58 protein-coding genes and 1 rRNA gene (1 of these 59 running past the window's edge) are annotated in these 57,671 nt (G+C 41.1%); 23 read left to right on the forward strand and 36 right to left on the reverse strand.

What is annotated here, in order from left to right:
* Positions 1 to 204: ribosomal RNA gene (locus tag LZD48_RS10660) — 16S ribosomal RNA — on the reverse strand; the annotation flags it as partial.
* A gap of 523 nt (positions 205 to 727) precedes the next feature.
* Here LZD48_RS10660 and LZD48_RS10665 point away from each other — a divergent pair.
* Positions 728 to 1,108 (forward strand): YgzB family protein, encoded by a 381-nt coding sequence (locus LZD48_RS10665; protein WP_235762736.1) that lies wholly within the window; start codon positions 728 to 730, stop codon positions 1,106 to 1,108.
* A 48-nt stretch (positions 1,109 to 1,156) separates the two neighbouring features.
* On the opposite strand, the gene perR is transcribed toward LZD48_RS10665, so the two are convergent.
* The 3 genes from perR to bcp all read right to left on the reverse strand — a co-directional run bounded on the left by perR (position 1,157) and on the right by bcp (position 3,322).
* Entirely contained in the window at positions 1,157 to 1,600 is a 444-nt protein-coding gene (gene perR / locus LZD48_RS10670; protein WP_235762737.1) for a peroxide-responsive transcriptional repressor PerR, read from the reverse strand.
* A gap of 268 nt (positions 1,601 to 1,868) precedes the next feature.
* A complete protein-coding gene (locus LZD48_RS10675) occupies positions 1,869 to 2,816 on the reverse strand; it encodes a D-2-hydroxyacid dehydrogenase (protein WP_235762738.1) in 948 nt (315 codons plus the stop codon).
* A 32-nt stretch (positions 2,817 to 2,848) separates the two neighbouring features.
* Complete coding sequence (gene bcp, locus LZD48_RS10680) at positions 2,849 to 3,322, reverse strand: thioredoxin-dependent thiol peroxidase (protein ID WP_235762739.1); 474 nt, start codon at positions 3,320 to 3,322, stop codon at positions 2,849 to 2,851.
* Positions 3,323 to 3,624: 302 nt separating this feature from the next.
* On the opposite strand from bcp, the gene LZD48_RS10685 reads away from it, so the two are divergent.
* Positions 3,625 to 4,914, forward strand: coding sequence for a glutamate-1-semialdehyde 2,1-aminomutase (locus LZD48_RS10685; RefSeq protein ID WP_235762740.1), 1,290 nt, complete (start codon positions 3,625 to 3,627; stop codon positions 4,912 to 4,914).
* A gap of 42 nt (positions 4,915 to 4,956) precedes the next feature.
* On the opposite strand, the gene LZD48_RS10690 is transcribed toward LZD48_RS10685, so the two are convergent.
* From LZD48_RS10690 to mutY, 4 genes are all read right to left on the reverse strand, one after another.
* Positions 4,957 to 6,717 (reverse strand): ABC transporter ATP-binding protein, encoded by a 1,761-nt coding sequence (locus LZD48_RS10690; RefSeq protein ID WP_235762741.1) that lies wholly within the window; start codon positions 6,715 to 6,717, stop codon positions 4,957 to 4,959.
* Between the two features lie 281 nt (positions 6,718 to 6,998).
* Positions 6,999 to 7,526 carry a nucleoside tri-diphosphate phosphatase gene (gene ntdP, locus LZD48_RS10695; protein WP_235762742.1) on the reverse strand — a complete coding sequence of 176 codons (528 nt, stop codon included), beginning with the start codon at positions 7,524 to 7,526 and terminating at the stop codon, positions 6,999 to 7,001.
* 128 nt (positions 7,527 to 7,654) lie between these two features.
* On the reverse strand, positions 7,655 to 7,819 hold the full coding sequence (locus LZD48_RS10700) for a gamma-type small acid-soluble spore protein (RefSeq protein ID WP_235762743.1): 165 nt from the start codon (positions 7,817 to 7,819) through the stop codon (positions 7,655 to 7,657).
* A 102-nt stretch (positions 7,820 to 7,921) separates the two neighbouring features.
* Positions 7,922 to 8,986, reverse strand: coding sequence for an A/G-specific adenine glycosylase (mutY, locus tag LZD48_RS10705; RefSeq protein ID WP_235762744.1), 1,065 nt, complete (start codon positions 8,984 to 8,986; stop codon positions 7,922 to 7,924).
* Positions 8,987 to 9,048: 62 nt separating this feature from the next.
* Between mutY and LZD48_RS10710 the strand changes: the two genes are divergently transcribed.
* A complete protein-coding gene (locus LZD48_RS10710; RefSeq protein WP_235762745.1) occupies positions 9,049 to 10,035 on the forward strand; it encodes a metal-dependent hydrolase in 987 nt (328 codons plus the stop codon).
* A 115-nt stretch (positions 10,036 to 10,150) separates the two neighbouring features.
* On the opposite strand, the gene LZD48_RS10715 is transcribed toward LZD48_RS10710, so the two are convergent.
* Both LZD48_RS10715 and recX read right to left on the reverse strand, forming a co-directional pair.
* Positions 10,151 to 10,486: a YfhH family protein gene (locus LZD48_RS10715; protein ID WP_235762746.1), complete on the reverse strand. Its 336-nt coding sequence runs from the start codon at positions 10,484 to 10,486 to the stop codon at positions 10,151 to 10,153.
* 82 nt (positions 10,487 to 10,568) lie between these two features.
* Positions 10,569 to 11,384 carry a recombination regulator RecX gene (gene recX / locus LZD48_RS10720; protein WP_235762747.1) on the reverse strand — a complete coding sequence of 272 codons (816 nt, stop codon included), beginning with the start codon at positions 11,382 to 11,384 and terminating at the stop codon, positions 10,569 to 10,571.
* A gap of 89 nt (positions 11,385 to 11,473) precedes the next feature.
* On the opposite strand from recX, the gene LZD48_RS10725 reads away from it, so the two are divergent.
* Both LZD48_RS10725 and LZD48_RS10730 read left to right on the forward strand, forming a co-directional pair.
* Complete coding sequence (locus LZD48_RS10725) at positions 11,474 to 12,361, forward strand: TIGR01777 family oxidoreductase (RefSeq protein WP_235762748.1); 888 nt, start codon at positions 11,474 to 11,476, stop codon at positions 12,359 to 12,361.
* A 397-nt stretch (positions 12,362 to 12,758) separates the two neighbouring features.
* Positions 12,759 to 13,316, forward strand: coding sequence for a GNAT family N-acetyltransferase (locus LZD48_RS10730; protein WP_235762749.1), 558 nt, complete (start codon positions 12,759 to 12,761; stop codon positions 13,314 to 13,316).
* Positions 13,317 to 13,399: 83 nt separating this feature from the next.
* On the opposite strand, the gene LZD48_RS10735 is transcribed toward LZD48_RS10730, so the two are convergent.
* Positions 13,400 to 13,684 carry a hypothetical protein gene (locus LZD48_RS10735; protein ID WP_235762750.1) on the reverse strand — a complete coding sequence of 95 codons (285 nt, stop codon included), beginning with the start codon at positions 13,682 to 13,684 and terminating at the stop codon, positions 13,400 to 13,402.
* Positions 13,685 to 13,831: 147 nt separating this feature from the next.
* On the opposite strand from LZD48_RS10735, the gene LZD48_RS10740 reads away from it, so the two are divergent.
* The 6 genes from LZD48_RS10740 to LZD48_RS10765 all read left to right on the forward strand — a co-directional run bounded on the left by LZD48_RS10740 (position 13,832) and on the right by LZD48_RS10765 (position 17,981).
* Positions 13,832 to 14,245, forward strand: a complete 414-nt coding sequence (locus LZD48_RS10740) for a helix-turn-helix domain-containing protein (RefSeq protein WP_235762751.1) — start codon at positions 13,832 to 13,834, stop codon at positions 14,243 to 14,245.
* 342 nt (positions 14,246 to 14,587) lie between these two features.
* A complete protein-coding gene (locus LZD48_RS10745) occupies positions 14,588 to 14,989 on the forward strand; it encodes a GntR family transcriptional regulator (protein WP_235762752.1) in 402 nt (133 codons plus the stop codon).
* Positions 14,982 to 16,013 carry a DUF1648 domain-containing protein gene (locus LZD48_RS10750; protein ID WP_235762753.1) on the forward strand — a complete coding sequence of 344 codons (1,032 nt, stop codon included), beginning with the start codon at positions 14,982 to 14,984 and terminating at the stop codon, positions 16,011 to 16,013. Before LZD48_RS10745 ends, LZD48_RS10750 begins: the two co-directional genes overlap by 8 nt.
* Positions 16,014 to 16,090: 77 nt before the next feature.
* Positions 16,091 to 16,297 (forward strand): PLD nuclease N-terminal domain-containing protein, encoded by a 207-nt coding sequence (locus LZD48_RS10755; RefSeq protein WP_235762754.1) that lies wholly within the window; start codon positions 16,091 to 16,093, stop codon positions 16,295 to 16,297.
* Positions 16,294 to 17,205: an ABC transporter ATP-binding protein gene (locus LZD48_RS10760; protein ID WP_310739808.1), complete on the forward strand. Its 912-nt coding sequence runs from the start codon at positions 16,294 to 16,296 to the stop codon at positions 17,203 to 17,205. Before LZD48_RS10755 ends, LZD48_RS10760 begins: the two co-directional genes overlap by 4 nt.
* Complete coding sequence (locus LZD48_RS10765; RefSeq protein ID WP_235762755.1) at positions 17,202 to 17,981, forward strand: ABC transporter permease; 780 nt, start codon at positions 17,202 to 17,204, stop codon at positions 17,979 to 17,981. The genes LZD48_RS10760 and LZD48_RS10765 overlap by 4 nt, the downstream gene beginning before the upstream one ends.
* A 99-nt stretch (positions 17,982 to 18,080) precedes the next feature.
* Here the strand turns inward: LZD48_RS10765 and LZD48_RS10770 are convergent, their stop codons facing one another.
* The 11 genes from LZD48_RS10770 to LZD48_RS10820 form a co-directional block, all read right to left on the reverse strand.
* Positions 18,081 to 18,953 carry a ComEC/Rec2 family competence protein gene (locus LZD48_RS10770; protein WP_235762756.1) on the reverse strand — a complete coding sequence of 291 codons (873 nt, stop codon included), beginning with the start codon at positions 18,951 to 18,953 and terminating at the stop codon, positions 18,081 to 18,083.
* A gap of 100 nt (positions 18,954 to 19,053) precedes the next feature.
* Positions 19,054 to 21,183 (reverse strand): ATP-dependent Clp protease ATP-binding subunit, encoded by a 2,130-nt coding sequence (locus tag LZD48_RS10775; RefSeq protein ID WP_235762757.1) that lies wholly within the window; start codon positions 21,181 to 21,183, stop codon positions 19,054 to 19,056.
* 168 nt (positions 21,184 to 21,351) lie between these two features.
* Positions 21,352 to 21,528: a hypothetical protein gene (locus LZD48_RS10780; RefSeq protein ID WP_235762758.1), complete on the reverse strand. Its 177-nt coding sequence runs from the start codon at positions 21,526 to 21,528 to the stop codon at positions 21,352 to 21,354.
* Positions 21,529 to 21,616: 88 nt separating this feature from the next.
* A complete protein-coding gene (gene mbcS / locus LZD48_RS10785) occupies positions 21,617 to 23,194 on the reverse strand; it encodes an acyl-CoA synthetase MbcS (RefSeq protein WP_235762759.1) in 1,578 nt (525 codons plus the stop codon).
* Between the two features lie 177 nt (positions 23,195 to 23,371).
* On the reverse strand, positions 23,372 to 24,163 hold the full coding sequence (gene pdaA / locus LZD48_RS10790; RefSeq protein WP_235762760.1) for a delta-lactam-biosynthetic de-N-acetylase: 792 nt from the start codon (positions 24,161 to 24,163) through the stop codon (positions 23,372 to 23,374).
* Positions 24,164 to 24,290: 127 nt separating this feature from the next.
* Positions 24,291 to 25,604, reverse strand: coding sequence for a Na+/H+ antiporter family protein (locus tag LZD48_RS10795; RefSeq protein WP_235762761.1), 1,314 nt, complete (start codon positions 25,602 to 25,604; stop codon positions 24,291 to 24,293).
* A 171-nt stretch (positions 25,605 to 25,775) separates the two neighbouring features.
* Complete coding sequence (locus tag LZD48_RS10800) at positions 25,776 to 26,570, reverse strand: YfkD family protein (protein ID WP_235762762.1); 795 nt, start codon at positions 26,568 to 26,570, stop codon at positions 25,776 to 25,778.
* A 114-nt stretch (positions 26,571 to 26,684) separates the two neighbouring features.
* Complete coding sequence (locus LZD48_RS10805; RefSeq protein ID WP_235762763.1) at positions 26,685 to 27,368, reverse strand: amino acid ABC transporter permease; 684 nt, start codon at positions 27,366 to 27,368, stop codon at positions 26,685 to 26,687.
* Positions 27,369 to 27,378: 10 nt separating this feature from the next.
* Positions 27,379 to 28,242 carry a transporter substrate-binding domain-containing protein gene (locus LZD48_RS10810; protein WP_235762764.1) on the reverse strand — a complete coding sequence of 288 codons (864 nt, stop codon included), beginning with the start codon at positions 28,240 to 28,242 and terminating at the stop codon, positions 27,379 to 27,381.
* 169 nt (positions 28,243 to 28,411) lie between these two features.
* Positions 28,412 to 29,245, reverse strand: coding sequence for a YihY/virulence factor BrkB family protein (locus tag LZD48_RS10815; RefSeq protein WP_235762765.1), 834 nt, complete (start codon positions 29,243 to 29,245; stop codon positions 28,412 to 28,414).
* Positions 29,246 to 29,331: 86 nt separating this feature from the next.
* Positions 29,332 to 29,610 carry a YtxH domain-containing protein gene (locus LZD48_RS10820; RefSeq protein WP_235762766.1) on the reverse strand — a complete coding sequence of 93 codons (279 nt, stop codon included), beginning with the start codon at positions 29,608 to 29,610 and terminating at the stop codon, positions 29,332 to 29,334.
* A 751-nt stretch (positions 29,611 to 30,361) separates the two neighbouring features.
* Here LZD48_RS10820 and LZD48_RS10825 point away from each other — a divergent pair.
* Positions 30,362 to 31,720, forward strand: a complete 1,359-nt coding sequence (locus LZD48_RS10825; RefSeq protein WP_235762767.1) for an alanine/glycine:cation symporter family protein — start codon at positions 30,362 to 30,364, stop codon at positions 31,718 to 31,720.
* A gap of 104 nt (positions 31,721 to 31,824) precedes the next feature.
* On the opposite strand, the gene LZD48_RS10830 is transcribed toward LZD48_RS10825, so the two are convergent.
* The 4 genes from LZD48_RS10830 to LZD48_RS10845 form a co-directional block, all read right to left on the reverse strand.
* Positions 31,825 to 32,505, reverse strand: a complete 681-nt coding sequence (locus LZD48_RS10830) for a YdeJ family lipoprotein (protein ID WP_235762768.1) — start codon at positions 32,503 to 32,505, stop codon at positions 31,825 to 31,827.
* Between the two features lie 117 nt (positions 32,506 to 32,622).
* Entirely contained in the window at positions 32,623 to 33,288 is a 666-nt protein-coding gene (locus LZD48_RS10835; RefSeq protein ID WP_235762769.1) for an SOS response-associated peptidase, read from the reverse strand.
* Positions 33,289 to 33,300: 12 nt separating this feature from the next.
* Positions 33,301 to 34,296: a glutaminase gene (locus LZD48_RS10840; protein WP_235762770.1), complete on the reverse strand. Its 996-nt coding sequence runs from the start codon at positions 34,294 to 34,296 to the stop codon at positions 33,301 to 33,303.
* Between the two features lie 627 nt (positions 34,297 to 34,923).
* Entirely contained in the window at positions 34,924 to 35,817 is an 894-nt protein-coding gene (locus LZD48_RS10845) for a CAP domain-containing protein (protein ID WP_235762771.1), read from the reverse strand.
* Between the two features lie 444 nt (positions 35,818 to 36,261).
* Here LZD48_RS10845 and mreBH point away from each other — a divergent pair, with 444 nt between their 5' ends.
* The gene (gene mreBH, locus LZD48_RS10850; RefSeq protein WP_235762772.1) at positions 36,262 to 37,269 is read left to right on the forward strand and encodes a rod-share determining protein MreBH; all 1,008 of its coding nucleotides are present in this window, start codon (positions 36,262 to 36,264) and stop codon (positions 37,267 to 37,269) included.
* A 91-nt stretch (positions 37,270 to 37,360) separates the two neighbouring features.
* On the opposite strand, the gene LZD48_RS10855 is transcribed toward mreBH, so the two are convergent.
* Positions 37,361 to 38,509 (reverse strand): saccharopine dehydrogenase family protein, encoded by a 1,149-nt coding sequence (locus tag LZD48_RS10855; RefSeq protein ID WP_235762773.1) that lies wholly within the window; start codon positions 38,507 to 38,509, stop codon positions 37,361 to 37,363.
* Between the two features lie 32 nt (positions 38,510 to 38,541).
* Positions 38,542 to 40,026, reverse strand: coding sequence for an aldehyde dehydrogenase family protein (locus tag LZD48_RS10860; protein WP_235762774.1), 1,485 nt, complete (start codon positions 40,024 to 40,026; stop codon positions 38,542 to 38,544).
* A gap of 208 nt (positions 40,027 to 40,234) precedes the next feature.
* Here LZD48_RS10860 and LZD48_RS10865 point away from each other — a divergent pair, with 208 nt between their 5' ends.
* Positions 40,235 to 40,894 carry an HAD family hydrolase gene (locus LZD48_RS10865; RefSeq protein WP_235762850.1) on the forward strand — a complete coding sequence of 220 codons (660 nt, stop codon included), beginning with the start codon at positions 40,235 to 40,237 and terminating at the stop codon, positions 40,892 to 40,894.
* Between the two features lie 219 nt (positions 40,895 to 41,113).
* Here LZD48_RS10865 and LZD48_RS10870 read toward each other — a convergent pair whose 3' ends face one another.
* A complete protein-coding gene (locus LZD48_RS10870) occupies positions 41,114 to 42,469 on the reverse strand; it encodes a TldD/PmbA family protein (protein WP_235762775.1) in 1,356 nt (451 codons plus the stop codon).
* Positions 42,470 to 43,864: a TldD/PmbA family protein gene (locus tag LZD48_RS10875; protein WP_235762776.1), complete on the reverse strand. Its 1,395-nt coding sequence runs from the start codon at positions 43,862 to 43,864 to the stop codon at positions 42,470 to 42,472.
* Positions 43,865 to 44,113: 249 nt separating this feature from the next.
* On the opposite strand from LZD48_RS10875, the gene LZD48_RS10880 reads away from it, so the two are divergent.
* The gene (locus LZD48_RS10880; RefSeq protein ID WP_235762777.1) at positions 44,114 to 44,782 is read left to right on the forward strand and encodes a hypothetical protein; all 669 of its coding nucleotides are present in this window, start codon (positions 44,114 to 44,116) and stop codon (positions 44,780 to 44,782) included.
* 68 nt (positions 44,783 to 44,850) lie between these two features.
* Here the strand turns inward: LZD48_RS10880 and LZD48_RS10885 are convergent, their stop codons facing one another.
* Complete coding sequence (locus LZD48_RS10885; RefSeq protein WP_235762851.1) at positions 44,851 to 46,035, reverse strand: NADH-dependent flavin oxidoreductase; 1,185 nt, start codon at positions 46,033 to 46,035, stop codon at positions 44,851 to 44,853.
* Positions 46,036 to 46,257: 222 nt separating this feature from the next.
* Between LZD48_RS10885 and LZD48_RS10890 the strand changes: the two genes are divergently transcribed.
* The 5 genes from LZD48_RS10890 to LZD48_RS10910 all read left to right on the forward strand — a co-directional run bounded on the left by LZD48_RS10890 (position 46,258) and on the right by LZD48_RS10910 (position 50,638).
* On the forward strand, positions 46,258 to 46,590 hold the full coding sequence (locus LZD48_RS10890; RefSeq protein WP_235762778.1) for a glycine cleavage system H family protein: 333 nt from the start codon (positions 46,258 to 46,260) through the stop codon (positions 46,588 to 46,590).
* A gap of 2 nt (positions 46,591 to 46,592) precedes the next feature.
* A complete protein-coding gene (locus tag LZD48_RS10895; RefSeq protein WP_438822758.1) occupies positions 46,593 to 47,390 on the forward strand; it encodes a protein-ADP-ribose hydrolase in 798 nt (265 codons plus the stop codon).
* 9 nt (positions 47,391 to 47,399) lie between these two features.
* Positions 47,400 to 48,284 (forward strand): SIR2 family NAD-dependent protein deacylase, encoded by an 885-nt coding sequence (locus LZD48_RS10900; protein WP_235762779.1) that lies wholly within the window; start codon positions 47,400 to 47,402, stop codon positions 48,282 to 48,284.
* Between the two features lie 18 nt (positions 48,285 to 48,302).
* Positions 48,303 to 49,334 (forward strand): lipoate--protein ligase, encoded by a 1,032-nt coding sequence (gene lplA / locus LZD48_RS10905; protein ID WP_235762780.1) that lies wholly within the window; start codon positions 48,303 to 48,305, stop codon positions 49,332 to 49,334.
* A gap of 296 nt (positions 49,335 to 49,630) precedes the next feature.
* Complete coding sequence (locus tag LZD48_RS10910; protein ID WP_310739809.1) at positions 49,631 to 50,638, forward strand: LLM class flavin-dependent oxidoreductase; 1,008 nt, start codon at positions 49,631 to 49,633, stop codon at positions 50,636 to 50,638.
* A gap of 68 nt (positions 50,639 to 50,706) precedes the next feature.
* Here LZD48_RS10910 and LZD48_RS10915 read toward each other — a convergent pair whose 3' ends face one another.
* The 4 genes from LZD48_RS10915 to LZD48_RS10930 all read right to left on the reverse strand — a co-directional run bounded on the left by LZD48_RS10915 (position 50,707) and on the right by LZD48_RS10930 (position 54,245).
* The gene (locus tag LZD48_RS10915; RefSeq protein ID WP_235762781.1) at positions 50,707 to 51,375 is read right to left on the reverse strand and encodes a hypothetical protein; all 669 of its coding nucleotides are present in this window, start codon (positions 51,373 to 51,375) and stop codon (positions 50,707 to 50,709) included.
* An 81-nt stretch (positions 51,376 to 51,456) separates the two neighbouring features.
* Positions 51,457 to 53,337: an ABC-F family ATP-binding cassette domain-containing protein gene (locus LZD48_RS10920; protein WP_235762782.1), complete on the reverse strand. Its 1,881-nt coding sequence runs from the start codon at positions 53,335 to 53,337 to the stop codon at positions 51,457 to 51,459.
* Between the two features lie 12 nt (positions 53,338 to 53,349).
* The gene (locus LZD48_RS10925; RefSeq protein WP_235762783.1) at positions 53,350 to 53,535 is read right to left on the reverse strand and encodes a hypothetical protein; all 186 of its coding nucleotides are present in this window, start codon (positions 53,533 to 53,535) and stop codon (positions 53,350 to 53,352) included.
* Positions 53,536 to 53,963: 428 nt separating this feature from the next.
* Positions 53,964 to 54,245: a GNAT family N-acetyltransferase gene (locus LZD48_RS10930; RefSeq protein ID WP_235762784.1), complete on the reverse strand. Its 282-nt coding sequence runs from the start codon at positions 54,243 to 54,245 to the stop codon at positions 53,964 to 53,966.
* Positions 54,246 to 54,595: 350 nt separating this feature from the next.
* Between LZD48_RS10930 and LZD48_RS10935 the strand changes: the two genes are divergently transcribed.
* From LZD48_RS10935 to LZD48_RS10945, 3 genes are all read left to right on the forward strand, one after another.
* Entirely contained in the window at positions 54,596 to 54,988 is a 393-nt protein-coding gene (locus LZD48_RS10935; protein WP_235762785.1) for an SLAP domain-containing protein, read from the forward strand.
* Between the two features lie 91 nt (positions 54,989 to 55,079).
* Positions 55,080 to 55,973: a fructose bisphosphate aldolase gene (locus tag LZD48_RS10940; protein ID WP_235762786.1), complete on the forward strand. Its 894-nt coding sequence runs from the start codon at positions 55,080 to 55,082 to the stop codon at positions 55,971 to 55,973.
* Positions 55,974 to 56,365: 392 nt separating this feature from the next.
* A complete protein-coding gene (locus LZD48_RS10945) occupies positions 56,366 to 56,941 on the forward strand; it encodes a hypothetical protein (protein ID WP_235762787.1) in 576 nt (191 codons plus the stop codon).
* Between the two features lie 26 nt (positions 56,942 to 56,967).
* Here the strand turns inward: LZD48_RS10945 and LZD48_RS10950 are convergent, their stop codons facing one another.
* Positions 56,968 to 57,671, reverse strand: partial view of an MATE family efflux transporter gene (locus tag LZD48_RS10950; protein WP_235762788.1) — the 3' portion only. It continues 661 nt past the right edge of the window; only the last 704 of its 1,365 coding nucleotides appear in the window; the start codon falls outside the window, past its right edge; it ends in the stop codon at positions 56,968 to 56,970.

Below are 57,671 nucleotides of genomic sequence, written 5' to 3' on the forward strand. Positions count from 1 at the left end.
TGCGTTGCTTTATCCGGTATTAGCTCACGTTTCCGCAAGTTATCCCGATCTTACAGGCAGGTTGCCCACGTGTTACTCACCCATCCGCCGCTCGATCCACAATTCGTCACTCCGAAGAGATCTGAAATGTTTCACGCGCTCGACTTGCATGTATTAGGCACGCCGCCAGCGTTCGTCCTGAGCCAAGATCAAACTCTCCATAAAAGTGTTTGTGATTGATGACACCGTCATCTATTCTTAGCTTCAAAAATTGATTCAGGGATAAAAAGCTTTCGTTAGATCAATCCAACGTTTTACTTCTTACCTCTTTTTCATACTGGTTGTTTTGTTCAGTTTTCAAAGAGCAAATTTTGTTTGCCGTTTCTTAACGGCGACTTTTCCAATATAACATGGATGTAATATCCTGTCAACAACTATTTTTAATTTCTTGTCGCTAAATCGTTTGCGTTTGTTTCGCTTTTTGACGACGGTTATTAATGTACCATGAGACAAAACGGTTGTCAACGAAATATACAAAATCTAAATTGTCTTTTAATTACTATTTAACTCCTAAAAAAGTTTCTTCTATTTAATAGCAAAAATACTTCCTAAATTCATTTGCAACTTTTTTAGACAAATCCTTTTTCTTTGTTCCAAACCTGTCACGAATCCATAACCTTTTATTCCTCCAACGAAAAGAAAATATGCTATACTACAATGGAACGCTAAGGGAGGAATCTGAAATAAAATGGCACAACTTGTCTACTCGAGTAAAATAAATAAAATTCGTTCATTTGCTTTAATCCTAATTTTCGCTGGAATCCTACTCATGTATGTAGGTTTGATTTTCAAAAGCAGAGAATGGTTGATGGTTATCTTCTTCATATTCGGTCTGCTAGCAATCTTTGCAAGTCTTATTGTATATTTATGGATTGGCACACTCTCGCTCCGAGCCGTTCCGATAGTATGTCCGAGTTGTGAGAAACCGACAAAAATGCTTGGGCGTGTTGATGCGTGCATGCATTGTAAACAACCGCTCACATTAGACAAAGATTTAGAAGGTGCGGAATTTGACGAGAAATACAACAAACGGAAATATGCCAAACAAAAAGAGCAGGCATCCGATTAAAAAAGTCACCAGAGGAACGATATCCCTGGTGACTTTTTCATTTTATAATTAATGTTTTTCCGTTCCTACCGCTTTGCATTCCTCACATGTTCCATACAATTCCAGGCGATGATAGCTAATGTCAAAGCCAGCTACTTGTTCCGCCAAAGATTCTACTTCATCCAATGATGGATAATGGAAATCTACTATCTTACCGCAACTATTGCAGATAATATGATAATGCTCGGATGTAGTACAATCGAATCTGCTAGAAGAGTCTCCATAGGTCAGTTCGCGTACGAGTCCTATTTCTTTTAATACACGTAAATTATTGTAGACCGTTGCAACACTCATATTAGGAAACTTCCCTTCCAGCGCTTTATAGATTTCATCCGCTGTAGGGTGACTCATCGAACTTAAAAGATATTCAAGAACTGCATGACGTTGCGGAGTAATCCGGACGCCTGATTCTTTTAATGTATCAATCGCATCTCGCAGTCTTTTTTCAGACATCACAGCAACCTCGCTTTCAATAGATAATAGCATACAAATAATATTATTAAATAATAATCTTTATAATCAGTTTATCGTCATTTGCAGTTCTAGTCAATATAAGTAGCTTGAGAATAGTAAAAACTTATCAATCGAATGAATTTCATAATTAAAGTCGACTTTTCCATCACCATTTTGTAGTTGGGAACGAACCAGCTCAACTACATATGATGACGAGGAAGCATTAAATACGTATTATGAAATTCATTAAATCGTCTGTTAATTTCGGTTAATAACCTCGGTCCGGATTAATTTTATTGATGAGTTCACCATTTTTATTTTCATATACAGCAAGGTTCTTATGAAAAATTTCGAGTGCCCGTTTTACATACTCCGGAGACAGACCAGATAGATGCGGAGTGATCGTAATATTTTTTTCTTTCCAGAAGCCATGTTCTTTAGGTAGTGGCTCCTCTTCAAATACATCCAGAACAGCGTGGTCTATTTCTTCTTCCCGAACCGCTCGTAGCAAATCATCTTCAATCAGTACATCTCCGCGGCCCATATTTAAGAATACAGCCGATTCTCTCATTGCTTTAAAATGATTATAAGTTAAGATCTGTTTCGTTTCTGCGGTGCTCGGCAGAACAGAAACGATTAAATCTGCTTGAGGTAAAGCTCGCATTAATTCTGTTGCTCTATAAACTTCATCAAAATGCTCTGTCGCTTTTCCGCTCCGGGAAACTCCGATTACGTTCATATGAAATGCTTTCGCCAGTCTTGCAGTTTCACTGCCGATTGCACCTGTTCCAAGAATTAGTAATGTTTTCCCTGTAATTTCTCGAATCCTTACCCCTTTATCCCACTCGGAATGACGTTCGTTTTCAATGATTGTTTTCGCATTGCGATATACTTGAAGAAGCATCGCAATTGCATATTCGGCCATTTGTGTCTTATGGATGCCTCTTGCATTCGTTAAAAGGATTCCCCTTTCTTTCAACTGCTCAAACGGAAACCCGTCCACCCCGGCGGAGAGGCATGCAATCCATTTAACGTTCGGTGCTTTAGCAAGAAACTCTTCCGTTACATCATTTCCATATGTAACATATACTTCCGCCTCGTCCAACTGTTTTTCTATATCTGCAGGCTGTTCACCAAAAACAAACTGCTGATTTGGAAATGTCTCAGTTAATTTTTTCTGATGCTTGCTTGAAATTTTAGCTGAAAATACAATCATGAAACTTCCCCCCTCATCCCATCAATTCTATTTTATCCTTGTACCTCATCCCGTAAATACTCGAGTGCCTCTTCCACATGCCCTTTCACGCGGACTTTCCTGTATTCCTTTAATAACTTTCCTTCTTTATCGATAATAAAAGTGGAACGTTCGATTCCGTAATATTCTTTACCGAAATTCTTCTTCAGCTTCCACACATCGAAAACTTCTGCCAACTTATGTTCCTCGTCTGCCAGTAATTCAAATGGCAGTTCATGTTTATCAATAAATTTCTGATGTCTTTCTACCGGATCGGGACTGACCCCGAGAATTACTGCGTCCAGTTCACCGAATTTCTCATGATTGTCTCTAAAATCGCAAGCCTGCGTTGTACAGCCAGGCGTCATATCTTTAGGATAAAAATAAAGAATGACATATTTCCCTCTATAATCGCTCAAACTGATCTCCTCACCAGTCTGATTCGGTAATGTAAAATCATTAACTACTTTTCCAACTTCAACCGTCATGAAAATCCCTCCATCTCATTTTTAGCAGTGTAACCCGCTCTAAGTCTTCCACTACAAACTTCAGCAATCCCTTCCATTCTAAGCAGAAGTTTTAACAGCTAGTATCGAACTAACAATCCGTGAGTATTGAAAAAAACCACGGAATGAAGTTTCACTTTAAACTCACTATATCATAGACAAGAGCCGGATTCCTTAAAAAATGCTTTTCTAATTATGTACGAAGCGTTAATGTTTGATATAGTAAGTAGGCATCTATTCATTATATGTATCACCGTAATTACTCATGAGCAGGAGGCGTAAGAATGAATTATCAAACATCAGAAAAATTACATCAAGAGGCTTTAGAACATATCGTAGGCGGAGTGAACTCCCCTTCCCGGTCTTATAAAGCGGTAGGCGGTGGCTCACCTGTCTATATGGAACATGCACAAGGCCCTCATTTCTACGATGTCGACGGAAATAAATATATTGATTATTTGGCGGCTTATGGTCCCATCATTACAGGGCATGCACACCCGCATATAACGAAAACAATCCAAGAGCAAGCGAGTAAAGGTGTGCTTTACGGAGCACCAACAAGTCTTGAAAATAAATTTGCGAAAATGTTAAAAAAGGCTATTCCTTCCCTTGAGAAGGTACGGTTTAACAATTCAGGGACAGAGGCCGTCATGACAACGATCCGTGTCGCTCGTGCGTATACGGGCCGAGATAAAATCATCAAATTCGCTGGATGCTACCATGGACATTTTGATGCAGTTCTCGTTGAAGCAGGATCTGGTCCATCCACTTTAGGAACACCAGATTCAGCAGGCGTACCACAAACAACGGCAAATGATGTCATTACCGTCCCTTTTAATGATTTAGCAGGACTAAAAGAAGCATTAGAAAAATGGAAAGATGAAATTGCTGCCGTTCTTGTGGAACCGATAGTCGGGAACTTCGGAATCGTCACACCTCACGACGGCTTTCTTCAAGGTGTAAATGACCTTGCCCACGCAGCAGGGGCACTCGTTATTTATGATGAAGTCATCTCTGCATTCCGCTTCACTTATGGAAGTGCCCAACAAGTGTACGGTGTCGAACCGGATATGACAGCAATGGGTAAAATTATCGGCGGCGGCTTGCCTATCGGTGCTTATGGCGGACGGAAAAATATTATGGAGCAAGTTGCACCACTAGGACCTGCTTATCAGGCAGGTACGATGTCAGGTAACCCGTTATCCATGGCTGCAGGGATTGCTTGCTTGGAAGTGCTTCAAGAAGAAGGGGTTTACGACAAGTTGGAAAAACTTGGTGCCCAACTTGAAGCAGGTATTTTAGAAAAAGCGGAGAAACATCAGATTGACATTACAATCAATCGTCTGCGCGGCGCATTAACGGTATTCTTCGGTACAGAAGAAGTGACAAACTATGCAGAATCCGAGGCAACCGACGGCGAGGCTTTTGCGAAGTTCTTCAAACTGATGCTACATGAAGGAATAAATCTTGCCCCATCGAAATACGAGGCTTGGTTCCTAACGACCGAACATACGGAAAAAGATATTGATGACACAATCGCAGCGGTTGATCGGGTCTTTGAAAAAATGAAATAACAAAACAGGAAGAAATCCTTTTACAGATTTCTTCCTGTTTTTCTATAGTTTGACTCCATTATTTAAATTCTGGATTTCGTATAAATCAAAGTAACTTCCTTGTTTCCTCATTAACTCTTCATGGGAACCTTTTTCTACGATTTCACCGTTTTCGATAACGACAATCGTATCGGCGTGCGTGATTGTAGCGAGGCGGTGGGCTACAATGAATGTCGTGCGCTCTGCAGCAAGTTTTTCCATTGTTTCCTGAATTAATGATTCACTTTCAAGATCAAGTGCTGATGTTGCTTCATCGAATATGAGAATTGGCGGGTTCTTCAGGAATACACGGGCAATTGCGATTCGTTGTTTTTGTCCACCGGATAATTTGACCCCACGTTCACCGACTAATGTGTCGTAGCCTTTCGGGAGGTTCATAATAAAATCATGGGCATTCGCAGCTTTAGCCGCTTCGATTACTTCCTCGTCCGTTGCATACGGATTACCCATCCGGATATTCATTGCAATCGATTCACTGAATAAAATATTGTCTTGTAAAACCATACCAATATTATTCCGTAATGAGCGGGCTTTTACATCCCGAATATCCATGCCATCAACTCGGATTTCCCCACCGGTTACATCATAAAAGCGTGGGATTAAGCTTATCAATGTTGATTTCCCGCCACCACTCATCCCCACAAATGCAACAGTTTCCTCTTTCTCCACTTTGAGGTTAACATTTTTCAGTACTTGTAATTCATCCTCATCATAATAGAAGGAAACATTGTCGAATTCTAACGTACCATCTACCCGGTCCAATTGTTTAGCTTCGTCTTTATCCGTTATATCATATTTTTCATTCATGAATTCGAACACCCGGTCAATCGATGCAACCGATTGGACGAGGACGGTCGAGGAGTTCACTAAACGGCGGAGCGGGCTATACACCCGGTCCATGAATCCGACAAAGGCAACCATTGTACCGACTGTCACGCTTCCATTAATCACCTGATAACCTGCAAAAGCAATAACGAGCAGCGGTGCAAGGTCTGTTATCGTATTTGTGACGGCAAAGGTTTTCGCGTTCCAGTCCGTATGTTCGAGTGCTTTATTCAGAAAGCGGGAGTTCCGCTTACCGAATTGCTCTTGTTCATAATCTTCTAATGCGAAACTGCGAGTGACAGGCACTCCTTGAATTCGTTCGTGAAGATGTCCTTGTACTTCTGCAAGCTTCTGTGATCGTTCCCGAGTAAGCTGTCTGAGACGGGCATAGAAATATTTAATCGCAAAGCCGAAGAACGGAAAGAGCGCCATGGCAATGAGCGTTAACGGAATATCCATTGCGAACATGATTCCTAGTGCGATGAAAATGGTAATTAAATCCAACCATACATTCATCAAGCCAGTCATCACGAAATTCTTTGTTTGTTCGACATCATTTATTACCCGGGAAATAATCTCGCCGGATTTTGTCTTCGAATAATACTTTAAACTAAGCTTTTGAATATGATCAAAAAGCTTGTCACGAATATCAAAAAGAATTGTGTTTCCGACCCACTGCGCATAATATTGTCTAGCATATTCAATTGGTGGACGGATAATCAAGAATATCAGGAAGGCGATTCCCATTACCCAAAATAGTTGAGTAACCTTTTCGTCCGCGGTCATTGTCTCGACGTAAATAATATCGTCCAGTACATACTTAAGAATCAGCGGCATCAACAAAGGTATACCAAATTTTACAATCCCGATTATAATCGTCAGGAATATCTTCCATTTATACGGTTTTACAAACTCCATATATTGTCTAATACTACTCATGCAGTCATCTTCCTCTTATATGTACTATAAAGTGAAACTTCAATTTGTGGGTTTTTTCTTCATCCCTCGCTGACTATTAGCTGAACGAATCTTAGGTGTTAGCTCTCGTTTCTTCCCACCTAAACTTTCTCGAAAACCCTACAGTTTTGAGATGGGAGTTTTACGGGCGATTACACTGGGATTAATAATTGTTACCCTTCTATTGTTACCCTTTTTCCATTCGCTTGTAAAACAAAATGCCTTGTTACGAACTGTAACAAGACATCTTTCACCGACTTGATTTAGCGGTACGTGAGGTATCGTTCATACCAATTATCAATGAAATCAGGTGCAAAGGGACCTTTCTGCTGATGAATCCAGTGTTTCAGTAATTTCAAGTTCTTTTGTAGAATCCGATCGATTTCAATTGGATAATGCATTATTTTGCTGTGAAGACTATATTCATCTTCATCAAGCAAATGATATGTCATATCCGGAAACACTTTAACATCTAAGTCATAATCGATATACTTCAAGGCTCCATCTTCATAAATGAAGGGGGAACTAAGATTGCAGTAATAATGAATACCATTATCTCGGATCATACCGATAATATTAAACCAATGCTCAGAATGGAAATAACAGATTGCCGGCTCCCTCGTCAACCATACCCTCCCGTCACTTTCCTTTACCTTTGTACGATCATTTGCCCCGATTATTTCCGACTCCGTACCTTTTAACACCAAGCTGCTTTCCCATATGCGATGAAGTGTTCCATCATGCTTATAGCTTTGTATTTCTATTCTTGAACCAGGCTCCGGAGCAACCACTTGGATCAACCTTCCTTTATACGTTAATTACCTATTTCTTCTTATATCTAGTCTATTATAAAGGGTAGTATATAAAAGATAAAGCAAAAGAGCCCCCTGCTAATACAGGAAGCTCTTTTTTATCCAAGTTATTTTTTGTTTTGTTGAGACTTTTGGTTTTGCTTTTTCACTTCTTGTGCATCTGTTTCATCAGCAAACTCTGTCTCATATTGACCTTGTTGTGCCATTTGGTTTTGCTGTTTTACTTTTTGTACATTGGTGCCCGCCTTTGAGTTTTTAGGGTTGTTAGCCATCAATATCACCTCCGTAGTTGTTAATTTATCCATTTCTCGCAAGACTATACAGAGGAAAATATTAACTTTCGGCAAAATTTGAGGGCATCAACTGCCGCATAGCTAGAAACCGCGAATTCTTAAATGTGAAACAGGGAATGGAAGTTTTTTCATTTCGTCTGGACTCGCCAAACGTAACCGTTTATCCCCGACTTCAACTGCATCTGTTTCCGCTTCGTAAATTTCAATATCCCAAATCAGATGACTGAAAACATGCCTTAAATCACCATCTCGTTTACCGAGTTTTACTTCAACCCCATACTCCTCTTTAAACCAACTTGGAATATCCCCTGCAGCGACCTCACCTAAAGGTACCATTGGAAATTGATACATATTCGCAAGCAGACCTGTATCTGGTCGTTTTTCAATTAGATAATTGCCGTCCGCGTTTTTTACTTTCAATGCTGCATAAAATATTGGTTTTTGTTTTTTCGCTTTTGATTTGACAGGTAATTCACCCTGGGCACCGACTTCAAAGGCACGGCAATGTTCTTGTACCGGGCAAATAAGGCAAGCCGGGGATTTCGGTGTACAAATCGTTGCTCCAAGATCCATAATTGCCTGGTTAAAGGATGATGGATCTTCCTCTGAAATCACTTCCCTAACAACTATTTCGAAATGTTTCTTCGTTCGCGGGCGGGCGATATCATCATTAATTAATAACAGCCGGGAAAACACACGCATGACATTCCCGTCCACAGCTGGTTCCGGCTGGTTGAACGCTATAGAAAGAATTGCTCCTTGCGTATATGGACCGACACCTTTCAAGCTTCCCAATTCCTTCTTCTCATCCGGAACCGTTCCATCATAATTTTCCACGACTTCCCGAACCGCCGTATGTAAGTTTCTTGCCCGTGAGTAATAGCCTAACCCTTCCCATTCTTTTAATACTTCTTCTTCCGGAGCATTTGCAAGTGAATATACGGTTGGATATTTCTCCATAAAACGTTTAAAATAAGGGATAACGGTATCTACTTTTGTTTGTTGCAGCATGATTTCGGATACCCATATACTATAGGGGTCTTTCGTCTCCCTCCAAGGGAGCATGCGCTTATTTTCATGATACCAAGTTAGTAAATCAGAATTGAATGCTTCTATGTTAAAATTTTGTAAAATATCTTCTACCATTGTGCCACCTTCCTTTGGTACAATTGATTAATAATATTAAAACGATAGGAAGTGTCCTTATTATGGATACCGCTACACATATTGTAATGGGAGTATCACTTGCAGGACTTGCAACACTAGATCCTGCCGTACAGAGTGATCCAATGTTATTCAATGCCGTGCTTGTTGGAACTGTCGTCGGTTCCCATGCACCAGACTTTGATACAGTATTTAAAATGAAAGACAACGCTACTTACATCCGGCATCACCGGGGAGCAAGCCACTCGATTCCAGCCATCCTATTATGGGGACTGCTCGTTTCTGGAGGTATTTATTTATTTGTCCCGGAAGTGAGTTTCCTTCACTTATGGCTATGGACAGCCCTTGCCGTAATCATTCACGTGACGGTCGATTTATTTAATGCATATGGAACGCAAGCCTTTCGACCGTTTACGAATAAATGGATTGCGAAAGGGTTCATCAACACGTTTGATCCTTATATTTTCTCATTGAACGTTGTTGGAATCATCGCCTGGTCACTTGGGGCAAACCCCGCTTATACGTGGCTCACGATTTATACGGTCATTATCCTCTACTATATTAAACGATACTTGGACAAACGCGAAATCGTTCATAAAATCAAAGAACATTTTCCAGATACAGTAGAGATTGCCACTTCACCAACATTGAAACAGAATTACTGGCGGGTTGCAATTACGACGGAAAACCGGTTTTACGTAGGCAAGGTGGAAAATCGGCACATTGAAATTGTAGATGAATTCAAGAAGATACCGTTACCGGAAATACCGCTTATTGAAACCGCAAAAACGGATGATAACATTGCAGCCTTCTTAAATTTCTCTCCTGTTTATCGGTGGGAAATCAACGAATTCGATGCTTATACAGAAGTAAGACTGATTGATCTCCGATATCGCTCAAATGATTATTATCCATTCGTTGCCGTAGTGAAAATCAATCCAGATCTTGAAGTCATCAGTTCCTATACAGGCTGGATCTTCTCTGAGCATAAGCTGCAGCGAAAATTATATGTAAGTGATACACTCGCTTAATTTCAGTAGGAAAATTGGTTGTCACCAAGTTTTAGGTGACAACCTTAATTGCATTTGGGCAGTCCTATATTTTCTTAGCTGCCAAATAAGAACAGCAGGATGGCCTGCTGTTCTTTTATTTATCCACTTTTTTACCAAGTAACGCAATCGGCAATGCTTCAATTTTTTCATAACGTTCATTAAGCAGATTTATTCGGTATCCCCAAGCAAAAATACCATCTATGTATTCAATCAGAAACCGGAAACCTGGCTCCATCTTCAATTGATAAATTTCTTCTGGTTTGAAATCAGCAGGATTCATCGTATAGGAAATGGCAACCTGCATTTTTCTCTCATTAATCTGCACCTCCGAAATATTTCCGAGCTGCTCCGCTTTCTGTGCTTTTTCCTTTAATTCTCCGATTTCTTTATAGAGCTGCTCCACAGAGTAATCACTATATCGATAATTCATTTTGCTCTCCCCCTATCCTTCCTCTAGCTTACCAATTTTTTCACCGGGAAGGGAATAATCTAACTCCGAGCGGGAAAAATTGTTAATCCTGTTCCAACTGCTCCTCGATAAACCGCTCAATTAAATCGAATGAAAATCCTTTCCGGTACAAACCTTCTTTGATTTTATTCCGAAGCTCATATCCAGTAAATTTCGCTCCATGTCTCCTTACTAACTTCTCACCTTGGTAAACAAGTGCATTCCATTCTTCATCTGCGTCCCGTTCACCGAAAAATTCGGATGCAACATCCTTTACAACATCTCGGGAAAAGCCTTTTTGCATCAAGTTCACTTGCAATTGCTCCATCCGTTTCCGAAAAGCGTGTTTGGAGGACTGCCGGAGTTTCTTTTCCGTAAACTTATATGCCTTATCGTATTGCTCTTCATACGTATATATCGGGATGACATCTGCAATAATTACAGCACTGACACCTTTTTCTCTTAATTCTTGTTCAATCAGTTTCGGACCTTTCGATGAGGTGTTCATTCTGGTTCTGACAAACATTTCAGCAAATTCCTTGTCATTAAGCAGTTTTTCTTTCGTCAGTCGCTCGATGATTTTTTCTATATATTCGGGTTCTACTTCCTTTTTCATTAAATAGTTATAAATTTCTTTTTTTGTCCGCATTCGGTAGCTTAAAAAATGGATACACTGGGTATAAAACTGATAGAGCTTTTCTTTTTGCGTTATCTTCTTGATTGTCTCTTCGTTCAGTTCCAGTCCTTTTCGCAGTCTGAATTCAATCAGTACGGCTTCATCGACACCGAAGGCAAAAGCTTCACCATTTCCATCATCAAGGAATATATTATAACGGCTCGCATTTTTCTGTTGCGTTGTAATTCGGGTAATTTTTTTCAAAATGCTTCACCCCTTCCATCTTATTTTATCATGAAAAACATCGTATACAACTAATACTCATGCAAATCGTAAAACCTTGGAGGGATATTATGAATTTTCTTATCACTGGTGCGACTGGATTTATCGGAAGGCACTTAACAGACCAACTGACTCAAAAAGGACATCAAATTTACGCCCTGACACGCTCTCCGAATAAATACGAAGATAAAGATCACGTAACGTATCTTTCTTATGATGTGAATCCAAAAGAGCTCCCGACGATTCACGGTGTCATTAACCTTGCCGGTGAGTCGCTATCCGGCTACTGGACGAATGCAAAACAAAAAGAAATCAGATACAGCAGAATCGAAGTGACAAGGCATATCGTCAGGCTTGTGCAGCAGTTAAAAGAGAGGCCAAAAGTATTCATTAATGGTTCAGCAGTCGGCTATTATGGAACATCGACCGAAATGATATTTACAGAACAAACAATCGAAACAGGAGATGATTTCCTTAGCTCTGTCGTTGTCGACTGGGAAAATGAGGCGAAGCAAATCGAATCAACAGGTATCCGAACCATATACGCACGCTTTGGAATTGTGCTCGGAAAAAATGAAGGTTCCCTCCCTCTCATGGAACTTCCTGTAAAATTATTTGTTGGAGGAAAAATCGGTGACGGAGAGCAGTGGATTTCTTGGGTTCACGTGGAAGATGCAGCACGCCTCCTTTCTTTCTGTCTGTTCGAGGAAACTATTAAAGGTCCTGTAAATATTACCGCTCCCGCACCAAAGCGGAATAAAGACTTCTACCAGACACTGGCACGAGTATACAAGCGTCCACTTTGGCTTCCGGTTCCCCGACTGTTTATGCGAATTGCACTTGGTGAAATGTCAGAAATCATTACGAAAGGACAATTTGTTTATCCCAAGAAGGCAATAGATTGTGGTTTCACTTTTCATTATCCGAAATTACCAGAGGCTCTCGCAAGCTTGAGATAAAGGCGTTTATTCTTTTAATTACGGCAGAAAAATCAGACGGAAAATAAACGAAATCCGTTAAAAATTTTTAATAATATTTTTTTAAAAAAACCATTCACATTTTGCAAAATCCGGTGTAGAATGAGTTAAGTAAATTGATTGCATCCTGCAGAAAAGAGATGACAGCTAACCGCATTTCGTACAATCTGGAAATTAAATAGGGAAGGCAAATGGTGCGCCACCAGTATGTTCTTACTGGTTCTAGTGGGTTCGATTCCCACCCCGAATTTTTGTTTATCGCAAGTTTCAGGCGTAATATTGTGAATAAAAATTCGTGGGTAGGATTCAAGAGGATCACTAGGCTTATTAGTGGCCGCACTTTGGACAATACCCACCTGAAATAAAGGAGGGTTTTTTTATGCTAAAAATGCGTGAATTACATGAGGTGCCAGTTCTGTATGAATTGATGACACATCCTGAAGTATTTCCCTATGTTAGACAAAAAGCCGACACATTAGATGAATTTTATTTTGTAACAAGACAGACGATTGAATCCGAACAAAACCGGGAGCTGATTTCGCGAACGATTCTGGATGAATTCGGGCAGCCGATCGGCACAATTAATTTATTTGACATTGAAGAGAATCATGGATTTCTCGCCACTTGGATTGGTAAGCCTTATTTTGGCAAAGGGTATAATCGCGAGGCAAAAGATAGGTTCTTTGACGAATTATTCTTTACCCAGGGGATTGACGGCATATTCATGAAGGTGCGTAAGACGAATATCCGCTCTATGAAAGCCGTGTTAAAACTTCCATATATCGCATTAGCTAATGAAACCTATCCTGAAGTGTTTGCGAAAATCAATCCGGATGAGGAGATTTACGATTTATTCGTTATATCGAAAGAGAGCTATATCTCTTATAAACAATTCGTGCCTGTGGAAGCAACAGCCAGTGATATAGAAGTTTCGTAAGTATTTTTAAATATAAAAATAACCAAAGCTGTTTCAGATGATGTCTGGGCAGCTTTGGTTTTATTTTCTTCCCCATTAAGTTACTACATTGGATTTTCCTTACCTAATTTAAACTTTTTCAGTGCTTTCTCCAATGCTTTTTCCTTCGTATGCTCAAACGCATATACCGTTTGTATACCCGAACTCTCCAAGTCCATTGTCGCTTGCCAGATAAGACGCTTCTCTACCTCTTCAAAATAGATAATGGTTGTCGTTTTATCCATCACTTCTATTTCTATTCTTTGCTTATTAAACATAGTCCGCAATAGAAAGCTTTTCGTATAACTTGAGATGAATGGATGATATAATACCATGCAACCTAGTGACAAAGTCTCACCCCCTTCGTTCCAATCAGGAACATATTATCATATGTTATGTAAACGAACAAGCGTAGCGCAACTTTCGCCTATTTCGCGTGATACCATATGTATTATCTAAAACGATAATGTCATTTTAAAAAAAGTAGTGATGCCTAAATGATTGAACAAATCGCTTATAATATAAAATTTTTACGGGAGCAAAAAAACTGGACCCAGCAAAAGCTCGCTGACCAATTAATGATTTCCCGCTCCACGGTGACGAAATGGGAAAATAGCCAGCTTACTCCTGATATCCAGAGTCTCATCAAGCTCAGTAGTGTATTTGATATTACACTTGATAATCTTGTTGGGAATTACACACACCACAAAGAATTGATGAAGGAATTTAAACGGATTTATCGTTCTAAATCGATTGAATTCGATGACGAGGCAGTTGAACTTGTGGAATATATGATGAAGTTCCCTGAACTTAAAGAACAAGTTTACCGTCTGCAGCAATTATCAATCAAAAAACAAATGTCGATTCAAAAGCTGCTTAGAAGCTTGATCGATCAATATGAACAAATTTGAAAAAAGAGAGCAGGAAAATTGCTCTCTTTTTTATTGTCTAATATTTTATAAAATATAAATACTGGGATAAGTGAAATCGCTAGAACTAGCCACGTCCGGCTCCAGCGCCCAGCAACTAGCAAACTTCACACTCCTCCAATCGATAAGTCAACATCAACTCACTATCGTTCGTTGTGTTTCCTTTATCTCTTTCCGGAGTGCTCCGGTTTGTACGTTGCTAAACGGGCGCTAACGCCTTTGTTATTGTTTAAAATCCGTTTGTCTGTTATATTAGTAGTATAACAGACAAACGAATGGGACAGTTGCACTGACCCCGTGTCCCAGTGAAAGGTGGGTTTGTGTATGTTTTTGGAACTTGATATGGCTGGGGATAAGCCGATTTACGTTCAGTTGAAGGAGCAGGTTATTGAGGGTATTGCGCGGGGGAGTTTACGCCCTGGGGATGATTTGCCTTCTGTCAGGGCACTTGCTGCTGATATTGGAATTAATCTGCATACGGTGAATAAAGTCTATCAGCAGCTGCGGCAAGAAGGATATATTCAGATTCACCGGAGCAGGGGTGTCATGATTCACCCGGACGGCTTTATTAAAGCGGACAAAACGTACCGCACAAATCTTAAAGCAACTTTACGCCCCCTTATTGCGGAAGCGATCGTTCGCGATTTAAGTGCAGAGGAGTTCACTCGCTTATCTCAAGAAGTATATGAACAAATTCTAACGAAAGAAGGTGGAGAAAATGAATGAGTTCCTGTTCCCCATTATCGTTTTAACAATCTTTATTCCAGTCGTATTGACCCCCTACTGGACACGGAGGACGGAAAGCTTTGGAGTTACAATTCCGCAGAAGATTTATCCTAGCGACGAACTAAAGGAAATGAGAAAACAATATGCAGGCTACACAAGTATATTTGCTCTGCTTCTGTTAATCGTTTTATTCATTTTAAGCCGGAACACATCTGTTCAGGAATTGGGAATCCTGTTAACCATCATCACCCTTCTATATTTAACAGCCAGCTTTCTCATTTATTTGAAATTCCACTTTCAGATGAAAAAACTAAAAGAAAAAAGAAATTGGAATGAAGGAAAAAGCCAGCGACTTTTTATTAGTACAAATTTCCACCAGGATAAATTAAGATATTCAAATCTCTGGTTTCTAATCTCTTTCTTCATTACGTTTATCGTTATATTTTTTACCTTTAAAAATTACCATTTGCTTCCTGAACGAATTCCAATGCAATATGATTTCTCTGGCGAGGTAACTTCCTGGGCGGACAAATCTTATCGTTCGGCACTGCTCTTTCCGGTTCTAATGCTTTATATGACGTTAATCTTTCTATTTGTCAATACAATCATCTCTCGGGCAAAACAACAGATAGATAGTGAAGATCCTGAAAAATCATTGAAACAAAATGCAATGTTCCGGAGAAGATGGTCGCTTTTCACCATTATCGGCGGTATATCTCTAACCTCGCTATTTGCATTTGCACAAGCCAGTCTATTTTTCAACTTCAGCCCTGCTGTATTCATGATTATAACACTCGGCTTTACAGTCTTGTTCATTGGTGGATCTATTTACCTTTCCTTCACCACGGGTCAAGGCGGGAGCAGAATCAAGCATGGCACAATGAGCAAGGACGGGAAAACAATTAATCGCGATGACGATAAATATTGGAAGCTTGGTGTCATTTATTTTAACAGGAATGATCCTGCACTCTTTCTTGAAAAAAGGTTCGGTGTCGGGTGGACGATTATCTTGCTCGACCTTTAGCATGGATGACACTTCTTTTGATTATCGGGCTCGCGATTCTTATTCCACTATTATTCAGTTAAATTGGAGGGGTAATTATGAATCAACTTGCAATGGACTCTCTTAATTTAGGATTGATTTTACCACTATTTTTCATCCAAGGAATCTTAATTATCGTAGCGGTTTTTGACTGGATCAAACAAGAAGAAAACGTCCGAGGCAACCGTTGGGTATGGCTAGTTATCATCTTAGTTCTCACTATCGTTGGTCCGATTCTATACTTTATCTTTGGAAGGAGAAGATGATGAGCATCCTTACCGTAACAGGCTTACTTAAAGCGTACAAAGATATGACTGCTGTACGGGGTGTGGATTTCTCCCTCTCTGAAGGGAAATGCATTGCACTCATTGGTCCAAATGGCGCCGGGAAAACGACGATCTTACGGATTCTTGCTGGACTGCTGAAACAGACGGATGGCGATGTTACTTTTTCCGGTAAAGAAGCAAATGCGGATATTCGTGAATTTATTGGCTACCTGCCACAATACCCTGTTTTTCCTAGTTGGATGACAGCACGTGAATTTCTGCTTTTCAGTGGAGAAATTGCAAGCCTCCCAAAAGAAGAAGCAGCGAGACGTGCGGAAGATTTAGCAGAACAAGTTGGCATTAAAGATGCACTCGACAAACGGATTAGCGATTTTTCCGGAGGGATGAAGCAGCGTCTTGGAATTGCCCAAGCGATCATCCACTCTCCCGAGCTCCTGCTGCTTGATGAACCAGTTTCATCCCTTGACCCAATTGGTCGGCGCGACGTATTAACCTTACTTGAAAGATTGAAGAAGGAAATGACGATTCTTTTCTCGACTCATATTTTAAATGATGCCGAAGAAGTTTGTGATGAGCTACTCTTGCTTCATCAAGGAGAAATCATGGAAGCAGGCTCGATGGAAGCATTGCGGCAAAAATATCAGACCTCTGTCATTGAACTTGAATTTCAGGAAAATCCTGAGCAATACCTCGAGAAGTTAAAAAGTCTGCCCGGAATAATGGACTGCAAACTTGAAAGGCAAATTATAAAAATTCCCGCAGCTGATATCGCCGAGGCGCGAAAATGTATTTTCCAAACTGCAACAGAGGAAAATTGGCCGATTATCGGTTTTAATTTAAATCGGGCCTCTCTTGAAGACCTATTTATGAAGGCGGTGAAGCAATGAGACAGTGGCAAACACTTGTGAAAAAAGAACTGATTGCGAGCTTCCGTGACAAGAAATGGATTTGGGTACCGCTCGTACTTATTCTCCTTGCCGTCATGGATCCCGTATCTAATTATTATTTGCCGCAAATTCTTGAGTCCGTCGGGGGACTCCCGGATGGTGCAGTGTTCGAGATGCCTGAAGTAACCGCGACTGACGCAATTGGGATGAGTATGGGACAACTCAGCAGTCTCGGTGTGTTGATTTTCGTTCTTATTTCGATGGGTACGATTGCTGGAGAAAGAAAATCAGGTGTTGCTGAACTCATCCTCGTAAAACCGATATCCTACACGACTTATATTATGAGTAAATGGACGGGATTACTGGCGCTTGTGCTTGTGTCATATGTGATAAGTATGCTGTTTGCCTGGTATTATATTGGGCTACTCTATGCGTTTATTCCTGCAGGAGATTTTATATTCCTTTTATTCTTTTACGGGCTCTGGTTTATTCTCGTCGCTACATTGTCGATATTTTATAATACCGTGTTCAATTCTCCCGGACTCGTCGCCTTTGGAACTATTGCAACAATCATTGTGCTGAGCGTCATTACAAGCTTGTTCGGACAAAAATTAAATTACAGTCCGAGTAATCTCTCAAACCACGCACTCAACTATTTACAAACCGGCAAGATTCAAGGAGCATTAATCGGGTCAGCAGTAACAACTATTATCATTAGTGCTCTGCTTCTTGTTTGGAGTATTTATATTTTCCAGACGAAAGAGCATGCATCATAGGTTGCACCTTTATCACTCACCCAAACAGGAAAACAACAAGACTTTACTTTCCTAATAACCGCTTCATTCATGATTAAACCAGCTTAACTTGCTGGTTTTTTATTCCTTATTTTTAATTCTTTTCATTAACCGTTCCATCGGCTGCATTTCAGGCAGGACAATATACTGCTCTCCATTTGTTTCGACAACAACATTACCATAACCTGCTGTTGAGAAGATTTGACTATCGACCTTTTGCAAGTTATTAATCACTCTACCTACAGGATGTCCATAATCATTCGATGCACTATACGTTATAATCGATACTTCAGGACTTACTTCTCTGAGAAACTTTAACGTACTGCTGGAATTTGAACCATGATGGGCGACTTTCAGAACTTCCGCGTCGACATCATATTTTTCCGCAATCGCTTCTTCCTGCTCCGCTTCCACATCACTCATAAAGAGGAAATCAATTTTCTCATAGGTTAATTTAAGTGCTATGGCGGATTGATTCCTATTTTCCGCATCTTCCTCTGCCGCATGCAGAACTTTCAGCTCCACCTCCTCCGCAAGCGTGATGCTGTCATTTGCTTGGGCTATTTGCACTGGAATTTTTTCTTTGAAAAGATAGAACCGATATTTAGCAAATGTCTTGGTCAAATGAACTTCCCCATTTTCAAGTACTTTCCGTACAGGTAAATGCTCTAACACAGCAATTAATCCGCCGATGTGATCGTAATCCGGGTGAGTGGCAACCATTAAATCAATTTCTTCAATCTGCTGCTCCTTTAAATAACGGACAATTTTACTTCCAGCTTTCGGTACACCGCCATCAATTAAGATCGCCTGATTGTCCGGGGTTTCAATCAGTATGCTGTCCCCTTGCCCTACATCAATGAAATGAACACGCAAGCTGTTCTGTGGTGTGGCATATGTAATTTGAGGGATTATAAATAATAAAAGGAAGAATAAATGGATTATTTTTTTCATCGGAGTCACCCTTTCTTCCTCTTATTTTGCACCGAAACAAGCTACTTATGAGCATGAAAAAATCCCGCTGCACGAGGCAACGGGATTACTCATTTAAAATTTATGCTTGTTTAACTGCTATTTCATCTTCTACTACATCAATATGAACTTTATCTACGGATTCCGATTCAAGAATTAAATCGGTAAGCTGGTCTTCTATTTTATCCTGGATGACACGACGTAATGGTCTTGCACCGAAACGCGGGTCATATCCAAGTTCAACCAATTTTTCTTTCGCTGCATCTGTAATCGTAATTTCGATATCATTTTCCTCAATCGTTTCCTCAAGCTCATGCAGCATCAAATCAAGAATAGCTAGTAAGTTTTCTTTCGCTAATTCGTTGAACTCTACAATTGCGTCAAATCGGTTCAAGAATTCTGGTTTGAAGAAATCACTTAAATTCTCTAACGTTGAAACAGCGTCATGTGTGTTATTGAAACCAACATTGACATTTTTCGCACCAGTTCCAGCGTTACTTGTCATAATAATGACGGATTCTTTAAAGCTCACCATTCTGCCCTGGGAGTCTGTCAGATGACCATCTTCCATAATTTGTAGGAACATATTTTGCACGTCTGGATGTGCTTTTTCAATTTCATCAAGCAAGATGATGGAATACGGATTACGGCGGACTTTCTCGCTTAACTGTCCTGCCTCTTCATGACCGACATATCCTGGTGGTGAACCAATGATTTTAGACACAGAATGTTTTTCCATGTACTCACTCATATCTAGACGAATGAGCGCATCACGTTTTCCGAATAATTCTTCTGCAAGAACTTTTGTCAGCTCTGTTTTACCAACACCAGTCGGACCTACGAATAGGAAGGAACCGATTGGACGTTCTTTCGATTTCAGACCTGCACGGCTACGACGAATCGCTTTAGCGACCTTGTCTACCGCCTCGTCTTGTCCGATTACTTTACCGCGTAAATGAGTTGCCAAGTTCTTCATCTGTTTTTGTTCTTCTGCTTGCATTTTCGTTACAGGAATGCCAGTTTTCTCTTCTACAATCAATTCGATATCAGAGACAGATACATCGGTAACTTTCTCACTGTCATCTGCTTTCTCTAATTGTTTCTGTAATTGAATTTCCTGATAACGGAGATTTGCTGCCAGTTCATAGTCCTCACGTTCCGCTGCTTCTTGTTTTTCCTTCACAATTTCATCCAAACGTTGTTGCAAGGAGTTTGCATCTTGCTGGGAGTTATTCAAGTTCAAGCGTGAACCGACTTCATCCATTAAGTCAATCGCCTTGTCTGGCAAGAAACGATCTTGGATGTAACGGTCAGATAATGTCGCAAAAGCTTCAATAACATCATCTGCATACTTCACTTCATGGAATGCTTCGTAGCGATCTTTAATTCCATGTAAAATTTGTACTGTTTGTTCGAGTGTCGGTTCTTTTACAATAACTGGCTGCAAGCGTCGTTCAAGTGCCGGATCCTTTTCAATCTGACGGTATTCTTTCAGCGTCGTTGCACCGATTAACTGCATTTCACCACGTGCAAGAGCTGGTTTTAAAATATTACCTGCATCCATTTGAGAACCTTCAGCTGTACCTGCTCCGACGATTAAATGGATCTCATCAATAAAGAGGATGACATCTTTTCTTTCTTGAAGCTCTGTAATAAGCTTTTTCATCCGTTCTTCGAATTGGCCGCGAATACCTGTATTCGCAACTAAAGAGGCAACATCGAGCAAGTATACTTCTTTAGAAAGCAACTTACTTGGAACGGTTCCTTCTACAATTCGCAGTGCCAAACCTTCTGCGATTGCCGTTTTACCTACACCTGGTTCTCCGATAAGAACCGGATTGTTTTTACTTCTTCTATTTAATGTTTCAATGACACGTTTAATTTCCTGATCGCGCCCGATAATCGGATCGATTTCTCCTGCTCGTGCAGAATCAGTTAGATTTTTCCCTAATTGATCAAGTAGACCTTCACGTTTCTTTGTGCGTTGTTGTGTACGTGCTCCTGTTTGTCCATTTCCCGCTTGAGAGAATTGGTTTTGAAATGGATTTTCTCCTTGATTGAAATTGGAGAAGAAATTATTTGCCTGATTCATCATATTTCCTTGTATTTCACGTAAACAGGAGTTACATAGATGCATTTCCATTCGCTGTCCGTTCATATGCACAGACGCATTTACATTTGCCTCATTAACACCGCAATGTTGACATTTCATCTTACATTCCTCCTAAATTTATTTATTATTAAATTGATCAAATTTGACTTTGACTATCTTTGACCTTAAACCCATTATACTCTGACCTTTTTTGACTTTCAAGTGTTTTGCCCAACTTTTTTTATTTTTTTTTTGCAGGAACGAAAAAGCAGATAGAGACTAGTTCTCTCATCTGCTAATTTCATTCCATATTTTATCATCGTTATCCCAAAATTCAACGGGAGCATGTTCGACTAAATCTTTTTCATTTGATTCTTTTATTTCTTCTGCAAAGTTTACAATCCGAGTAATCTCCTGTTCTGACAAATCATCCAGAAGATCGAATAGACGCTTTTTTGTATCCATATATTATCCCTCGCTTTTAAGGTATTCAATAACAGTATACCCGGAAAGCGTCAGTGGAAAACAAATGCCTGAAAAATGATGGAAGACTTTACATGTTCTCCATTTCTCTTTGACGCAGTTCGATTCTTCTTATTTTACCAGAGGTGGTTTTCGGAAGTTCATCAATAAATTCAATAGCCCGCGGATACTTATATGGTGCTGTCTGTTGTTTTACATGATCTTGTAAATTCTTAATCAAGTCTGTATTGTTCTTATCGACATTCTGCTTAAGAACGACATAAGCTTTGACGATATTCCCTCGGACAGCGTCTGGACTTGCGACGACCGCACACTCTTGAACATATGGATGCTTCACAAGAGCATCTTCCACTTCAAATGGTCCTATCGTATAACCCGAGCTAACAATTATATCGTCTCTGCGGCCTTCAAACCAGAAATAACCATCTTCATCTTTTCTCGCCTGGTCTCCTGTAATATAAAATTCACCCCGGCGAGATGCTTTCGTTCGTTCGATGTCTTTATAGTACTCACGGAAAAGCGCTGGACTATCTAGACGGATCGCAATATCCCCGACTTCATTTACCCCTGCTATATTTCCTTCTTCATCAATAATTACTACATCATTACCCGGCGTTGGTTTGCCCATGGAGCCTGGCTTTATTTCCATATCTTTCGTAATTCCTAGAAGTAATGTATTCTCTGTTTGACCATAGCCGTCACGAACGGTAATATCAAAATACTTCCGGAACGTATCGATGACTTCTACGTTAAGCGGCTCTCCTGCAGATACCGCGCTGCGTAAATGCGGCAACTTATAATCCTCAAGATGTTCGACTTTTGCCATGATGCGATACTCTGTCGGCGTGCAACAGAGCACATTGATTTCATTATCTTGAAGGAGTTGGAGATATTTGGACGGATCGAATTTCCCGCTATAAATAAACCCTGTCGCTCCAGAACCAAGTACAGATAGAAGTGGGCTCCAAACCCATTTTTGCCAGCCAGGAGCTGCTGTAGCCCAAACTAAATCATCCTCTTCCACACCAAGCCAATTTTCCGGCGCGGTCTTCAAATGAGCGAATCCCCAAGCATGGGTATGCACAACACCTTTTGGATTCCCTGTCGTTCCTGATGTATATGGTAAAAATGCGATTGTCTCTTTTGTCGTATCTACCATCTCAAGTTCTTCACTAGCGTTTGCTTTTGTCTCATCAAGAAATTCCCAGTCATCAACGGCATGTCCAACGCTAAATTTCTTCAGTTCAGCAAAGTTGGAAACTTTACTTACTTCTGTTGTAAACTCATGGAAAGCCACGACTCCACTAACTTCTCCGTGTTGAATCCGGTATTCTAAATCGTTTACTTTTAACATTTCCGAGCTTGGAATAATGATAATCCCTGTTTTTAATGCCGCCAAGTAGACTTCATATGTTTCAATAAGCCGAGGCATGATGATGAGTATTTTATCCCCGCGTTCAAGACCGCTATTCAAAAATACATTTCCGATTTTGTTTACATTTCGAATTAGCGCTTGATAGGTAATCTCTTTTTTATTATTATTTTCATCCAGCCAGATGAGTGCTTTTTTGTTTGTATCTGCTGCATATTTCTCGACTTCCATCGCAATGTTATATTGTTTTGGTGCGATTAAATCTTCTCTCATCATCCCGCTACCACCACTTTCTTTTATTTTCTCTCCATTATATCAAAGCCTCAGAAAGTTTGGCACGATTTTAATGAAAAAGTCGGAAAACAGATGAGTCTGCTTCCCGACTTTGTATGCTAAGGCGCCCGCGAAACGAATCGCATACTTAGCCTATAAGGGCTTTTGCGCCTTTGTTTATTAATATCCATAAATCACTTCAGGTATCTGATCACGTAAAATTAGATCATCTAAACTTTTAAATTGATATCCTTCTTCTTTTAAATCCGTTATTAATACAGCAAGTGCTTCGGCGTTATCCTTTGAAACGGTATGAAGTAAAACAATCGCGCCTGGATGGATTTTCTCCATCACTTCTTCATACGCATAACGCCATCCCTTTTGATTGGACGTTTCCCAATCTTTAAAGGCAAGCGACCAAAAGATATGAATATAACCTAATTCATTCGCCCATTCCAGTGTCTGTTCATTAAAAATACCCCTTGGCGGACGTAAGTATTTCAAATCTTTTTGATCAGATACTTCACTTACCTTTTTTTCCAAGTCCTCCAGTTCTTGACGCATCGCATCTTTCGTTAAAATGGAAAAGTCAGGGTGGTGATAGGAATGATTTCCGATAATATGTCCTTCATCAACCATTCGCTTGACTAAATCGGGAGCTGTTTCTACATAATGCCCGGTAACGAAGAAAGTTGCCGGTACATTTTCCTTTTTCAGCACATCGAGAATTTGTGGAGTATACCCTTCCTCATAACCATTATCGAACGTTAAATAAATATGTTTCCCACCGGATGAATCCGCAAAATAAGCACCATATTCTTGTAGTAAATCACCATAAGAGCCGATTTCCGGAATTTCACCAGCCGAACCCTTTTTATACCCCCAGCCAAAGCCACGAGCATCGACCTCTGTTTCTAAACTGAATCCGATAATCAAGACAAAAACGAAACAATATCCTAACAAACGCTTCATCAACAACACCCTTTTTCCCTAGCATAACCTCCGGACTCAAAAATTATGCGGGAGTGGTGGGACAAGGGGGCAGAGTATTTGTCCCGCACAAGATGGGATAAATGCTCTGACCCCCTGTCCCGGCAACTTATAAGATCATTGCTGCAACCCAGCCGAAGATGATGAGTGGGATGTTGTAGTGCAGGAAAGTTGGTACTACTGTATCCCATATATGGTTATGGTTTCCATCAGCGTTCAAGCCGGACGTTGGACCAAGTGTACTGTCCGAAGCTGGTGAACCAGCGTCACCCAGTGCTCCAGCTGTTCCGATTAACGCGGCGATCGCAAGTGGTGAAAATCCTGCCGCCAGACAAATCGGGACATATAGCGCAACTAAAATTGGAATTGTACCGAATGAAGAACCAATTCCCATTGTTACAAGGAGTCCTACTAATAATAGAATGAAGGCAATGACAGCTTGATTGTCTCCTATAAACCCAGCAGACGCTTTGACTAATGCATCGACTGCTCCTGTTTCACTTAAAACTGTTCCGTAACCTGAAGCTACAAGCATAATAAATGCAATCATTCCCATTAATCCAATTCCTTCTGTCATAATCTTATCAAGATTACGATACGGCACAACAAGGAACACAAACATAACTAATAATCCAGCGAGTGCGCCGAGTATTAGATTTTGTGTAATGATTTGTACGACTAACGCCGCTATAATGGCGATAATGGTAAAGAAATGTTTCTTATTAAAAGCAAAATCTTCTTGATTCAAAGCTTCAATGTCTACCGTTGTACCTCCACCAGAGCCTTTAACCGGATCTCTTCCTTTTCGGTACGTAATAAATATCGCAACAAAGAGTCCTACAACCATACCAAGTCCAGGTATCAGCATCGCAAATGCCGTATCCCAAGCAGTTAACTCAATACCATTCTCTGCTAGACCATCGACAATAATGCCATGGAAAATGGCTCCAAATCCTAATGGAAGCATGACATATGGCGCTTTTAATCCAAACGTAAGTGCCGCCGCAACAGCTCGGCGATCAATCCGCATTTTATTAAATAACTTCAGCAGCGGTGGTATTAAAATCGGTATAAATGCAATATGGACAGGAATCGCATTTTGCGAAAGGCTGGCAATTCCTGCTAATAAGAGTAAGATTGTCGCCCTTTTTCCTGATAATTTATCGATTACAAAATTCACAAGAAAACTAGTAATTCCTGTATAACTAATGGCAATCGCAAATGCTCCAAGTAAGATATAACTTAAAGCCGTATTCGCTTGACCGCCCATTCCACTTACGAGTAAATCAACCGTATCTACAAACGAAAGTCCTGACATGACACCCGCAACGATTCCTGCTGCAATGAGTGCCAAAACAACATTAAGTCGTAATAAGCTGAGAATAATCAGCACTAGAACGGACACAACTACAACCCATTCCACAATTACTTCCCCCTTAAATCTCTACTCTTTTATCACTTTAATACTTCATCATAATAAAGCATTGAAGATAAAAAAGCAACCCCTTTATAAAGGTAATGGTACATTGGGGTCGGAGGCATTGTCCCAGTAAAGTCGGACAATGCCTCGTGCCCCCAATGTCCCTCTCTTCTTTTATTTGACTTGAAAGTTGTAGGATATATAATTTTGGACGGGAATCCAGGCCCCGATCCCTTGTTTTGTTACGTTTTTAATGACTAGTTGCTTTTTTGTTCCTTTTAATTGGATATATACTTCACCGAAAGTTACCCGGCCCTTTTCATGGATTGCTGGTGCATACGCTTCAAGAATTCCCATTTTTTCCTGAGGTACAGGGTAAGCATGAGCCATTTTTGTATTTCGACCTACTTCCACTTCATAAGCAAGGGGAAGCTTTGTTTTCTCTTCCGCTTTTTGCAGCACCATGTTTTTTACTGTTCCTGCGTCAGCAATCTTATTGGTGAGCATTCCTTTAATTTCTTTATTTTCCTGTTGAATATAATTCATTTCCTGCTGTCCCTCGGAACCATTTTGCAGTTCATTTTTATTAATGGCTTGATATTCCCAGTTGACACCTGTTTCCAATGATTCATACTGCAAGGGCCAGCGTCCAAGATAAATCTCTCCACGGTATCCAATGCCAATTGGAGATGGCTTAATGCTTGATTCATTTAATTGTTGAATCAGCTCCGAGTTCTCTATTGCCACAGAAGTACTCTCAAGCAGTTCCCTCGTTTCCTCACTTGCCTCGACAACCTCATTATCAGAATCATCATTTTGCACCGTATTTTCCTTTGATATATCTAATACATGACTCGGTATTTCAAAGTTTTCTTCCGTTTCCTTTTTTTCCTCAGCAAATAAAACAACGGGAAAAGCAAGTATGATGAAAAATGCAGCAGACATACCGGTTAAACGTTTACTGTTCATAGACCTCCATCCTTTCTTTTCCTATAGTTTTTTCGCTTCATGGAAAAATATACACGCTGATGGTACAAAAAAACATGCTGTCTGGTTGTTCTTTTCCAGACTCGCATGTTTTTATTAAAGATACCTGCTATACCTTTTCTCAAAATACTCCTGTATCATGCCAATTAAAATACATAACGGCCAGTAGATAAGAGCCACAAGTATATACATCGTCATTGCATCGAACTCTCGTCCCGCAACAATTTGCGTTTTCTGAAACAATTCCGGAACTGTAATTACAGCAGCCAATGATGTCGCCTTCAGCATGTCCATCGAAACATTCGTAAGCGGAGGAATAGCCGTCCGAATCGCCTGCGGGAGGATAATGATTCGCAATGTTGTCCAGTAGGGAATATTCAATGCTTTCGCGCTTTCCCACTGTCCCTTATCAACACTATTTAAAGCAGACCTGTCAATCTCAGCGATATAAGCAGCACCATTCAGTCCGAACCCGACAATCGCCGCCGTAAGTGCTGTAAATTCAACTCCAATGACCGGTAAACCGAAATAAAGAATAAATAAAAACACGAGCATCGGTGTCCCACGCATAAAAGAAATATAAATTCGTGCCGGAATTCGTAACAAAAAATGTTTGGAACCTCTTGCTAGTGCTAGGAACAAACCAAGGATCATCCCAATTACCATGCCGGCAACCGTGATTCCTACCGTCATCGGCAGCCCTTCTAGAACAAATGGCAGGCTCTTAAGTGCCAGTTCAACATCAAATAGGCTGCTTAAATCAATTCCATTTAAATTCATTTGCTTCTACCTACAATTCTATTCCTTCAATTTCTTCAATTTCATCTTCCGGTTCTCTCGATGCATCTTCTTCATAGAACTGAACTGCTAGCTCTGTCAATGTACCATCTTCGTGCATTTCTGCTAGTGCTTCATTTATTTTTTCCGTCAAAACATCAGCATGTTTTGGAAGAACCACAGCTTGCTCTGTCGGATAAAATTTCAATGTCGGATGGAGATGAATATCGAATTCCGGGAATGCGGCAACACCGAATTTTGTTAAGAAATAATCATTCATGACAAGGTCTGTTCTTCCATTATTCACATCACTTAAATACGCTTCATTCGGCGCGTTCCCATATGTAACAACTTCCGCACCATATTGTTCGGCAATTTGACTATAAATCGTCGTTGCCCCACCGCCAGCTTTTTTCCCTGCCAAATCCTCTAAGCTTTCAATACCGGAGTTATCGTCTGCTCGAACCGCCATCGTCGTCCAAGAATATTTATAAGGGGCGCTGAAGTTAAATTCTTCTTGCCGCTTCTTTGTAATCGACATGTCATTTGCCGCCACATCGATCCGTCCACTATTAATAGCCGGCATCATACTGTCTACGCTCATAATTTCAAATTTCACTTCCAACTCTAAGCGTTCAGCAATTTCCTTCATCACTTCTACATCATATCCAGTAAGCTCATCATTTTCATCGTAAAAAGATGCTGCAATTAACGTACCCGATGTGCCAACTACCAACTCTCCCGCTTCTTCAACCTGCTCCCATCTTTCATCTGTTGCTTGGTCTTGTGCATTGTCGTCAGCGTTTTCATTTCCTCCACCACATGCAGCTAGGATCGTAATCAATCCAATCACTGACAAAAATACGAATCGCTTCATTTTTACCCCTCCTGTTATACTTTTTATCAATAAAAATTATAACACAAAGGTTTCTTTTATAACAAGGAAGTATACCAATAAAAGCAAAATCCAATCTCAATCTGTTACATTTTTAAAAAAATATAACATAAACAGATTAAAAAATAAGGCAATTAGACTACTAACTGCCTTATTCAATCGTCTTTTTCCATGCTGCCCGTTCATGAAGTGAAGCATTTAATACTCCACCAATGAGCACAATCATTCCAAATAAATAAAACCAGACCATAAGCACAATAACTGTCCCAAGACTTCCATAGGTTGTTGAATAGTTTGCCAAGTTTTCTACATAAAAAGAAAAGGCCCAAGACACGAGTTGAAAGCCGACCGTGGAAAATAATGCCCCCCAGACAATATGTTTGAAATACACTCTGCGATTCGGGGTAAGCCGGTACAACGCAACTAACACGATAAAGAAAATGATAGAAGAGGTAACCCAGCGAAATGTTTCCCAGATTTGCAAAAATTCAGCTGAAAAGCCGAACCAAGAGAAAAAGTATTCTCCGATCATCTTCCCGAATACTGGTAATAATAAGGCAACGATAACGACAAAAAACATGCCGACCGTAAGCAGCATTGATAAAAGACGGTAGATGATAAATAGCCGCTTCGGTTTTATTCCATAAGCACGGTTTAATGCTTTCCGCACCGCATTCACTCCGTTTGAAGCTGCCCAGAGCGTACCAATGATTCCAATGGATAACAATCCACCACTTTGAACCCGCAGCAATGACTCAATGTTCGATTCGATTAAATCATATACTTGGGGCGGAGCATAATCCACTATAGTTTGTAAAATAACCGCTTCATCCAAGGAGAAATAGCCAATCAAGTTAAATAAAAATAATAGGAAGGGAAAAAGTGACAGAAGAAAAAAATAAGCGAGCTGTGCCGCCAACCCAAAAACATCGACTTTATCCATTCGTTCATAAAATTCATTTAAAGCCGGGAAGAGATTTTTCAAATTCCGACCCTCCACGTAAAAGACAATGCCCCATCGCAAGAATTGAGATGGGGTATTTCTTTTGTCTCGTAATGTTCACGCTGGTTTTAGTTTTTATTCACTAAACGGTCAAGAGTGGATTCTACCTGTTCCAACGCGTTGATCGTATTTTCAGCCCCAACAGAAATATTTGCATTCAATTTGTCGAATGAATGACGCATTTTTTGCACCGTTTCCGTCGGATTGCTTAATAGGTCACCTGAATTGTCTTTTAACTTATTCAGACACGTTTTCGTATAGTTGCGTGCATCCTTGTCAAATTGCATTGCGAGTGCACCAAGTAAGGCACCTGCTACGACGCCAATGATTAATTTCTTTTGTCCCATTTTGCTCTCTCCTTTTCCAATTCTTTTTCTATCATATCATGTTCCATCATTATCTTATATTATAAGCGAATTAATTTAGATGAATCAATGAAAGCTGTAACAATCTGTGTTTTTTTATCGAATTATATTATTCTGATTAGAATTACATGGTAGATGACAACTACTTGATCGCTTTCATACAGCGTAAGTGTTCGAAACTCACTTCTGGAGGTCCGCAGTCCAGACACCTCTCGCACCTGCTGAGCGGCCGGCAAGCCTCCTCGCGCTATCGCGCTGCGGGGTCTCGCCAGGCCTATCCTCCCGCAGGAGTCTCGAGGTGTCTGGACTGCTACCAGGAAAGGCCATATTGGAATCACTGTTTAATGTGCTGGAAGGGTATAATCGTATCGTACAGGAATAATTTGTATTAAAAATAATCATCCCTACCAGTTCAGTTGCCCGGTGGACGGTGACTCCTGCGAGAACAGCACGAGCCTGGAGACCCCGCAGGGCGGAAACCCGAGGAGCTCTAGCAGTGCCCAAGGATGCGCATCCGTCCACCAGGCAACTGAACGGCGATTAGAGAGCAAACCATGAGAACTCGCAAAACACTTACGCTGTATGAAAACGATTTTCAATGGAATGCAGGGTCTTTCTAAGAATTGGAATTAAATAATTCGGAACCAAGGTAAAAAGGTATTGACTTATCGCTAAAAATTCGGAATATTAATAAGTAGAAACGGAACACAAAAAAGGATAAGGGGATGATGACATGGTAGATTTTCTAGAAAAGGTAAGTAGTTTCGTATGGGGTCCGCCTCTATTGATTCTCATCGTTGGTACAGGACTCTACCTCACCTTCAGACTTGGATTTGTGCAGATTACAGCACTGCCGACTGCTTTAATCAACGCTTTTAGCCGCAGGAAACAAGACAAATTATCTGAAGGGGATATCACCCATTATCAAGCATTAACAACCGCAATGGCAGCTACAGTAGGAACAGGGAATATCGTTGGGGTTGCAACGGCAGTTATTGCAGGTGGACCAGGAGCCGTGTTTTGGATGTGGGTGATGGCGATCTTTGGAATGGCTACCAAGTATGCGGAAGCGGTTCTTGCAGTAAAGTATCGAGTGAAAGACGCGAAAGGAGAAATGGCTGGTGGCCCGATGTATTATCTAGAACGGGGACTGAATGCCAAATGGCTCGCAATCTTATTTGCCATTTTCGGCTCCATTGCCGCATTTGGTATCGGAAACATGGTTCAAGCGAATTCCGTGTCAGCTGCTGCTTCAAACACGTTTAATATCCCGACATGGGTTACAGGCATTATTCTTTTTATCATTACAGCGATTGTCATTCTTGGCGGGATTAAAAGCATTGGACGCGTGACTGCTTACCTTGTACCTGTTATGGCTGTATTTTATGTTTTTGGTGGTTTAATTATTATGATGCTGAACGTCGATTTAGTACCAACAGCTTTCAATATCATTTTAACGGACGCCTTTACCGCAAATGCGATTGGAGGCGGTATTTTAGGGACCGTGATCCGGTACGGTGTTGCCCGCGGGATTTTCTCAAACGAAGCAGGTCTTGGATCTGCTCCAATTGCAGCCGCAGCAGCAAAGACTGATTATGCTGGTAGACAAGGTCTTGTTTCGATGACACAAGTATTTATCGATACGATAATCGTTTGCAGTATCACTGGAATTACGATTGTGATGGCTGACTTACATCAGACCGGAATTGATGGCGGTGCTTTAACGAGTGAATCTTTCGGCGTATTCCTAGGTACACCAGGCACCTATATTGTTGGTATCGCAACCATTCTATTTGCTTACTCCACACTGATTGGCTGGTCTTACTATGGTGAGAAATGTTTTAACTATCTCTTCAAGAGTCCAAAGGCAATTACCTTTTATCGCACCGTATGGGTTTTTGTCGTGCTCGTCGGTTCCGTGACGCTGATAGATATCGTCTGGCTCTTTTCCGATATTTTTAATGCGTTGATGGCCATTCCTAACCTAATCGGATTGCTCGGATTGTCCGGAGTTGTCGCATACGAAACGAAACGCTTCCTTAAAGTTGCGAAAGAAGAAAAAGAAGCGGGGAAAAAAGCAAAAGTTTCCTAGTGGAAGTATGTTTATGAATAATGGCAGTTCAATCAGATTATTCCGCTGATTGAACTGCCATTATTTTAAAATCAGGACAATTGCTCTGACCCTCTGTCCCGAATTTAGGATTCACTGTTGATTTTTTCGATGAGGGAGATGACTTCTTCTCCTTCTGTTGGGTCAATGCTGATTAGTTTAGTAGTTGTGATGATCGATTCGGTGAATATTTTCATATCTTCTTCACTGAAGTCATCTGGTGTGTTCTTTTCCCAGCGTAAAGGAACATAGTAACGATTAATCGTCCCGTCGCCATTCCCGCTGTAGGTTATCGAACCGTCAATTAATCGGGCGCCCGTCAATTGAATGACGTCTTCCGGATAGACAGCACTTGATTCGGCATTTGGATTAAGCGGCTCGCCTTTTGCAATATGGCGTACATTTAATTCATCGACATTCTGATTGTCTCCAAGCTGCAGCCATATACGGGCATATTCAATTTCTTCATTTGTATAAGCTGCTAGTGAATCTGATTTTTCCGCGTGATCTGTTAGAGTGTGATCTCCCTCTACTGCTGCGTCAGTTTCCGCTTCAGTTGCAAGGGAGGCACTTACTTCTCCCTTCTTCTCTTCAATCTTCTCTGATTCAGCTTCTTCTATTTCCCGAGATGCATCATACTCTTCTTTCATTTGCGGATTGGTCTTATCTTCCGTACTATGCTTTGCCGCAGCTGTATCTTCATTACTTCCGCAAGCGGTGAGCAAAAGCAGGCATAAACCAATCCAAATTAAGTTCCGACTCCTCATTCCCTATATACCTCCATACCATATGTAGTCAACAACCCATGACCGTAAAAGCGGGGCTTGGGGTCAGAGCATTTGTCCCATTCCAGAGCGGGACAAATGCTCTGACCCCGTGTCCGGTTACGCTAAGGCTGTGATGCATTGTTGGTCGTTGTTTTTGGCGGTGTTGACGTAGGCGGAGACGGGGTAGGCAGTGAACGCTGGATCTTCGAATTGTTTTAGAAGTTCGCTTGCTTCTGCTGGTTCAAATTGCACTGGTTTAATCCATGCATCTTCTGCGTGTTTCGGCAGTATGATCGGCATCCGGTGATGGATATCCTTCATGAATCCATGTGAATCCTTCGTCAGAATTGTACAAGTAAATAACGTTTCATCGCCCTCTGTCCATTTATCCCATAAACCGGCAAATGCAAAATATTTCCTGCCTTCCACTTGAATCCGTTGAGGAATTTTCTCCCCGTCTGTTTGCTTCCATTCGTAAAAACTATCCGCTACAATTAAACAACGCTTCCTTGCCATCAGCTGTTTAAAACTGGGCTTTACATGAGCGGTTTCACTTCTTGCATTAATCATTTTATACCCAATCTTCGGGTCATCTGCCCAAGATGGCACCAGTCCCCATCGTAAATAACCAGCCCGCTTCCGCTTTCCATCATGAATAATCGCGAGCACTTGTTGACCTGGTGCTACATTATAGCTTTCATGAAAATCTTCTATCGGTTGTTCTAACGCAAATTCATCCAACAGTTCCAGTTGATCGCCAAGCAAAGTATATCTGCCGCACATTTATAAGTCCTCCTAAAAGATACTCAAATCCCAATGGCTCGCAACATGACGTAACAGGCGGATACCCGCGGTACTGTTTCCCTGTTTATCAAGGGCTGGGCCATACACCCCGATTCCGCAGCCATCCATAAACGGCAATAATTCATCCCGTGCCCGCGGTGGGACTGTAGCCATTATACCACCTGAGACACCACTTTTGGCAGGAATTCCCACATAGGCAGCAAACTTCCCTGATGCATCATACATTCCACACGTAAGCATCAGCACTTTTGCCAGTCTTGCAATTTGCGTTGGAATCACTTCTTCTCCGGTCATTTTGTCTATTCCATCGTTGGCAAGAATAAGTCCCAGCCTTGCAAGGTCTTCTACCGAAATTTCAATTGAACATTGTTTAAAATATGTTTCCAATGTTATTTCTAAATCAGATTCAAGTACTCCTGTTTCTAATAAAAAGTAACCTATTGCCCGGTTGCGGATCGAAGTCTCCCGTTCTGATTCATATACGTCAACATTCAATTGCGGCCGGTACCCAAGAATTTTCTCAAACAGTTGAAAAATCCCTTCCAGCTTTTCGTTTGATGTTTCACCCTCTAGTAAAGAAGTGACCGTAATCGCTCCTGAATTTACGAGTGGATTGAATGGTTTTTCAATTTTTTTCATTTCCAGGTGCATAATGGAATTAAATGCTTCTCCCGTCGGTTCGACATCCACCCGGTTCAGCACGTAAGATACACCACGTTGCATACAGGCGATGATAAAGGAAAAGACTTTCGAAACACTTTGGATGGAAAATGTTGTATCGATGTCCCCGGATTGGATCGTCATTCCATTATTTCCGATTATCATGATTCCCAGCGCGTTCGGATCTGCTTTTTCAAGCTGCGGTATATAGGAAGCAAGTTTACCGTCCGCTGTATGTTTTCGGTAAAATTTAACCCAGTCATCGACATAATTTTGCAGCCATTCCTGGGTCAGCTCTGTATTTAGATTTGTAGAACCTTGTACCATCCCAATCACCTCTTTACTATATTTTATGCAATCTGCAGCAAAAGTCTCTAAAGTTTAACATAAAGTGAAACTTCAATCCGTAGGGTTCTTTTTCTTCCTCACTGATTGTCAGTTGAACGAATCGGGCCGTTACAGGCTGTTAAACCCCCGCTTGGGGCTTTTGAATCGTTCTCTATTCTTATAGTGAGAGTTTTACAAACGGTTATACTGCGACAAATTTATCTCCATTGTAGCAAGCTTCCATCATTTATGGCAAAGAAAAGAGGAGACTGAAAACAGCCTCCTCTTTTTCTCTCTATGTTATTTCTCCAATCAATCATCATAAATATCCAAATATATTCGTATTTTGCTGAAAAGCCACATCAGCTCCAGCGCCCAGCGACTAGCGAGACTTCCTTCACCTCCGTGCGATAAGTTAACATCAGCTCCCTTTGGTCGCTGTGTTTCCTTTATCTCCTACGGTAAAATAGGAAGTTCGATTAAGATCGCCACGTCCTGTGGCAACATCGAACTACCTCCCGTCCTGGGAGGCACAGTCCGTACGTCGCTACGACGCACAGGATGTGTTAGTGCAGGATTTGCGACAGGACGTCGCGTACTTTTCCTGCAAGGGCGCTTCCTCTCTAGTTATTTACCAATAAACATTTGTGTCCAGTGGTTTCCTTGCTCTACGAATCCAACTCCGATGTGTGTAAAGTTGCCGTTCATAATGTTGGCGCGGTGACCAGGACTGTTCATCCAACCGTTTACTACTTCTTCTGGTGAGCGCTGACCTTTAGCAATGTTCTCTCCAGCAGTGCTGTAGTTAATACCATAGCTCTTCATCATATCAAATGGAGAACCGTGGACCGGGCTATTATGGTCAAAATATCCATTTGTTGCCATGTCTTTTGATTTATCGCGAGCTACTTTACTTAGTTCAGTATCAATTTGAAGCGGAGCAAGACCTTGTTTCGCACGTTCTGCGTTTGTAAGTTCAACGACCTCTGCTTCAAATTCACTTAATTCACTTTGCTGCCCTGCTTCCTCTGCTGGCTGTTGGGCTTGCTGCGGCTGCTCCGGTTGCGGTTGTGGTGCAGCGGCTGGTGCCTCTGGTGTTTCCGGTTCTGCTTGTACCGGAGCTTTCTCTTGTGGCTTACTTACTTCTTCTTTCTTTTCAACTGGCTGCTCTTGCTTCTGTTCCGGTTGTTTCACTTCTTCTTTTCGCTGTTCAGCTTCTTTAGCAGGTGCCTTTTCAGCTTCTTCTTTTTTCTCGATTTCTTTCTTCTCTAACGTTACGAGTTTTTCAATTTGCTTCCAATCGAAATTAGTAAGATATTTCGATTGAACTCTATCTAATGCTTTCTTTAACAGATTAGAAGCATCTTCCTTCGTTAAACTTCCTGACTCCCCATTAATTGTGTAATGGATTTTATATGGTGACTGCTGCGGAGCTGACTCGGCATCTGCAGGAGATGAGAATGCACCTCCAAATGTCAAGATTGCGATTGCTGCAGTAGTTACTGTTATTTTGCGAAGCATGTTTTACCTCTCCTTGTATGTTTATTTTTGTGCTCTCTTGCTTGCAGATTCATATTATCACGACTTTTTTGTAATAATTAAGGGATAGATTTCCAGTGGATTCTACCATTTTTAAAAGTCTTATAGAATTTGCGTGAAACTTAAGTTTCCTATCCTTTTAGAGTCCGTATAAAAACCGAAATGAAGGAAATTGCTAAGTATTATGGCAGGTTTTACTAAAAGAACGCCCTTGACACTCCCTAAATTCTGAGCTTTTATTACAAAAAAGGTGATTTTTCATTACAAGGGATGAGAAAATGTAATTGAAATGTTACTTGATTTTTCCCCCTAAACTGTCTTACGTTTAAGAGAGGCAATATATAATTGATAGAGGACTATCTGTTTGTTGACGGATTACCTACAACGTGAATAGACGAAATTACACATCATTGGAGGATTATAAATATGTTTTCAAATGCAGAAATTGGAATTGACTTAGGAACCGCAAATATACTTATTTACTCAAAAACAAAAGGTGTCGTTTTAAATGAGCCATCTGTCGTGGCGATTGATGTTAATACAAAAGATGTTGTCGCTGTTGGAACAGAAGCAAAAGAAATGATCGGGAAAACTCCGAAAAATATTATTCCGATTCGCCCGCTCCGTGATGGGGTCATTGCCGATTATGATGTTACCGCCCAAATGCTTAAAGTATTCTTAAAGAAAGTAAGCAAAAAAATTGGTGTCTCCATGCGAAAGCCAACTGTTGTCGTCTGTACACCAGCAGGCAGTACTGCTGTAGAAAGACGGGCGATTCATAATGCGATCTCAAGCTTTGGCGCAAAAACCGTACATTTAATTGAAGAACCCGTCGCAGCCGCCATCGGAGCAGACCTTCCCGTGGACGAACCACTTGCTAGTGTCGTTGTTGATATCGGTGGAGGAACTTCAGAAGTCGGAATCATTTCCTTTGGCGGTGTCGTTTCCTCAAATTCAATCCGGGTCGGCGGAGATAATCTGGACGAGGAAATCGTTCACCATATCCGAAAAAACTATAATGTTTTAATCGGAGAACGGACAGCTGAAAATATTAAAATGGAAATCGGTTATGCCCATCCAAACCATAAAGAGGAAACGATGGCTATCCGTGGTCGGGATATGGTGACAGGCTTGCCGAAAACAATTGATATTACATCAACAGAAATTCATGAAGCAATTAAAGAACCGCTCCTTAAAATTCTCGATGCAGTAAAAGCCACCCTTGAAGACTGTCCGCCGGAATTAAGTGGAGATATCGTTGATCATGGTGTTGTATTAACAGGTGGAGGCTCCATGCTTCAAGGCATGAAAGAATGGCTTGCAGGTGAACTGAATGTCCCCGTCCACATGGCGCCAAATCCACAAGAAGCGGTCGCGATCGGCACAGGCAAATCTTTAAAAATCATCAATAAATTGCAAAAAGCAGCGAAATAACGGGACATGGGGTCAGTGAACTTGTCCCATTTCAAAACTAAAAGCCTTCCGGGCAAATTACCTCGGAAGGCTTTTTCATCCTATTCACAACTTAAAGCAGCATTTCCTTAATTTCTATCCCTCTTTCTTTCAACGCAGCAATATACACTTCACCAGGGACTGCGCGCTCCGGGGGATAAACTCCCTTCTTTGCAATCGTTCCTGCAGCGATAAGCTGTGCGACAATCGAAATCGTACTCGCCGTCACCCGTGCCATTGCGGTAATATTCAGGTCCGTATCTTTGAACGTCTGCATCTCATACTGGTATGTTCTCGGCTCTCCAGCCTTCATTCCAGAAACGACAACCCGAAGTAATACCGCATCATCTTTGTCACCCAGATTTACAATCGGATCAATCGCCTGTAAGACGACCTTACGCGGATTCACCTTTCTTCCATCCACTTCCACTTCAAAATCCGCTTTAGTAAGATTCAGATCAACAAGTAACTTAAATTTTTCTGCATGTCCCGGATAACGAATCGTTTTATACTCCAATGTTTGCACGTCCGGATACGACTGGGTTAGCGTCGATGTTCCCCCTGACGTATGAAATACTTCCAATGGACCGAACTTTTCAAAATGAATTTCCTCGATTTCTGATAAAGAAGGAATTAATTTTTGTTCTCCGTCCCGAATGATGAGTGAGGGATCTGTATAATGGTCAAAAACTCCTTCCATTGAAAAGACATGATTATACCCAAGTGGAGGATCTGGCCGGACTGGGATTCCTCCTACATAAAGCCTAATTTCCTTGAGCTGATCGAGTTTACGTGCCCCGTAGCCTGTAAGAATGTTAATCATTCCCGGCGCAACACCTAGGTCAGGGATAATGGTGACGTTCTTACGCTTCGCTGCTTCATCTAAAGTTAAAACCTTGTCTGTCATCCCACCAATATGTCCGCCTAAATCTACTACATGTGTACCGACAGCCGCTCCCGTTTTTGCAACTATTTCGTTAAACGAGTAAAAGAGCGCATTAATAACAACATCAAACCGCTTCATAAAACTCTCCAATTCATCCCGGTCACTAGCATCAACTTTATAAGTTACAAGCTTTTCCGAAGCAATTGCCTGTTCCGTTCGCTTCATCTTTCCAGCGTCAACATCAGCGAGCCCTACTACTTGCACATCTTCACTGTTCACTAAATCCCGCGCAGCTTCCTTTCCCATCAACCCAGAACCGAGCACACCGATTTTCACCTGCATCCCCCCAACAATAGTTGTGATATCTATTATTCTTCCACATCAATTTGGGCACGTTGCAATTTCCCGCTATAATCAACATAAACAGCTTTCCATTCGGTAAAAACATCTAATGCTTGAACACCAGAATCACGATGCCCATTCCCCGTACCTTTCGTTCCACCAAACGGCAAATGAATTTCCGCACCTGTCGTACCAGCGTTCACATAAACAATACCTGTGTCCAGATCCCGCTTGGCCCGGAATACTTGATTCACATCTTGTGTGAAAATGGAACTCGATAATCCGTACGTCACCCCATTATTCACTTCAATCGCTTCCGCAAAACTTTTAACAGGTATGATGGAAACGACTGGCCCAAATATTTCTTCTTGGGCAATGCGCATCGAACTTGTCGCGTCTGTGAATAATGTTGGTTCAAAGTAATGCCCTTTCGTATAAGAATTCCCTGTTAAAACATGCCCGCCTGCGAGTAACTTTGCTCCTTCATTTTTTCCAATCTCAATATAACGCTCCACTTTTTCAAGACCTGCTTTATTAATAATCGGTCCGACTTTAATGCCTTCTTCCAAACCATCACCGATCGTTAAACCTTTCATCGCTTCCAGCAGCCGTGTTTCAAATTCTTCCTTCACCGCTTTATGAACAATAACCCGACTGCATGCTGTACAGCGCTGACCACTTGTCCCAAATGCACTCCAAACGACTCCTTCAACCGCTAAATCAAGATCAGCATCATCCATTACGATAACAGCATTTTTTCCGCCCATTTCAAGCGACACTTTCTTCAGTTGTCTTCCGCATTCAGCGGCAATATTTCGTCCGACTTCATTCGAACCTGTAAAAGAAATCACCCGGATATCTTCATGATGTACCAGCGCATCTCCAACCGTACCACCTGTCCCAAATACAACATTCATCACCCCTTCAGGCAACCCTGCCTCTTCAAAAATCTTCGCCAGTTCATATGCCATAATCGGGGTCTCTGTTGCCGGTTTCCAGACGACGGCATTACCTGCAACAATTGCCGGAAAGGACTTCCATGTCGCAATCGCAATCGGAAAATTCCACGGCGTAATAATCCCTACAACACCAATTGGCGCCCGCTCGCTCATCGCGAATTTATCCGGCAGTTCCGCAGGGGTCGTTTGTCCGAATAACCGTCTTCCTTCTCCTGCCATATAAAAAGCCATATCAATTCCTTCTTGGACCTCTCCCCTTGCTTCCTCCAGCACTTTGCCATTTTCCATTGTAAGCAGACGGGAGAGATGCTCTTTTTTCTCTTTCATGAGTGAACCGACCCGGTAAAGTATTTCAGCCCGCTGTGGTGCCGGCACAAGCGCCCATTTTTTCTGAGCACGTTTTGCGGCCGCTACTGCTTCAGCAACTGCCGCTTTCTCTGATAATGGCACTTGGACGATTTCTGCACCAGTCGCCGGATTATAAACAGCCGTCCATTCACTTCCCCCCACCCATTCACCAGCAATATAATTTTGCAATATTTTTTCTTCCATGTGAAAAAACCTCCTTCTATATTCTACTTTTATAATAGGAAAGCATGCTTCAAACTTTATTTTTTTACCACCTTTTAATTGAAAGCGATATCACTTCATCTATATACTATATTCGATATTTCTTTGCTTTTTCCTGTTTCATGGGTAAAATTACTACTAAGTATAACGGATATAAATGGAATTTAAGGGAGGAATGACTTTGCAACTTGTGACAGTAGACTTTGACGGAACTTTATTTCAAGGGGATTCTTTTAATCTAATGTTCCAGGCAGGGAAGAAAGAGTTCGGTATGAGAGAATGGTCAACCGTATTAATCGGCACGATTCAAGCGTTGTTTTTAGGAATGACAAAAGGTAAACATGCACTGCGGATTCATTTCTTCAAAGCTTTCGCCAAAACATTCAAAGGGAAGACGGAAAAAGAACTTGGACACTTTTTCGACGAGCTGATTGAAGCTGGAAAAAATCAGATTAACGAACCGCTCGTACATAAAATAAAGGAACATCAAGAAAACGGCATGCAAGTCATCATTCTTTCGGGAGCATTAAAGCCATTTTTAGATGCATTAACTGAAAAGCTGGGACTTACCGTTACGACGATCGGCACGGAATTATGTTTTGAACAGGATGGGAAATGTACGGGTGAAACTGGTCCGGTCATTAATGGGGAAGAAAAAGTTCAGGCAGTGACCAATTGGCTGGAAAAACTCCAGCTTAAGCCCGAAGAGACGGAAATCTGGGCTTATGCAGATAGTAAAAGTGATATCCCTCTCCTGCATTTTGTTGATAAACCGATGATCGTTAATCCGAAGAATGGTATGAGAGAGGTCGCTAAAATGAACCAATGGCCTATTTTTGGAGGGAATTAATAAAGTGAAACTTCATTCAGTAGGAGTTTCCTTATCTCCCTTTCTGCATGTTAGTTGAACAGAATCAGGGATTTACGGACTGCTTATCCCCGCCTCCTCATTTTGAATTTCCCTCATGTTTAGAGGTGGGGGGATTACAGACCGTTAATGTGTGATAAAACTTGGAGGTTAAAGACCGCCCATACTTGAGCATGGAGTGGTTCTCTTTATTTTCATTCCTTAATCAAAAGTAACTGCCAAGCTCTTAAGCTTAAGGGACGGGGAGCCAATATAACCTGACCCGCTCATTGGTGAAAATTCAAGATCTGCCCCGACTTCTTCAACATCTTGTAATACTTCAAAAAAGTTACCGGCGACCGTCATCAGTGTCGTTGGTCCAATGATTTTACCATTCTTTACATAAAATCCATTAGCGGCTAGAGAGAAATCACCAGAAATTGCGTCAGCCCCCGAATGAAGTCCCGCCAAATCCGTGATGATGATGCCTTCTTGCAGATTGCCATATAACGCCTCATACGCTTTCTCTGCGGGCACCACATACAAGTTTGAGGCACTGACCCCAATCGTTTCTTTATAAGACGATTTATAGCCATGTCCTGTAGAAGAAACACCGTCTTTCTTTGCCGTTTTTAAATTATGGAGGTAGGATTTCAGTTCTCCGTTCTTCACTAGGTTTAACTCGCTCGTTGGCACCCCTTCTGAATCAAAGTTTCCACTATGCGTTCCTTCAGGTAAAAAGGGATTATCCAATAAAGAAACTTGTGCTGACGCTATTTTTTCATCCAACTTCCCTTTTAAACGTGATTGGCCTTTTTGAACCGCTTCAGCAGAGAACGATGATGCAAAGGTTGCGACAAGTGCCGCTGCAGCGGTATTTTTAAGAATGACTGGATAGGTTTGATTAGGATAAGCCTCTTCACCAAGATGACTTAGACTCTTTTCAACTGCTTCTTTCGCTATTTTTTCGGCATCGAGTGAAGCGAAGTCCTTCGTTATTTTAAAATAAAAATCTGACTTGATTTCTTCCCCTTCTTTTACAACGACAGAAAAGATGGCATATAAGAAGTTATTTCGATCGTTTAGCGTGAGTCCTTTGTTATTAAACAACCCTTTTTCAATAGATTGATCCTGGATTGCTGCATAATCCGTTTGAAAAACCCGCGGGTCATAGGCATAAATTTTCTTCTCGACTTCTTTTAAGAACGCAATTTTTTCTTCGGCTGTTACTTCATCAAGTTTTGGTGAATAAAAATCCGTTTCCTGATAAGTTGCACCCTCACCTGTAAAAAGCTCTTCAGGCTCCTCTTCTATCAATGGTGCATTTTCCTGAATACTTTTCAGCAAAAATGACACCGATTCCCCGTCCAGCTTCTCAGTATAAGCATAACCCATCTGCCCATCATAAAGCCCGCGAACAGAGACACCATTGACGGTAGAGGACTCATACCCATCTATTTCACCTTTAAAGATTTGCACAGAAAAACTTTCCTGTTTCTCGTAATACAGCTCTAAATCGGTAAACCCTAATTTTTCTCCTTCTGTAAAAAGCCGCTTCTGGAATGTTGCTAAATCCATTTAGTTTGCCTCCCTTCCACCGACCGTAATTTCACTCACACGGAGCATCGGCTGACCAACGTTTACTGGAATGCTTCCGCTTGATGCACCGCACATACCCGCACCATGGGCCAGGTTATTGCCAACCATATCTACTTTTTGAATTGTTTTTGCACCATTTCCAACTAAAGTTGCCCCACGTATTGGTTTGTCGATCTTTCCATCCTTCACGATGTATGCTTCATTTACAGCAAAGTTATAATCGCCCGTTGCCGGATTGACCGAACCACCTCCCATATATTTCGCATAGATGCCATGCTCCGTATTTGCAATGATTTCTTCAGGTGTAGATTTTCCTTGTGCGATATACGTATTTGTCATTCGGGAAGTTGGGGCGAATTTATAGGATTCCCGTCGTCCCGAACCGGTTGAATCTGCTTCCATTCTTCTACCGTTGAATTTATCAATCATATATCCTTTTAAAATACCATTCTCGATTAAGGTATTTTTTCTTGCCTTTTCTCCTTCATCATCGATGTTGATGGAACCCCATTCATTTGGTATCGTTCCGTCATCAATATATGTAACTAGGTCTGACGCAACTTTTTCACCAATCTTACCTGCGAATACTGAGTTGTTTTTTGCAACAGCTTCTGCTTCTAATCCGTGACCGCATGCTTCATGGAAAATAACTCCACCAAATTCATTATCAATAATTACTGGAAATTTCCCGCTCGGTGCAGGGTCTGCATGGAGCATCGTGACAGCAATCCGGGCTGCTTCTTTTGCATAATGATTGAGATCCAGTCCTTCGATGAATTCAAAGCCCTGATACGCACCTGGTCCATAGACCCCTGTCTGCATGTCTGTTCCATCCGATGCAACGGCTATAATCGCCATCCTGCTCCGTACGCGTTTGTCTTCTACAAAAGTTCCTTCCGAATTGGCGATTAACACGTTTTGTTCTTCATCGTTCAACCTGACAATTGCCTGGGAAATAGCTGGGTCGTAATTGGTTACAATATCACTAGCATTCCTTAATACAGCTAATTTCCGATTTTTCTCCACACCGCTCGGCATTAGCTGGATCGGATGAGCTGTTTCAATGGATTGTTTATCCAGTGGTAAGATAATCTCCTTTTCACTTTTCACTCCCTGAAGCGCTTCTGCGGCGGTCTTAGCAGCTTTTAGAAGACCTTCCTCGGAATAGTCGTTTGTATATGCATAGACACTTTGCAGTCCTTTAAAAATCCGAATTCCCACACCGAAATCACGTCCTGCTAAGCTTTTTTCCAGTTTTCCGCCTTGATAATGCATATTATTCGTAAATCGATTTTCCACAAATACTTCAGAAAAGTCGCCACCTGTTGTAAGTGCGGCAGAAAGCACATTTTCAATTAAAGCTTTATTCAGCATATGATTCCTCCTTTTTTTAATTTTTATAAAATACATACATTTATTATACGGTAAGGAGCACTTGTCTTGAAAGCGAAATGAAGGAAATTTTTCAAAAACGATTATCTATAAAATGAAGCTACAATAAATCGAGGTTTTTCTTCATAGTTGAGCGATTCGGGGTGAAACCAATCCGTTCTGTTTTTCGTATGTAAATAGAGAGAACAATCACGATGCTCGAAAATTGTTTGAATACAAGGGGCTGTAACGATGTTGCGTTTTTTTCGAAATTGGCGTCATCAGCGGAAATTAGGAAAAGTAAAACCTGGTGACGGACATACACTAAAAGCTTATCGTTTTTATCATCTGCTTTCCCGCTCACTTTTTCATATCAAATTAAATGAAGAAGATGGGGACCTTCACACTTATATGGTCAATGTTAATTATTTCAGTGAGGAATCGAAAGCAGACCTTTACTATGATGGTAAACATATTGCCACTTCCAAGCTGCCGGCTGCTTTTCCTGTTCCCGGTGGATTCATCGAGGTTGAAACGACAACTTATGGTCTGAAACGTATGCATTTCATCTCTGAAGAAGGAAACGAACAACAACTCAGCCCACATCCTGGTTCGACAGAAGGACTCCGGATGAGGTTCGATCAGCGCTTTCCCAAGATAAGCAAGACGATTGGAATTCTGGCAGTTGCTATTTTACTCACATCCATTCTGCTTGGGTTACCGCAGCTTATTGCACTTCTTACGGAAATACCAATCGTTCAGGAGCATATCGGGACATTCGAATCCCCTATCATTCTACCAGGCTGGTTTAATACGTTCCTCGTTGTTGCGGGAGCTTTAGCAGCATTCGAGCGCGCCCTCACACTCCGGAATCATTGGCTAATTGATATGGACACCAACTTATGGGACGACTTCGGTTAATCAACATTTGATTTTTAGTTTTTTCTCCACAAAAAAACACCGTCCCTAAGGTTGGTGTTTTTTCGTTCTCATTTATATAATTTCCTAAATTCATCCCGTGCTTCTGCCGAGAGCGAACCACCGATATCCATCAGTTCGACAATATCTTTAAACGCTCGTTCCGGGATTGCCAAATCAGCAATTTCCTCAGCGGTGAAGCCTAAATTGATATCATCTTCCTTACCATCTTCAAGCTTATGGACAAAGTCCGGCTCTGTAACAAAAGGAGTCGACATTCCGACCATATCCGAATACTCCAAAGCTTCCAGTGCTTTTTCCGGAGAATTGATGCCGCCGCTCGACATGACTGGTACGCGCCCTGCAATATGGTCGTAAACGACTTTATTCATAATCTCATCTTTATACTTGCCCTGGCGAATAGTCTGTTTATAAATATTCTTCCCCCAGCTTGCAGTAGCCAGGTAATGAATATCCGCCACTTCCATAATCCGGTCCAGAAAATAAAGAAATTCTTCCGCACTATAACCAATTTCATTCCCGCGGGTTTCTTCCGGTGTCGCTCGGAACCCGAAAATAAAGCCTTCCGGTGCCTCCTCGTCAATTACCTTTTGCACAGCTTCCATCACTTCCGTCCCGAAACGCACACGATCATCAAGACTTTTCACACCATACTCATCATCTCGTCTATTGGAAAATGTTGAGAAAAATGTTTGAATCAGTAAGCGCTGGGCGCTGGATATTTCCACGCCATCAAAACCCGCTTGGATCGCCCGGCGAGTCGCATCCGCATACTGAGTTATGACTTTATTTATTTTCCGTTTACTCATCGGGATGACCGTATGTTCTACAGGTGTTTTAAGCTCTAGCTCACTCGGTCCATAGACGACACCGAAATCGCGGAGAGCAATTTTTGAAAAGCGTCCCGCATGTGTTAATTGGATAATCGCTTTTGAACCATCCTTTTTCATAGCCCGGGCTAGCTTCTTCAACCCTTCAATACTATGGTCATCATCAATACTGAAACCATATTCAAATAACTGGCCATATGTTTCAATATAGGCAGCTCCTGTAACTTGCATTGGAGCGGAACCTGCCCGTCGCTCGGCATATGCGATATCCTCCTCCGTCACATGACCTTCTCTCGTAGATGAATTCGTTATCATTGGGGACAACACAAAGCGGTTATCCAGTTTTATTCCATTTGGTAATGAAATTTCTTTAAACAAGGGCCTATATCTTTCCGTTGTCTTCATATCTATCACCTGATACCCTTCTAAATATATTTTATTTATCAACGCTTCCCTATCTGTACTACTATTTTTTCGTCAATGACTATAACAACTTGACCTCATTTATATTAAATCTATCATATGTCCGAATATTTTACCAATGTAAAACTTATCTTACCATGGTAGAAGTTTTATATGCTATACTGTAACATAGATTTAGAATTATAAAAGAAAGAGGGATAAATAATGAAAAAAAGAGGTAATTTCTTATTTATAGAGAAGCAGGATGACGTTTACACAATCAGTCTAACACCAGAATTACAAGATGATATTGGTACAGTTGGTTTTGTCGAATTCAGTACAGGCGATACTATCCAAGCAGAAGAGCCAATCCTGAACTTGGAAGCTTCTAAAACGGTACTGGAAATTAATACACCACTAACTGGAAAAGTAGTGGAGCGTAATGAAGCAGCGGTAAAAGAGCCATCGCTTTTAAACTCAGCTAAACCAGAAGAAAATTGGATTGTGAAATTAACGGATGTGGACGAAGCTGCCTTCAATAAACTGGAAGAAGCATAAGTATGATGAATCAAGAAGCTAGATTGGATTATCTCAACCACTATTTGCTTGAAGAAAATCCGAATGATGAGGCGCTCCACTCGCAAAAAGGAGCCTCATCTTTAGATGAAAAAATCGCTTTATTCCGTGGGCTATGCAATATCCGAGAGCCTGAGCCGGTCACGGAACAGTTTCTTGAAATTCAAGATGCTTTCTTAACGGAATGGAATCAAGAACGGAAAATAACTTCCTTAAAAGATTTAGAAGAAGTCAAACCGCAACTTTACATTTTCCAAGGTGATATCACAAGCCTCGCTGTTTCGGGAATCGTAAACGCAGCAAACAGTGAATTACTAGGTTGTTTACTGCCTAACCATAACTGTATTGACAATATTATCCATACACACGCCGGGGTACAGCTCCGGCTCGAGTGCAACAGAATCATGGAAGCACAAGGTCGGAAAGAGCCAGTTGGGAAAGCGAAAATCACCAATGCATATAACTTACCGGCAGACTATGTCGTCCATACTGTTGGACCATATATCGATGAGCGAGGTGTCACTCCGTTAAAAGAAGAACTCCTTGGATCTTCTTATCGCTCCTGCTTACAGATTGCAGATGAACATGGGCTCGAGTCGATTGCTTTTTGCTGTATATCTACAGGTGAATTCAATTTTCCTAACGAGCGGGCAGCGGAAATTGCGGTTCAAACGGTACAAGCATATTTAAACGCTACCAAATCAAACTTAAAGGTCGTTTTCAATGTGTTTAAAGATATTGATTTTGAAATTTATCGCAATATACTGGTTGGTAAAGAATAGGAGAATACGATGCAACGAGAAAATAATTATTGGCAGACATTAACGAAAGAGTCTTCCCTGTCTCAAGCTGAACTGTTAAAAGAATTAGTCGATGAAGCAGAAGCAGTTGTCATAGGAATCGGTGCGGGAATGTCCGCAGCTGCAGGATTTACCTATGTCGGGAAACGGTTCACAGACGCCTTCCCTGATTTCATTTCAAAATATCGCTTCTTCGATATGCTACAAGCAAGTCTTTTCGAATATGAAGATGTTCAAGAATATTGGGCATTCCAGAGCCGGTTCAGTCTGCTGAATTTCTTTGATCAGCCGGTTGGACAGGCCTATATTGATTTACGAGAAATGTTGACGGCGAAAAACTATCATATCATTACAACGAACGCGGATAATGCTTTTTATGCAGCAAAATATGATATGGATAAAGTTTTCCGTATTCAAGGTGAATACGGCTTATGGCAATGCGTGAATCATTGTCACCAACAAACGTATCAGGATGAAGCATTGATTCGTGAGATGGTAGAGAAACAAGTCCATATGAAAGTTCCAAAAGAATTAGTTCCTTATTGTCCAGAATGCGGAGCCCCGCTGGAAGTAAACAAACGGACCGTAGAAAAAGGCATGGTGGAAGACGCCCATTTTCATGAACAAAAGAATCGTTATGAACAATTTTTACATGAAAATAACGGGAAAAAGGTTCTCTTTCTGGAAATCGGGATCGGTCATACGACACCGCAACTCATTAAACATCCGTTTCAGCAAATGACGGAAGAAAATGAAAAAGCCCTTTTCGTTACGATGAATCAGAAAGATTACTTCATCCCGCAGAGCATACGTCCACAGACAATACGACTGGATGAAGATATCGCAGAAGTGTTGCACACAGCAACTGGAAAGTAAACATTGGGGGTAAGGAACATGTATTTAATCGAGCAGAAACGGAATGGAAAATGGGTTCATGATCCAGGTACAACGATGGCTATCCAAGAATATGTGAAAGATAATATTTTTCTTGATGGTGACGTCTTATTCCCATACATGATGCACCCCGCTGTACAGATTGGTAAATTCCAAAATGCATATGAAGAGATCAATCAACCCTATATGGATGAACATCATATTAAGATTATCCGCCGGGAAACTGGTGGTGGTGCAATTTATCTCGATGACCGGAATATGAGCTTTAGTTTCCTGCTCCACGGAACGAATGATATTTATGGAAATTACGCTAAACTATATGAACCCGCTATAAAAGCATTAATTAAGCTAGGTGTTGATGAGAACTTACTAGAGCAAAAGGGTCGGAATGATCTTGTATTAGACGGGAAGAAGATTTCCGGAGCCGCAATGACGGTACAACAGGGCCGGGTATATGCAGGTTACTCCTTATTAATGGATCCAAACTATGAAGCAATGACAACTGTCTTAAACCCGAATCAGAAAAAAATCGAGTCGCATGGCATCCAATCAGTACGTAGCCGCGTTGGATCCATCCGCCCCTATCTCGCACCGGAACATCAAGATATGACTGTATGGGAATTTACAGATTATATGATTTGTGAATTACTTGGAATCCGAGATGTGAGTGAAGCGAAACGATATGAACTGACAGAAGAAGACTGGGCTGCAATCGACAAACTGACAGCCGAGAAATATAATAACTGGGATTGGATCTATGGCAGATTCCAGCAATTTGAATACCACTTGACCGAACGTTTTCCAATCGGTACAGTTAGTGCCGGTTTAACGATTGAACATGGTAAAATCGCTCAGATTCAAATTAGCGGTGACTTCTTTGGAACAAAGGATATTAAAGATGTGGAAAATGTATTACTGGGCGTTCGTCTCCGGAAAGATGAACTATTGCACGCCCTAGAACCAATCGATCTCACTCCATATGTCGGTAAACTCACGAAAGACGAATTCGTCAGTTTTATTTTAAGTGAATAAACAAAGGCGGAAGCGCCCGTTTAGCAACGTACAAACTGTGCCTCCCAGGATGGGGTGAACTTAATCGAACTTCCATTCTTCTTTTTGAGATAAAGGAAACTCAGGCGACGATAGTGAGTTGATGTTGATTTTTCACCGCAAGGGTATAAGTGCGACTAAGCCTCACAAAGACCAAACGGCTAAGTCTTCTTTATCGAGTGGAGGAGTGTGAAGTTTGATAGTTGCTGGGCGCAGAGCGGACGTGGCTATCCTAGGTAAAACAGGAATAAACAAATGATGACCTGGAAAGAAGGATGATGTTGGTTAAATTAGGGATATTAGATTACGCACAAATTGATGAAGGTAGTAACGCGAAAGATGCTCTAGAGCAGACAGTAGAGCTTGCTCAGTTCGCAGAAAAATTAGGTTACAGCCGTTTTTGGATGGCAGAACATCATAATGTTCCTGCGTTTGCAAGCAGTTCACCGGAAATGATCATGATGCAGTTGGCAAATGCAACAAAGCGGATCCGACTTGGGTCTGGCGGAGTAATGCTACCCCACTATAGCCCATTAAAGGTCGCCGAAAATTTCCGGTTGCTTGAGGCGTTTCACCCTAATCGTATTGATTTAGGTATCGGCAATACGGTAGGAACAGCGCTTGTCAATCGGGCAATGAATGAACATAAAGGGGAAAAGCTTGACTATGGATCGAGCATTACAGACATCGCAGCGTATTTAACTGATGGTGTAAGCGAGGAACACCGTTTTGACGGACTCTCCGCAAATCCGGTTATTCCCACCGTTCCCGAAATATGGCTTTTATCCATGAGCATTCGTACAGCGAAGATTGCAGCTAAGCTTGGTGTCGGCTATACGTACGGCTATTTCCTTGGCGGTATGGACAGATTTGATATTGGCGTAAAGGCTGTCGAAACATACCGACGGGAATTCACAGCCTCCCGATTCATGCAGGAACCGAAAGTTTCGCTTGCCTCTTTTGTCATCACAGCGGAAACGGAAGGATTAGCAAATGAATACCGGGAAGCGCTGGATTTATGGTTGCTTGGGAATGATCAGTTCAGTCAGTTTAAAAAGTTCCCATCGGTGGAAACCGCTAGGAACTACAACTATTCTGCCGAAGAAAGGGAAAGCATCCAGGCAAATCGTGAACGGATGATTACCGGGAGTGTGATGCAGGTTACCGAACAATTAAACAGCCTGACCGACCGCTTGCAAGCTGATGAAGTGCTAATCGTACCACTGCTTCCACATATTACGCTCCGGAAAAAAGCCATCGAATTACTAGCAGAGGCGTATTTGTGATATTTCCAAAAAATGGAACGAATAAAAGACTCTTAATAACAGCCTTTTATTCGTTCCATCAATTTGTTTTAATCCGTACTATAGCGATAAATAAGTTCGAAGCTATCTTCATCAAGTAGTTCTGCAATATGAACGTGGATTCCATGACCAAAAGTCACTTCCGAATCCGTCACCGCAACAACCATTGCCTTCGTGTTGTTCCGTTTATCAAGATAAATATCACCAACATACGGTTGTAATGTTACGTCTTTCTCCGCCAAATAAGAAATCGATTCATCTTTTAAACGTTGCTCTTCCGGTACAAGCTCCTTATCGTAGTAGGCAATCTCCTGACTTGCTTCACTTTGACCAGGGACGAGCATAACGTATTCATGATGTTTCACTGCGTTGTCTCTTGTTGTCCTCACGTTATTTTCGTCAATTTTTTCTACCTTTTCAATTTCGTTTAGCGAATAATGATCAAATAAGTCTGGGGCAGGCTTGGTAATTAAAATATAATCCCCTGTTTCCGGTTTTTTATATTGATCAATCGTATAGCGTTGTCCGTAGAAAATAAAAGTATCATTATGTTTTGGTCGATATAGCTCAATGTCTGCTGCCCGTGTAAGTATCTGCTTCATATCTTTCAGTCGATATAAGTGTACCGATTGCCTGAACATTGGCTTAACTGAGTATACTTTATGCAACTCATTTTCATAAAAAACAAATTGTCCCTTACGAACCTGATATAACTTCATATACTACCTCCTGATTTCGTTAAACAAAAACGTCTCTACTTGTTCATGATTCACCACAATAAAACTTTCTAAACCTGATATCTACTGATTCCCGGAAGCTTCAACGATTAAAGACAATTCTTCCCAGCGTTCCATTTTAAGGTCAAGTTCTTCTTGTACTTCTTCTTGTTCCTTGAACAGACGCTGCACTTCTCCAGCATCACTGCCAGCATCAGCAACCCCTTGTTCCAACTCGGAAACTCGTTCCTCTAGAGCCATTATATCATCTTCAATCGTTTCCCATTCTTTTTGTTCCAGATACGTCAATTTCTTTTGCTTTTTTTCCTTCACGATTGGCTTTTCTCGTTTTGGCAGCTTTTCTTCTGATTCTTTCATACGGTTTTTTTCCAAGTATTCGCTGTATGTGCCAAGATACCGCTCGATTTCCCCTGTTTCGGTAAATATAATTAACCGTTCCGCCACTCGGTCAAGGAAATACCGATCATGGGAAACCGTAACGACAACACCAGGGAAATGATGGAGATACTCTTCTAACACACCTAATGTTTGTGTATCCAAATCATTCGTCGGCTCATCCAGGAAAAGGACGTTCGGCTCTTCCATGAGGATTTTCAATAAATATAGACGACGCTTCTCCCCTCCCGAAAGTCTCCGGATATACGTATATTGCTCACTGCGGGAAAAAAGGAATCGCTCACACATCTGCTCAGCTGTAATGACGTCTCCATCGACAGTATGAACGACTTCAGCTGTTTCTTTTATATAATCAATGACATGCTGCTCGCCGTCCAGTTCTTCATCACCTTGTGTATAGTAACCGATTTTTACCGTTTCGCCTACTTCCACACTACCAGTGTCGGGTGCAAGGCGCCCAGCCATAATATTGAGCAAGCTTGTTTTTCCAGAACCATTCGGTCCGATAATACCGATGCGGTCTCCACGTATAATCAGCTCACTGAAGTCTTCAAGAACTTGTTTATCAACGAAAGATTTTGAAATATTTTCAAGCTCCAATACTTTTTTACCAAGCCGGTGAGAGCCAACCTGTACTTCTATTTCCTGATTCTTCGTGTCGAACTTCTTCTCTTGCAATTCTTCCACTCGCCCTATTCTCGCTTTTTGCTTTGTCGAACGGGCTCTTGCACCGCGCTTTAGCCACGCAAGTTCCCGGCGGAGGAGATTATGATGTTTTGCTTCACTTTCCCGTTCCAATTCTTCACGTTCCGCTTTCTTCTCAAGGAAAAATTCATAGTTTCCTTCATACGAATAAAGATTTCCATTATCTAATTCAAAAATTCGATTCGTCACCCGATTTAAAAAGTAACGGTCATGGGTTACGAGCAAAAGCGCTCCCGGATACGTTTGCAAGTACTTTTCCAGCCATTCCACTGTTACATGATCAAGATGGTTTGTCGGCTCATCAAGAATCAATAAATCCGCTGGTTGGATTAGTGCTTTTGCTAATGCAATCCGTTTCTTTTGACCACCGGATAGTTCTCCTGTTCTTTTTTCAAACGCGGTAATCCCTAATTTCGTTAAAATCGTTTTCGCCCCGGTATTCGCTTCCCAGGCATCTTGATCATCCATTTGACGCTGCAAGTTCAATAATGTTTCTTGCAGTTTTTCGTTTTCAGGTTCCATCTGAAGTTCTAATAATGCATGCTCATAAGCTCGAAGCAACTTCATCAGCGCAGAATCGCCGTAATAAATCTGCTCGATTACGGTAAGTTGCGGATCCAGTTCTGGCTCCTGTGCTAAATATTCTATTTCATAATCTTTCGCTTGAGCGATCGTTCCTTTTTCCAAGGATGCAAGTCCGGCAATCGTACGAAGAAGTGTAGATTTCCCTGTACCATTTACACCAATCAATCCAATCCTTTCAGACGGGGAAATGGTAAAATCGATGGAGTCAAAAAGGATTTTATCTCCATACGATTTATATAATTGTTCAGCTGTTAGCATAAAAAATCCTTCCTATTCGGTTTTTTCTTTCCTTACTTTCAATAGACTTTTGACGACCATTACAATTAAAAACAGCAACCATGAAGTTACCCCATAAAAAATGTACCTGCTTGTATCTGTCATGTCATTATAGAAGAAAAACATTCCTAGCCAAACGACCGCAATCATACCTAACTGGGCAACTAAAAGCTTATTCATGCTTCACCCTCCGTTCATTACTCTTCTCCTACTAAGTTTATCTCACAAACACGAATATTTCCATTTAAACACACGCACAAAAGCGGAAGCGCCCGGATAGCGACGTACAAACTGGAGCACTCTGCAAGGAGATAAAGGAAACTCAGGCGACGATAGTAAGTTGATGTTGACTTTCACCACAAGGGTATAAGGGCGACTAAGCCTCACAAAGATCAAACGGCTAAGTCTTCTTTATCGATTGGAAGAGTGTGAGTTTGGGACTGGGCACTGCTCGCTCCACCAAAAGATCTGCTAGTCGCTGGGCGCTGAAGCTGGCCGTGGCTGTTCCAGTAAATAAAGTAGATCTGTAATCTAATGTATTACAGTTACACACACAAAAGGCAAGCTTCAGCGCTCGCCTCGTTTTATATTATAAAAATGCCTTTTATTTACCTGGCAAGGACATCATGATATTCGACAGTTTCTTCCATTCGTTTCTTGGCAAATACACAAAGAGGCTTAATTTTCTTCTGATGCTCGCGAGCGTATAAAACGACTTGCTCCAATAATTTTCCAGCAATCCCTTGACCTCTTAACTCATCCGAGACATAAGTATGATCGATGACTACTAATGATCTACTTGATTCTACATATGTTATCTCAGCAAGCGGTGATTTTACATCTTCGCCTACGTAAAATTTATTTCCAGCTTTCTTAATGGTCGTTGTCATCTTAAATCCTCCTAAACATAAGTTCCTTTCTATTATAACTCATAATTATTACTTTTTGTGAAAACATCAAAAAAATATTCATATAAGATTTACATCAGCTTCATAATACGCTAATATACTTATTTTAGAATTAGCAGTAAAGAACTAGAACATGACTAAGCTCTCTCGGAATGGAAGAATAACAGTTTCTATTTTCTCCGGTCTGTGGACTTCCTGTGCGTTTCCTTACCTTCCCGCTGAATGTTAGTTGAACGTTATCGTAACAGCTTTAATTTTTATTGACAATGCATACTTATCAGTTTCCCTCTCCCGTCATTTTTGTTACGTTTAAGTATAGGAGGCGATATAAGATGCAACAACTCGCTTTTGAAGCAGCCTGGGATAAGACGATTGCCCCGATTGACCGTGCAAATATTATATCTCTATTTCAGGAAACAGTTGATAAAAACGAGCAAGATCTTGTAACGGTACCGATTAGACAAGCAGTTAATCATAACGAAGATTTACTTGTTATGGTGCTCATCCATAATTTTTCAAATGCTGATTTTCCCTTGACGGATGTCCATGCTTCCTATACAGAGGCGGATGAATTAATCGCCGAACTTGATTTTTCATTTCCACAGCTGAATATACGACAGAAGACGAGCATACCTTGGACGTTTATTTTCCCTAAGGTGACTTGGCAAAAGTCTCCTTCCTTTGAAAATGGCAGACTCCAAGTTAGTAAAAAAAAGAAAAATTAGTAAATGGGTGAAATTTTGCAATTATTAATGATACAATAGGTAAAAGCTAAATATTCTAGCGCTTAATACAAAGGAAAGAGGAGTGGAATGCATGCAGGAAAAACATTTAGAAAGAATTCGAAATGGAAAAGGTTTCATTGCAGCACTTGACCAAAGTGGTGGAAGTACACCGAAAGCCCTGAAAAATTATGGTATAGCAGAAGATGCATACGGTAACGAAGACAAGATGTTCGATCTCGTTCATGATATGCGTACCCGGATTATAACTTCACCAGCCTTTAACTCTGAACGTATTCTTGGCGCAATATTATTTGAACAGACGATGGATCGTCGTATCGAAGGGAAATTCACCGCAGACTATTTAGCAGAAGATAAAGGGATTGTCCCGTTTCTGAAAGTTGACAAAGGGCTTGCTGAGAAGTCAGATGGCGTCCAGCTCATGAAACCGATCACTGACCTGGATGAGTTGCTGAAACGAGCAAATGAACGGAATATTTTCGGTACGAAGATGCGCTCTGTCATCAAACAGGCAAAGCCCGAAGGTATTCAAAAAATTGTCGAGCAGCAATTCGATATTGGGAAAGAAATACTTGCTGCCGGTTTAGTTCCAATCATTGAACCTGAGGTAGATATTTTCAGTGAAGACAAATCCCAATCAGAAGAGATTTTGAAGGAAGAAATATTAAAACAACTAAATGAATTAGCTGATGGACAGGATGTTATGCTGAAGCTGTCGATTCCTACCGTAGCCAACCTTTACAAAGAAGTCGTTGCCCACCCACGCGTCATTCGGATTGTTGCTTTATCGGGAGGTTACCCACTGGTTGAAGCAAATGAGAAACTGAAAGAAAATGATGGTGTCATTGCGAGCTTCTCAAGGGCGCTCACGCAGAATCTCAATGTCAATCAAACCGACGAAAGCTTTAACCAAGCTTTAGACGAAGCAGTGGAAACCATTTATGATGCTTCTGTAAATAAAAATTAAAACATTTAATGAATTTCATAATAAGGATTTACCGCTCCTTCGCCACAACATGTAGTTGCGTAGAAGCTTTCTTAACTACATGCTGTGGCGAAGGAGCCGTTTTTGTTAATTATGAAATTCATTAACCTATTGATGTGATAACCAACAACTGATACGGTTATACACATAAGTATATAACCACATTACCAGAACGATCAAAGGAGGGATGTGGGAACCATCCTCAGGCAAAATGCTCATCAATGGAGAAGCTCCATTTGAAAATGCGGAAATCATGCAGCAAGTTGCTTTCCTGTACAGTAAAGATAATAGCGGAGAGACCGATAATGTAAAGACATTGCTGAAAAGTTTACATTTACAATCATGCCTTCGTTGCGAGCAATGTATATATACTTGTGATCGGGATTGTTGTCATTTCATTTATGCCGTATTTTGTAGAGATGGGAGTAACACGGAAAAATTATTTTTATGGGAATACAATCGCAAGTCTCTGTCTATCCATATTAATTCCAGTCTTTGCTTATGTACTCACAATTTTTGAGAAATTGATTTTAGGTAATTTTAAAGAACCGAATTTTAATATCAAATCCGCTGCAGATGGCAATTTCATTGGCGATTTGTTGCAAAGTATTTTAATTACGCCTTATGTTGATGTGGAGACGAATATATTGCTGTCCCTTGCAGTGTTTAGTTTAAATATCTTTGCATTTTATTTGATCGGCTCGTTGATTGGTGCAGCATTTTATCGGCTTGGGGTGATCGGCGGGATTTTAGTTATCGCCATCGGCATCGTCCTTATTACTGCAAAAGACTCCATGCAGCGTATCGAAATGGACTTGCCGCTGTTTGAAACCTATGCCTTCTTTGATGCAGTTCCAAGTAATATTGCTTATATACTACTTGTGGTTGTCATGCTCATTCCACTAATCCTTATTCGAACATTGATAAAAAGAGCACCGATTAAAATCTAAAAAAGAGGGGTCAGCTCCCCTCTTTTTCATATTGTCTCTGCTTCTGTTTTAACTAACTTTTTCCTTAACCATGGCTGGGATTTCCAGCGACGGTAGGCAAAAATGCCACGGAACCACTCGTCGACACCTTGCGCAAGCCACACACCGAGTAATCCAAGGCCGAAATGAATACCGAAGACATAACTTAGGACAACGGCAAGGCCCCACATGGAGATGACACCAATTACAACAGGGAAACGAACGTCCCCGACTGATTTCAAGGACCCCATCAAGACCATATTCACAGCACGACCCGGCTCGATAAACACAATCGCCCAAAGGACTGGAATTGCAACTGCAATAATTACCGGATCACTTGTAAACAGACCAAGCAGACCTTTTCCGGTTAATGCGATAATCAGTGAAATGGCAAGCGAAACAGAGACGGCAATCCGCAATGTTTTCAACCCCCGCTTCAATGTTCGCTCATACATCCCTGCTCCAATATAGCGTGCCACTAAGAGTTGGGTCCCTTGGGAAATCGCCATTGTAAACATGAAACAAAACATCGATATATTTAAAATATAAACTCGTGCAGCAAGTGCCGCATCTCCAATGAGCGCTACGAATCCCGTAATCACCACCTGCGAGAACTGATAAGATAGCTGCTCTCCAGCAGATGGTACTCCAATCCCCATCAGATTCTTAATGTTTTTCTTATCAATTTTAATGATGTCTTGGAGGCCGAATT

The organism is Oceanobacillus alkalisoli (genome assembly GCF_021556485.1).
GTDB classification, from domain to species: Bacteria; Bacillota; Bacilli; order Bacillales; family Amphibacillaceae; genus Oceanobacillus; species Oceanobacillus alkalisoli.

What these genes read in the sequence shown, in the direction of transcription:
- LZD48_RS10825 (WP_235762767.1), top strand. Translation starts at nt 30,362, where the DNA reads ATGGTAGATTTTCTAGAAAAGGTAAGTAGTTTCGTATGGGGTCCGCCT.
- LZD48_RS10675 (WP_235762738.1), bottom strand. Translation starts at nt 2,816, where the DNA reads ATGATTGTATTTTCAGCTAAAATTTCAAGCAAGCATCAGAAAAAATTA.
- LZD48_RS10685 (WP_235762740.1), top strand. Translation starts at nt 3,625, where the DNA reads ATGAATTATCAAACATCAGAAAAATTACATCAAGAGGCTTTAGAACAT.
- perR (WP_235762737.1), bottom strand. Translation starts at nt 1,600, where the DNA reads ATGTCTGAAAAAAGACTGCGAGATGCGATTGATACATTAAAAGAATCA.
- LZD48_RS10805 (WP_235762763.1), bottom strand. Translation starts at nt 27,368, where the DNA reads ATGAATTTAAATGGAATTGATTTAAGCAGCCTATTTGATGTTGAACTG.
- LZD48_RS10845 (WP_235762771.1), bottom strand. Translation starts at nt 35,817, where the DNA reads ATGCTTCGCAAAATAACAGTAACTACTGCAGCAATCGCAATCTTGACA.
- LZD48_RS10710 (WP_235762745.1), top strand. Translation starts at nt 9,049, where the DNA reads ATGGATACCGCTACACATATTGTAATGGGAGTATCACTTGCAGGACTT.
- LZD48_RS10745 (WP_235762752.1), top strand. Translation starts at nt 14,588, where the DNA reads ATGTTTTTGGAACTTGATATGGCTGGGGATAAGCCGATTTACGTTCAG.
- LZD48_RS10835 (WP_235762769.1), bottom strand. Translation starts at nt 33,288, where the DNA reads ATGTGCGGCAGATATACTTTGCTTGGCGATCAACTGGAACTGTTGGAT.
- LZD48_RS10885 (WP_235762851.1), bottom strand. Translation starts at nt 46,035, where the DNA reads ATGAAGACAACGGAAAGATATAGGCCCTTGTTTAAAGAAATTTCATTA.
- LZD48_RS10830 (WP_235762768.1), bottom strand. Translation starts at nt 32,505, where the DNA reads ATGAGGAGTCGGAACTTAATTTGGATTGGTTTATGCCTGCTTTTGCTC.
- LZD48_RS10750 (WP_235762753.1), top strand. Translation starts at nt 14,982, where the DNA reads ATGAATGAGTTCCTGTTCCCCATTATCGTTTTAACAATCTTTATTCCA.
- LZD48_RS10935 (WP_235762785.1), top strand. Translation starts at nt 54,596, where the DNA reads ATGCAACAACTCGCTTTTGAAGCAGCCTGGGATAAGACGATTGCCCCG.
- LZD48_RS10690 (WP_235762741.1), bottom strand. Translation starts at nt 6,717, where the DNA reads ATGAGTAGTATTAGACAATATATGGAGTTTGTAAAACCGTATAAATGG.
- LZD48_RS10870 (WP_235762775.1), bottom strand. Translation starts at nt 42,469, where the DNA reads ATGGATTTAGCAACATTCCAGAAGCGGCTTTTTACAGAAGGAGAAAAA.
- LZD48_RS10880 (WP_235762777.1), top strand. Translation starts at nt 44,114, where the DNA reads ATGTTGCGTTTTTTTCGAAATTGGCGTCATCAGCGGAAATTAGGAAAA.
- LZD48_RS10840 (WP_235762770.1), bottom strand. Translation starts at nt 34,296, where the DNA reads ATGGTACAAGGTTCTACAAATCTAAATACAGAGCTGACCCAGGAATGG.
- LZD48_RS10800 (WP_235762762.1), bottom strand. Translation starts at nt 26,570, where the DNA reads ATGAACAGTAAACGTTTAACCGGTATGTCTGCTGCATTTTTCATCATA.
- LZD48_RS10775 (WP_235762757.1), bottom strand. Translation starts at nt 21,183, where the DNA reads ATGAAATGTCAACATTGCGGTGTTAATGAGGCAAATGTAAATGCGTCT.
- LZD48_RS10760 (WP_310739808.1), top strand. Translation starts at nt 16,294, where the DNA reads ATGATGAGCATCCTTACCGTAACAGGCTTACTTAAAGCGTACAAAGAT.
- lplA (WP_235762780.1), top strand. Translation starts at nt 48,303, where the DNA reads ATGTATTTAATCGAGCAGAAACGGAATGGAAAATGGGTTCATGATCCA.
- LZD48_RS10820 (WP_235762766.1), bottom strand. Translation starts at nt 29,610, where the DNA reads ATGGGACAAAAGAAATTAATCATTGGCGTCGTAGCAGGTGCCTTACTT.
- LZD48_RS10930 (WP_235762784.1), bottom strand. Translation starts at nt 54,245, where the DNA reads ATGACAACGACCATTAAGAAAGCTGGAAATAAATTTTACGTAGGCGAA.
- LZD48_RS10715 (WP_235762746.1), bottom strand. Translation starts at nt 10,486, where the DNA reads ATGAATTATCGATATAGTGATTACTCTGTGGAGCAGCTCTATAAAGAA.
- LZD48_RS10740 (WP_235762751.1), top strand. Translation starts at nt 13,832, where the DNA reads ATGATTGAACAAATCGCTTATAATATAAAATTTTTACGGGAGCAAAAA.
- LZD48_RS10910 (WP_310739809.1), top strand. Translation starts at nt 49,631, where the DNA reads ATGTTGGTTAAATTAGGGATATTAGATTACGCACAAATTGATGAAGGT.
- LZD48_RS10765 (WP_235762755.1), top strand. Translation starts at nt 17,202, where the DNA reads ATGAGACAGTGGCAAACACTTGTGAAAAAAGAACTGATTGCGAGCTTC.
- LZD48_RS10780 (WP_235762758.1), bottom strand. Translation starts at nt 21,528, where the DNA reads ATGGATACAAAAAAGCGTCTATTCGATCTTCTGGATGATTTGTCAGAA.
- LZD48_RS10915 (WP_235762781.1), bottom strand. Translation starts at nt 51,375, where the DNA reads ATGAAGTTATATCAGGTTCGTAAGGGACAATTTGTTTTTTATGAAAAT.
- LZD48_RS10925 (WP_235762783.1), bottom strand. Translation starts at nt 53,535, where the DNA reads ATGAATAAGCTTTTAGTTGCCCAGTTAGGTATGATTGCGGTCGTTTGG.
- LZD48_RS10700 (WP_235762743.1), bottom strand. Translation starts at nt 7,819, where the DNA reads ATGGCTAACAACCCTAAAAACTCAAAGGCGGGCACCAATGTACAAAAA.
- LZD48_RS10770 (WP_235762756.1), bottom strand. Translation starts at nt 18,953, where the DNA reads ATGAAAAAAATAATCCATTTATTCTTCCTTTTATTATTTATAATCCCT.
- bcp (WP_235762739.1), bottom strand. Translation starts at nt 3,322, where the DNA reads ATGACGGTTGAAGTTGGAAAAGTAGTTAATGATTTTACATTACCGAAT.
- LZD48_RS10725 (WP_235762748.1), top strand. Translation starts at nt 11,474, where the DNA reads ATGAATTTTCTTATCACTGGTGCGACTGGATTTATCGGAAGGCACTTA.
- LZD48_RS10860 (WP_235762774.1), bottom strand. Translation starts at nt 40,026, where the DNA reads ATGGAAGAAAAAATATTGCAAAATTATATTGCTGGTGAATGGGTGGGG.
- LZD48_RS10810 (WP_235762764.1), bottom strand. Translation starts at nt 28,242, where the DNA reads ATGAAGCGATTCGTATTTTTGTCAGTGATTGGATTGATTACGATCCTA.
- pdaA (WP_235762760.1), bottom strand. Translation starts at nt 24,163, where the DNA reads ATGAAGCGTTTGTTAGGATATTGTTTCGTTTTTGTCTTGATTATCGGA.
- LZD48_RS10920 (WP_235762782.1), bottom strand. Translation starts at nt 53,337, where the DNA reads ATGCTAACAGCTGAACAATTATATAAATCGTATGGAGATAAAATCCTT.
- LZD48_RS10665 (WP_235762736.1), top strand. Translation starts at nt 728, where the DNA reads ATGGCACAACTTGTCTACTCGAGTAAAATAAATAAAATTCGTTCATTT.
- mreBH (WP_235762772.1), top strand. Translation starts at nt 36,262, where the DNA reads ATGTTTTCAAATGCAGAAATTGGAATTGACTTAGGAACCGCAAATATA.
- LZD48_RS10895 (WP_438822758.1), top strand. Translation starts at nt 46,593, where the DNA reads ATGATGAATCAAGAAGCTAGATTGGATTATCTCAACCACTATTTGCTT.
- mutY (WP_235762744.1), bottom strand. Translation starts at nt 8,986, where the DNA reads ATGGTAGAAGATATTTTACAAAATTTTAACATAGAAGCATTCAATTCT.
- LZD48_RS10890 (WP_235762778.1), top strand. Translation starts at nt 46,258, where the DNA reads ATGAAAAAAAGAGGTAATTTCTTATTTATAGAGAAGCAGGATGACGTT.
- LZD48_RS10940 (WP_235762786.1), top strand. Translation starts at nt 55,080, where the DNA reads ATGCAGGAAAAACATTTAGAAAGAATTCGAAATGGAAAAGGTTTCATT.
- LZD48_RS10755 (WP_235762754.1), top strand. Translation starts at nt 16,091, where the DNA reads ATGAATCAACTTGCAATGGACTCTCTTAATTTAGGATTGATTTTACCA.
- mbcS (WP_235762759.1), bottom strand. Translation starts at nt 23,194, where the DNA reads ATGATGAGAGAAGATTTAATCGCACCAAAACAATATAACATTGCGATG.
- LZD48_RS10900 (WP_235762779.1), top strand. Translation starts at nt 47,400, where the DNA reads ATGCAACGAGAAAATAATTATTGGCAGACATTAACGAAAGAGTCTTCC.
- LZD48_RS10730 (WP_235762749.1), top strand. Translation starts at nt 12,759, where the DNA reads ATGCTAAAAATGCGTGAATTACATGAGGTGCCAGTTCTGTATGAATTG.
- LZD48_RS10875 (WP_235762776.1), bottom strand. Translation starts at nt 43,864, where the DNA reads ATGCTGAATAAAGCTTTAATTGAAAATGTGCTTTCTGCCGCACTTACA.